Below are 55,961 nucleotides of genomic sequence, written 5' to 3'. Positions count from 1 at the left end.
CAGTGGCACTTTGGCAACAAAAGCGCAGGTTGCGGGCTTGCGGGGACCAATAGCTGCACGAGCGGCAGGACTTCGCCAACCGGCTGGACGAGGCGGGCACCAGCTGTACTGCCTGGTCTGGCCGTGACGCCGGGCTCCCCGGGCCGCGCCGAACGCGGGCCGAGGCAAGGCTTGCTGGTCTGGCTCCAACTGCGGCCCTCCGGTCGGGCGCAGGACCGTGGCGGCAGGCAGCAGAGCCACCGTCAGCAGGTCCGTGGACACCGCTAAGGCGAGCCGGAACACGGCTGTGAGCGCCTCGCCCGCCGGGTGCCCGGCCGCCGCGAGGGCCCTGTACGGCCGTCGGCGAGGGTGGTGAGGACAGCGACCCCGAGCGCGCCGCCGACCTGCTGGGTGGTGTTGGAGAAGCCGGAAGCGGTGCCCGCGTCTGCCGGTCCCGCGCCCGACATGCCGAGCACGGTGAGCGCCGAGATCGTCAGGCCGAAGCCGGCCGCGAGCAGCATCGTGGGCGGCAGGTCGAGGATGTAGCTCCCGTCCGCGGGCAGCCGGGTCAGCAGCGCCAGGGCGGCGACCAGCAGCACCAGCCCGGTCAGCAGCATCGGGCGCTCGCTGAAGCAGGCGTTCAGCCGGGCGGACAGCGCGAGCGAGACGGTGCCGATGGTGAGCGCGGCCGGGAGTAGCGCGAGGCCAATCGCGGCGGCGCATAGCCGCGGACGATCTGGAGGTAGAGCGCGACCAGGATCTGGAAGGCGAACAGAGCGGAGATCGTCAGCACCTGCACGGCGTTGGCGCCGGAGACCTCGCGTGAACGGAACATCCGCAGCGGGAGCAGGGGTTGGGCGGTCCTGGCCTGGCGGAGCAGGAAGCCGGCCAGCAGGGCGAGCGAGAGCGCGCCGAGGCGAGGGTGCGGGCGGAGCCTCAGCCGTGCTCGCCGGTGCCGACGATGGTGTAGATGCCGAGCATCAGCGCGGCGGTAATCAGCGCGGCGCTGAGGACGTCGGCGCCGGCCCGCAGGCCGCCGCCGACAGCCGGATGGCCTCCTGGGGTGTTGTCGGGCCCGCCGAAGTCGAGCCGCCCTTTCCGTTGGCCTGGCTCGGTTGTCTTCGAGAGGGCTCTCGATCCCGTAGGTGCCGACAACCGAGCGCTCAAGCCGAGATTCCTTGAGTAGCCGAACTCCGGATCTCAGCGTCAGCAAGCTGCGCAGCGACGATCCGCAGCTTCGGGAGGTAGGTCTCGATGTCGTCGATCACTCGACGGAGGTCGGCGGCGTTGAGGTCCGTCCAGTTGTCGAGGAGCATCCCACAGGTCGGTACGCCGTCGTAGGTTGCCAGGCGCGCGCTGAGATAGGGCCCACCTTGGCCGGGGTTAAGGGAGTCGACGGCCTCAAGGGTGATCTCTGTCCCCTCGCAGTCCGCGTGCGGTGCGGTGCCCTTCACGCACCACGGATGAGCACCGCAGCCGTCGGTGGCTCGCGGGGAGTGGGCGGCGGCGAGGCGCTCGGCCTCTTCGTCGATCCGGGAGGCTTGGTCGCGTAGTTGTGCGGCGAAGTCATGAGCCCCGGCCTGGTTCATCTCCAGGCTGGCGCCGTAGCCCCAGCCTTCGATGATCGGTTCGCAGCCTTCCGCTGCCAGCCAGGTGCGACGGACGGTGAAGACCGGATATCCGGAAGGATCACGGATCGTGTGCTCAGGTCCGTGGTGGTCGAACTGGTTGCACGGAACCACATAGCTGGCCGGGTCCGAGTGATCCATGATGCAGCCGAGCATCTCGGTGCAGGGCTGAGCGCCCGACAGGACGGCCTTTGCACCGGAAGTCGGGCGAGGTGGCACTGATGCCTGCGCAGGGAAGCTGGCGAGGAAGACATTGTCCGGCATATCGCTCCGTAGGTAGCGGGAATCGACGCATTCGTGACTCTTGCATCTGCCATCGAGCGACTGGATCTAGATTGGGAAACCGTGCTGACGCGCGTCGCCGGATAGGTACGCTGCTCGGGCTGTGAGCCGCCTTCGGCTGACGAATTCCGGCACTGCCGGATCCGGACTCATCTGCCGGCGCCTGCGCCGGCGGGGCGGCGGAGACAGGTCACCTCTCGATCCGCGTTGGCGGAACATCCTGTCGTGGAACCTCAGTGTGTTCCGCCGGGGTGCCGGGCTGGTCAGTTTGGGCGGCCGTTGAAGGGCTCTCCGCCGTTGTCGGAATGCGTAGTTTCCTCAGGACGAGGGCACCCGCCACAGTGATCACTGAGACGATGGGGGTCGCCACCACGTCGGGCAGTCCGATGAGATTGATGGCTACGCCTGTGCCGACAAGTGCCGCGACCAAGGCCAGGTTGCCGATCGCGCTGGTCATCGCGGAGGCAGGGCGTGAGTCCCGGTGCCACGCAGGGTCGTCGCTCAGGACCTCATCGTCGGCGAGCTTCACGGTGGCGCCGATCACGTTGGCTGGCCGGGTTGCGTGCCGGAGGACGGACGCCAGGATCCTGGCCAGGTCAGTCCGGGCCACAGTGTCTTCGGACAGCAGCCGGATCTTGGCTGCCTGCACATTGCGGACGATCAGGTAGGCGCGGTCCCGGACCCGCTGTCGGAGGATGTGATCGGCATCCTTCGGCACGAAGCGTGCTTGACGTTCCAGGGTCGAACAGAGCTCACCCATGGCCTTGGACACAGAACCGTCCGCAGTTCGGCCGCGACGCTCAGGCTTGTCCTCGGTGCAACTCTCCAGAGCAGCCAGGGCCGTGTGAACCGTCCACTCCCTCGGAACGGAACGCGTGGTTGCTCTGCGGTCTGCCTCGGCGAGGCACAGGGAGAGGAAGAGCAAGCCCCAAGGAAGCAGGGGCGCAGTGCTCTTGAAGGCATGGTGATCCGGGTCGCCAATGGAAAGACCCAGCCACATGGCGAACGAAGCAAGGAGTGGGGGAGCCCAGACCACACCCATGCCGACCAAGGACCGTGACCGGTCGGCGATGACTCGTTCCAGCAAGGCGACATCGGGGAGTTTGTCGGCACTCACCCCGCTGTCCTCCAGGAGGCGGCGAGCAGTCTGCGCGCGTCTGCGAGCCATGGAACGGAGAAGGGAATCGAGAGGGCGCAGACGGCGGAGCCAGTTGCCGGGCACGCGAGGCCCGCTGATCCACGCAGAGCTCACGGAGAACATGGCGAAGAGCAGGTAGATGCTGACGCAGTAAAAGGTCAGTTCGAGGGCGATGTTTGCTGACATGGGCAGAGCTTCGCAGGTAGGCCTGACACCGACAGAGGAACGCCCGGCGGAGTTCTGGGCGCGTCGCGGAGCAGGATCCTCTCTGCCGTATCGGCGGCCCGCGTTCCTTCGACTGCTTGCTTCGGCAGGCTACCGTTGGGCCGGACGCAACAGGCTGGGGCAGTGGTGAACCTTGCCCCACGAAGGACCGGGGGGTGGGTGCGGTGGATCCGTTGTCGTTGTCGATGGTGACGGCTTTCCTGGGCGCGGCCGGCGCGGGGATGGCCAACGAGGCGGGGAAGCGGGCCTGGGAGACGGTCGGCGGGCTGGTGGCCCGGGCGGTGGGGCGGGAGGTGTCGGCGCCGGTCGGGCAGGCCGAGCGGGAGTCCGTGGCGGGGCTGCTTATGGCGGAGGCGATGCGCAGCCCCGAGCAGGCCAGGGCGCTCGCCGCCGTGATGAGCGGGAAGGGCGCCGGTGGGGCGGCGGCGCACGGGGTGCCGCGGCTGCTGCCGGCCTCGGCCCGCTTCTTCACCGACCGGAAGGGGCCGTTGACGCTGCTGGACCGTGAGGCAGAGCGGAAGCCCGACGGTCTCCCGAAGGTGGCCGTCCTGCACGGCCCGTCGGGGATCGGTACCAGCGCGCTCGCCTTCCACTGGGGCGGCCTCGCGGCCGGCCGGTTCCCGGACGGAACCTTGTACGCGGACCTGCGGGGCGGATCGGCGAGCACCGCTCCGACGGCCGCGACGGTCCTGCGGCACTTCCTGCTGCGCTTGGGCGTGCCGGCGGAGTACGTTCCGCCCGCCTTGGAGGACCGGGTCGACCTCTTCCGCTCCCTGCTCTCCAATCGGCGACTGCTGGTCGTGCTCGACCACGCGCAGTCGGCGGCCCAGATCAAGCCGCTGATCACGGCCGCGCCCGGAGTCTTCACCCTGATCGTGGCCCGCCGTCCGCTCACCGGACTGGACGCGGTCACCATCCCGGTCGGCCCGTTGTCCGACAAGGACGCCAAGCGGCTGCTGGCCGACCTGGCGGGCCGACCGGCCATGGTGACGGCCCGCGCCGCGCTTCCCTCGGTGCTGGAGCGGTGTGCCGGCTCCCCGTTCGCCCTGCGGGCCGCGGCCCCGTACCTGGCGACCGGGCTGATCGGCAACGGCAGCCCGGCCGGCCCGCTGCCCCCGGTTCGGGCGGCGGCCGAGGACGCCTACCGGCGTCTCGGGGCAGAGACGGCGAGGATCTACCGGCTCGGGTCGCTGTGTCCGTGGCCCTCGCTGAACGCGGCCGCGGTGGCGGCGATGGCCGAAGTCCAGGAGGCCGAGGCGGAATCGGCCCTGGCCGAACTGGTGGAGCTCCAGCTGCTGGAGAGCACCGGGGACGGCCGCTACCGGTACCGGCCGGCGGTGCGCGCCCACGCGGAGGAGGCGGCGGCCCGCGAGGACGGCCTGGCGGGGTGTGCCGCGACCGTGGCCCGCGCCGTGGACTGGTACCTGCACTTCGCCGTCCGAGCGGACTATGCGGCGCTGAAGGAGCGTTGGCACCTCGGCCCGCTGTACGCAGAGCTGGGGCCGGGCCCGTACGAGGACGAGGGCGCGGCGGTCGCCGCGCTGGTGGCCGAGTCGGGCAACCTGGTGGAAGCCGTACTCGCCGCCGAGGAGTTCGGCCGCTTCGATACCGTCTGCCAGCTGGTGGAGGCGCTCTGGGCCGTCCAGCTCAAGGCGGGTTGCCACGATGCCCTGCTGCCCGCGCTGAGGGCCGGGGCCCGTACTGCCGGCCGGCACTGCCCGGGCACCCGGACGGCGGGCCGGATGCACACCCAACTGGCCTTCGCGCTGATGGAGTTGCGGCAGGACGAGGAGGCCGAGCGTGAGCTGCTGACCGCTGCGGACGACGAGGCCAGGGCCGGGCACGCCCGCGGCCGGGCGACGGCGGTCGAGTCGCTGGGGCTGCTGCGGCTGCGCCAGTGGCGGTTCCGGTCGGCCTTGGAGTGCTTCGAGGAGGCGGACAGACTGCTGGATGGGATCGGCCCGGCTGGCGACGGTGCCGCCGACGTGCCGCGGGCCCGTGCGCTGCTGCACCGGCACCGGGGGCGGGCGCTACGAGGCCTTGGCCGGTTCGAGGAGTCGGAGCAGAGGCTCACCACGGCACGGGAGTTCTTCCGTGGCAGCGGCGAGCGCTACAACACCGCCCGGGTGTTGACGGATCTCGCGGAGCTTCACCTCGACGTGGTCGATCACGTCGGGGCGCTTCCCCTGATCGACGAGGCCGTCGCGCTGCTGAGCCGGGAGAACGCCACCATCCATCTCACCTACCTGGCCGGGCTGCGTGCTCAGTGTCTTCCCGAACAACCGTGACGTGCACTCGCGCGAGGTGGCTGCCGGTCTTGACGGTCAGGGTGGTGTCCTCCGGTGTCACGATCGGCGGGCCGGTGTGCAGCCGGGCGTAGAGCGCTGAGGCGTGCGCGGCCGGGTCTCCGGCGGTGTCGGAGGTTAGCTTGTACCGCAGTCCGCCGCGGTGCAGCACCTCGCATTCGTGAGGGCTGGTGACGTAGGCGGCGAGCGAGGCGGAACGGTACCGGTCGAGGACGTCGGCCGCCCACTCGTGAGGTGAGTCGAACCGGGGGTCGTCGGCCGCGCCGTACCGGAGGATCACATCGGCAATCGTCAGCGCGCCGGGATCGATGGTTTCCTCGTGCACGGCGAGGTGGCCCTCGCCTTCGGCGTCGTCGGGTTCGTACCGGGGCTCGGCGAAGCGCTGGACGGCGATGGTGTCGTCCGCGGTGGCGCGGGTCAGGACGCGCAAGGGCGCTGTGCGGAGCGGCGGCTCGTACGGTGGCAGCGGCAGCGGGTCGAGCACTGCCGGGGCGGCCGGTTCGGGGATGCCGATCATCCGGTAGAAGAGGTCGCGCAGCAGGGCTGCCGACTCTCCCGGCACCGAGCTGGTCAGCGTGGCCGGCCCTGCGAGGGGACGGTGTTCGGCCACCAGTTCGTCCAGTTGGGGCGGCAGCGCGCTGTACGGATCGAGGCGGGGCGCGTCCCGGACGAACGCCGCCACGGGGGACTTGGGTCCGAGTGCCTCCGGGTCGGCGGCGCCCAGCAGGACCGGCGTGCCGCAGGCGGCGGCGTAGTAGCTGACCGAACCGAAGTCGCCGAGGACCACGTCCGCGGCGATCAGGGCCTGGCGCCAGCCTTCGAGCGGGTCGACGAGGGCGAGCCCGGCTCGACGGGCCTTGTCCAGCCAGAGGCGGACCTGGCCGGGGCCGTGGCCGTGCCAGATGTTTGGGTGGAGGACGGCTGCGACCCGGTACTCGTCGGCGGGGAGCTCGGACGTCAGCCTGGGTAGTAGGAGTGGGAGGACGTCCTCGGGGCCGGAGTCGCCGAAGAGTGAGGTCGGGTTCCAGGTGGAGTTCAGCAGGACGAGACGCTGCCCGGGACGGACTCCCAGGGCCCTGCGGTAGCGGTCGCGGTGGTGCCGGGCGGCGAGGATGCGGTCGAAGCAGGGGTCGCCAGCCAGGACGGCGGTCGACAGGGCCGTGGGGCAGGACTCGGCGAGTCGGTCGATCTGCTCGGGGTGGGAGAAGACCATGGCGTCCGCGATCGGGACGCCTTCCGAGGTGAGGATCCACTCGGGCCCGAGCCCGAAGACGGCGTCCGGCGTCCGGCGTCCGGCGTCCGGCGTCCGGCGTCCGGCGTCCGGCGTCCGGCGTCCGGCGTCCGGCGTCCGGCGTCCGGCGTCCGGCGTGGCCAGCTTCTTATTATATCCGACACCGTGAGATAGGACGGTCAACTTTCCCTTAATACCGGCAAGTTGGCCGCCGAAGCTTGCCGATATGGCCAAGTCCACAGGAGTCGACATCGCTTGTTCCCAGGGCAGTACCGAAATGCCCGTCGATGCGAGCAGCTCTGTCACACCGGACTGGAATGGGGAAGACCCGGTACAGGTGGCCAGCAGTTGAAGGCGCAGATCGTCGCGGAACAGCGGAAGCACATCGAGCAGCCGCGTCGCGGACGTCACGTTGTGGACGACCAGCAGGACCCGTCGGCACCGCCCGCGGGTGGCCCATCGGGCCGCGTCAGGCCCCACCGGTACGCGAACCCAGTGCTTCAGGTCCTCGCCCACGTTGCCATCCCAACCCTTCCGCTTCGACGTCTGTGCAGCCACCGTGCCCGATCTTGGAATCGGAAGTGCCAACGTATCGCGTTGAGGGGTGAAGCCATGGCGGCTCCGGCATTCCGGCCCTTGCGCTGATGACGTCTCCTGGCTGCGGAGGCAGCACCGAGCCCGGTTCCTGGGGCGACGCAGTTGTCTCCGCTGATGCTGATGGGGTACGACGGCAACATGCTTCGTTGGTCACCGCTCAATGAGCGTCAGCTCGGTCTTCTTGCCCGCATCGGTGGGAGTGGGAGCCCGGTCACTTCTGGTGAGCCTGAGCTCGCCCTTACCGCTCGTGCCTTGAAGGGGCGCGGCCTCATTGCCATGCCGAAGGGCGAAGGGGTGAAGTGGCGGGCGGAGATCACCGATGCAGGCCGGTTCTACCTGGAGCACGGGCATCATCCGGATCGCCCGGCTGCGGCACCCAAGCCCGTGACCAAGGCCAAGGGCCTCGCTGGCCCGGCGCCCCAGAGCAGATCTGCGGAGGCGGGCCCGCCGGAAGCCCAGGCAGGCGCCCAGACGCCGACAGTGCGACAGCAACCGAAGACACCGAAGGAATCCAGGGCGGCGAACGGTCAGGCACTGATCGAACAGGTCCAGCAGGCAGGGGGAATCCTGAAGATCTCCGACCCGTCGCCGGAGGAACGGGCCAGGCTGCGCCGGGCCTTCGACGCGGCTCGTACATGCGCGCCCGACGGCTACCAGCTGAAGTACAGCGGCCGGGAGAAGGGTGACTTCTTCCTCGGTCTGCTACGCGACAACGGGCTGGACGAGACCGAGTGGAACCGGATCCGGCTCCAGCGCAGCCGGGTCATCACGGACGTGGACGATGTGATCGCAGCTCTGACGGCAGACCACAGCGCCTTCGAGATCTCCGAGGAGGTGCTCCCTCGCGTCCTGTCGATCGTCCGCCTCATCGCCCAGGAGGCGCTGGCACGCCATGGTGACGTGACGATCTCCAAGAAGCGGAAACAGCCGCGGCCACTGCTCTCGGTCCACGGCAGGACATGGGAGTTGAGCTTCAAGGAGCGGCAAAAGCAGGTCCAGTTCGTGCCCCGGGCCAATGGACGGCGCAAGACGTACGACTGGCAGCGGGTGACTCCGGCCTACCGATCCGAGCCGTCCGGCGAGCTCGACCTTCAGCTGGTGGAGACGCATGCCGGCGGTTACGGATACGGCGGCGGCTGGAAGAAGGACTGCGCCGACTCGCCGAAGCGGCTGTTGGAGGAGCAGATCACATCGCTCTTCCGGGCGCTGAAGGCACGCGCCGAGGAACAGGAGCGCCTCCGACTGGAGCGCGAGGCCGAGCAACGCCGACTGGGGGAGGAACGGGAGAGGGCCGAGGCCGAGCGACGGCGGCTGGCCGCCGAGGAGAAGGCGCGCAGGCAGCGGGACTGGGAAGCCGTCGTTGCCGCAGCCCGGGGCAAGGCCGCGGAGGCGTCACGCCTGGAGAGGTTCGGGTCAGCTCTGGAACGCTGGCAAGGCGCGCGCGAGATCAGGGAGTTCTGCGCTGCGCTGGACGAAGCCGCCAGCCGGGCCGACGCGGTGGAGGCGCAACGATTCCGGGAATGGTCCGCCTGGGGAAGGGCCGAGGCAGACCGGATCGATCCGACGGCTCCCCGGAGCGGACTCGGCGTCGAGGTCTTCGACACCGAGCCCACCGGTGATGAGCTTCGCCCCTTCCTCGACGGGTGGAACCCGCACCGGCCGGAGAAGGAGGTGGCGCCCGCCGAGCCCGCCGTGTCACGGCAGCAGACCGATCCGTGGCGTGGTGTCAGCGCCGGACCTCGGGACCAAGGGTGGAGGCCCGGACCCCAAGGTCGCGCTCAATGGTGGAGGCGATGACGCCGTGTCCCCGATCGCGCAGCGCTTTCAGCGCCCGTTCGACGATCGTTCCGAGTCGCTCGACTTCGGCCCGCAGAGCAAGCAACTCATCGAAGCGGTCGACCCGATCTTGGCCGCACCACTCCCGGACGGTCCGGAGCATGTCGTCCTCGGCCTGCAGCTTCCGGTCGTCGCGGCGGTTCCACGATTGCCATGAGGGCTGCGCACGGTCTCGGTCGAGAACTTCCTGCCTGCGTTCGACCTCCGGGAGGAGGTCCTCGGCCAGGACCTCTGCGGCGCGCCGGGCGATTCGCTCGGTGACCGGCCAGCCTGCCAGGAACAGGCCGGTCCGGTTCTCATACAGCATCGGGTCGGCCCGGAGCGCGGCAGCATCGAGCCCGAACTGCTCGGCGACGGCGGCCAGAGAGGTGAACTCCAGAACACCGGCATCGGCCACGGTCGTGCGCAGTCGCAATCGGCTCTTGGGCCGGACGAAGCCGAGAACCATCCGGGCGGTCTCGAACTCCACAGTCTTCCGCACCTGCCGGGACGCCTCGGCCAGGGCGAGTTCGGCATTGTCATCGGCCTGGAAGGCCGCGACGCCGTCCCATGGCGAGACCAGGGATGCCGGAGTGACCCAGTCCTGTAGACCGGCATCCTCGCCTTCGAGGAACCGGACATGCACCTGCGAGGAACGGCGTGGGCCGCCGACACGGACGATCTCCACTTGACGGACCGCACTGCCGAGCAACTTGGGCTGGGCTCGGTAGGCCCACTTCTCGCCGATCTCCATCCTGCTATTGAGCCAGGTCAGGATGGATCTCCGCTACCACTTCCCGGTAGTTCGTCGTGCACGGGACGCCCGCACACGACGGAGCGGCGTACCAGTAGAACCGGTACGCCGCTCCGCCGTTCCGGCTCCGGAGCCCTCAGTGGCCGTCGGCGGGGATGGTGCCGAGGCGGCCGGCCTGGAAGTCCTCCATGGCCTGCTGGAGCTCGCGGTGGCTGTTCATGACGAACGGGCCGTAGTGGGCGACGGGTTCGCGGATCGGGAGGCCGCCGAGGAGGACGACCTCGAAGTTGTTGTCGCGGGAGTCCTGCTTCTCGTCGGCGCGGATGGTGATCGAGTCGCCGTCGCCGAAGACGACGGCCTGGCCGCGGTGGAAGGGGCGGTGCTCGGTGCCGGCCGAGCCGTTGCCGGCGAGGCCGTAGGCGAGGGCGTTGAAGTCGGAGCGCCAGGGGAGGGTGATCTGGGCGCCGGGGCTGATCGAGGCGTGGATCATGGTGATCGGGGTGAAGGTGGTGCCGGGGCCCTGGTGGCCGTCCAGCTCGCCGGCGATGACGCGCAGGAGCGCGCCGCCGTCCTCGGTGCTGAGCAGCTTGACGCTGCCGCCGCGGATGTCCTGGTACTTCGGGGCGATCATCTTGTCCGAGGCGGGCAGGTTCACCCACAGCTGGAGGCCGTGGAAGAGGCCGCCGGACATCACCAGCGACTCCGGCGGGCTCTCGATGTGCAGCAGGCCGGAGCCGGCCGTCATCCACTGGGTGTCGCCGTCGGTGATGGTGCCGCCGCCGCCGTGCGAGTCCCGGTGGATGAACGTTCCGTCAATGATGTAGGTGACGGTCTCGAAGCCGCGGTGCGGATGCCAAGGGGTCCCCTTCGGCTCCCCGGCCGCGTAGTCCACCTCGCCCATCTGGTCCATCATGATGAACGGGTCGAGGTACTTGGTGTTGATCTTGGCGAAGGCGCGGCGGACCGGGAAGCCCTCGCCTTCGTAGCCCTCGGGCGCGGTGACCACGGTGAGGACCGGCCGGGCGCTCGTGACGGCGGGGTCGGGGGTGGCGACGCGCGGGAGGGTCAGCGGGTTGTCGACGGTCACGGCGGGCATGTCGGCCTCCTTCGGGAGTTTGTGGCCTGCATGCACGAGATTAGTTCAATCCTCAACAAGAAGCAAGTTGAATTTTGAACCATGTGGTGACGGGGGAGTCCCTGGGCTCCCGTCGCGGCGGATCAGCCGTACATGCGGCGCATGGTGAAGTCGACCATCTGCTCCACCGCCTTGGCGTCGAAGACCATCCGGTGCTCGCCCTCCATGTCCAGCGCGAAGCCGTACCCGGTCGGCAGCAGGTCGAGGACCTCCGCGCCGGTGACGGTGAAGTGCTTGGAGTCCTTGCCGGCGTAGCGGCGCAGCTCCTTCAGGGAGCTGAACATCGGGATCACCGGGGTCGGCGTGTTGTGCAGCGCCAGGAAGCCGGGGCGGTCGCCGCGCGGGCAGTGCACCCTGGAGGTGATGAAGATGGCCTGGAAGTCCTCCACCGCCATCGACCCGGTGGTGAAGGCCCGGACCGCGTCCGCCAGTGAGGGCGGCGACGGCTCGGGGTAGAGGGACTGCTGCGGCGCCTGCTGCTGCTCGCCGTACGGGCCGGGGCCGGGCATGCCGTTCATGCCCGGCTGCGGACCCGCCTGCTGCTGGTAGGGGTCGCCCGGGTATGCGTTCTGGTCATATCCGTACACACGGACAGGCTATCGGGAGCGCACCCGCCCGTGCGGGCGTCGATCCTGACAATGAGTGGTCGTCCCGGCTTGTGGGACGTGACCACGTTCATAGCGGATTCACCGCCAGGGGCTTGAAACAAGTTACCGCTGGGTAGCATCATGATGCTTACTGGTGGGTACGGGGCGCCCGAACGCGGCGGTCTCCCGGAAGCGACGAACCGGAGAAAACGGCCATGGGTCACTACAAGTCCAACCTGCGGGACGTGGAGTTCAACCTCTTCGAGGTGTTCGGCCGCGAGCAGGTGTACGGCACCGGACCGTTCGCGGACATGGACGTCGAGACCGCGAAGAACATCCTGAGCGAGATCGCGCGCCTCGCCGAGAACGACCTCGCCGCGTCCTTCGCCGACGCCGACCGCAACCCGCCGGTCTTCGACCCTGAGACCGGCACCGCTCCGGTTCCGGCCTCGTTCAAGAAGAGCTACGACACCTACATGGCCGCCGAGTGGTGGCGCCTGGGCATCCCGGAGGGCATCGGCGGCCAGGTCACCCCGTCCTCGCTGATCTGGGCCTACGCCGAGCAGGTGCTGGGCTCCAACCCGGCGATCTGGATGTACTCCTCCGGCCCCGCCTTCGCCGGTGTCGTCTACGACGAGGGCACCGAGGAGCAGCGTAAGGTCGCCCAGCGGATGACCGAGCGCCTCTGGGGCGCCACCATGGTGCTCACCGAGCCCGACGCCGGCTCGGACGTGGGCGCCGGCCGCACCAAGGCGATCAAGCAGGAGGACGGCTCCTGGCACATCGAGGGTGTGAAGCGCTTCATCACCTCGGGCGAGCACGACATGTCCGAGAACATCATCCACCTGGTGCTGGCCCGCCCCGAGGGCGGCAAGCCGGGCACCAAGGGCCTCGGCCTCTACATCGTGCCCAAGTTCGACTTCGACTGGGAGACCGGCGAGCTCGGCGAGCGCAACGGCGTCTACGCCACCAACGTCGAGCACAAGATGGGCCTCAAGGCCTCCAACACCTGCGAGATGACCTTCGGCGCCAAGCACCCCGCCAAGGGCTGGCTGCTCGGCGAGACGGTCGACGGCATCCGCCAGATGTTCAAGATCATCGAGTTCGCCCGGATGATGGTCGGCACGAAGGCCATCGCCACCCTCTCCACCGGCTACCTCAACGCGCTGGAGTACGCCAAGGAGCGCGTGCAGGGCGCCGACATCTCGCAGTTCGGGGACAAGGCCGCCCCGCGCGTCACCATCACCCACCACCCCGACGTGCGCCGCTCGCTGCTCACCCAGAAGGCGTACGCCGAAGGCATGCGCGCCCTGGTCCTGTTCACCGCCTCCACCCAGGACGACGTGCTGGCCGCCCGCCTGCGCGGCGAGACCGACGAGGCCGCCGAGCGCCTGAACGACCTGCTGCTGCCGATCGTCAAGGGCTACGGCTCCGAGCGGTCCTACGAGCAGCTCGCCCAGTCCCTGCAGACCTTCGGCGGCTCCGGCTACCTGCAGGAGTACCCGATCGAGCAGTACATCCGGGACGCCAAGATCGACACCCTCTACGAGGGCACCACCGCGATCCAGGGCCTGGACTTCTTCTTCCGCAAGATCGTCAGGGACGGCGGGCAGGCGCTCACCGCGCTGTCCGAGCAGATCCAGAAGTTCCTCGGCTCGGCCGAGGGCGGCGACGCCCTGGCCGCCGAGCGCGCCCTGCTCGCCAAGGCCGCCGGCGACCTGGAGGCCATCGTCGGCAAGCTGCTGGCCGACCTCACCTCGGTCGAGCAGGACGTCAGGAACATGTACAAGGTGGGCCTCAACACCACCCGCCTGCTGATGGTCTCCGGTGACGTCGTGATCGGCTGGCTGCTGCTGCGCCAGGCCGCGGTGGCCCTGGCCAAGCTGGAGTCCGGCGCCAACGGCAAGGACGTGTCGTTCTACCAGGGCAAGGTCGCGGCCGCCCGCTTCTTCGCCAGGAACGTCCTGCCGACCGTCACCCCGCAGCGGCTGATCGCCGAGGGCGTCGACAATGAGATCATGGAGCTCGCGGAGGAGGCGTTCTGATCCCGTCGGGATGAGTTCCTCCCCTGCCGCACAGGCCGCCTGACCCACCCTCAGCACGAAGGGGGCCCGCCATCACCGGCGGGCCCCCTTCGTGCTGTTCGGATCTTCTCCGCCGTGCCTCGCCGGGCTCAGCCGCTGCGCAGCGCCTTCAGGGGGTCGGTGCGGGCGGCGCGCACCGCCGGGTAGAGGCCGGCCAGCAGACCGACCACGGTACCGACCAGCGGGGCCGGGAGGGTGGCGGCGGGCTGGAGGACGGCCGTCCAGTCGCGGGCGGCGGCGACGGCGACGACGGTGACCACGCCGAGGCCGGTGCCGATCAGACCGCCGAGGGTGCCCAGGGCCGTGGACTCGGTGAGGAACTGGGCGGCGATGTGCCCGGTCCGGGCGCCCAGCGAGCGGCGCAGACCGATCTCCTCGGTGCGCTCCAGGACGGCGACCAGCGTGGTGTTGGCGATGCCCACCGCGCCGACCAGCAGGCAGATCCCGGCCAGCGCCAGGAAGAGGCCGGTCAGGTCGGAGGTCACCTTGTCCTGGAGGCTGTGCGGGTCGGGTGGCGGGACGACGGTGAAGGAGTCCGGAGCGTCCGGCCGCAGCGCGAGCGGGATCTGCGCGGCCACCACGGAGGCGGCGCCGACCCGGGTGGCGACCAGGCCCTGGGCCGCGCGGTCCGGTTCGGTGCCGGGGTTGCCGTACCGCTCCAGCGCCGTACTGGCCGGGATCACCAGGCCGAGCAGGGCGTTGGGCTGCCGCTGGACGTCCGAGTAGATGCCGATCACCGTGTACGGCATCCCGTTGACGAAGACGGCCGGCTGGGAGTCGAGCCGGCTGACGCCGAGGCGTTTGGCGGCGGCCTGGCTCAGCAGCACCACCGGCTGGGCGGTCCTCTGGACGAAGTCGTCCATGGTGACCCCGGTGGCCAGGGTGGGTTCCATCGCCGCCACGGCGCCGGGGGTGGCGGCCAGCACGGTGAGGCCGGTTCCCTCGTTCTCGCCGTTCGGGCGGGTCGAGACGGTCAGGTTGCCGGGCACCGGCCACCAGACGCCGGCCGCCCGGACGCCGTCGATCGCGGCGAGCCGGCGGTCCGCGTCCGCCGGGAAGTCCGTCGGCGGGTTGGTGCCGGGGGCGAGGCCGTCGGTTCGGGGCCGGTCGGTCACCTGGACGGTGGTCGCCTTGGTCAGACTGAACTGTTCGCCGATCTGGCCGGAGGCCGTCGCGGTCAGGCCGAGGACGGCGACGAAGGCGCCGATGCCCAGCACCGTCCCGAGCATGGTCAGCACCGAGCGGCCGGGCCGCTGGAGGATGCCGGAGACCGCCTCCGAGCCGAGGTCCCTGAGGCCGAGCCGGGAGCCGGGCCCGGGCAGCACGCCGCGGGCCATCAGAGCGGCACCTCGGCTTCGGCGGCGGGGGTTTCGGCGGAGGGGGTTTCGGCGGTCAGGGCGGCGGCGCCCGGGGGTTCGGTGGTCCCGGTTTCGCTGAGCACGCCGTCGCGGATGGCGACCTGGCGTCCGGCCCGGGCCGCGACCACCGGATCGTGGGTGATCACCACCAGGGTGAAGCCCTGCGCGTGCAGCTCGTCGAACTGGGTGAGCACCGCCGCGGCGTTGGCCGAGTCCAGATTGCCGGTGGGCTCGTCACAGAGCAGCAGGCTGGGCCGGTTGACCAGGGCGCGGGCGATCGCGACCCGCTGGCGCTCACCGCCGGACATGGTGGTGGGCAGCGCGTCCGTCCGGTGACCGAGGCCGACCTGGCGCAGCGCCGCCAGCGCGGTGGCCCGGCGGGTCCGGGCCGGGGTGCGGTTGTAGACCTGGGCCAGGACCACGTTCTCCTCGGCGGTGCGGTGGGGCAGCAGATGGAAGGACTGGAAGACGAAGCCGATCCGGCTGCCGCGCAGCGTCGAACGGTCCCGGTCACGGAGGCTTCCGGTGTCGATGCCGTCGAGTTCGTACCGGCCCCGGCTGGGGGTGTCGAGCAGGCCGAGCAGGTGCAGCAGGGTGGACTTGCCCGAGCCGGACGGCCCGGTGATCGACAGGTACTCCCCGCGGTGGACGGTGAGATCGGACGGGTGCAGCGCGGTGACCGGGGGCTCGCCCGGGTAGCTGCGGCCGACCCCGGTGAGGGCGATGACCGGTGGTCCGTCGTTCACTTGCCGACCACCACCTGGTCGCCGGGCCTCAGTTCGGTCCCGGCGACCGGGGTCACGGCGACCATGCCGTCGGCCGTCACCCCGGTGGTCACCGGCACGGTCGTCCGGGTGCCGGCGGCGTCCACCTTGGTGACGGAGGTCTGGCCGGCCGCGTTGGTGGTGATCGCGGCCACCGGGACGGCCGTCACGGGGGCGCCGGCCTTGTCCTTCAGGACGGTGAGGCGGACGTTCTTGCCGTTCAGCGTGGCCGGCAGCGGGGCGGTCGGGCTGATCGTGATCGGGGTGTAACTCACTCCGCTGCCAGGAGCGTTGGGCTGGCCCCCGGCGGCTCCCGGGTTCCCGCCGGCCGTGCCGCCGGCGCCCGCGCCGCCGCCCGCGGCGGCTCCGCCGAGCGTGATCACCTTGCCGGCCGGGGGAGTGGTGGTGGGGGCGCCGACCTCGGCCACCGTGCCGGTGAGCGTGGTGTTGGTGTCCTCGACGAGGATCTCCACGGCCATCCCCGCCTTGACCCCGGCGGCCTGACCCGGGGTCAGCTGCCCGGTGAGGCTCAGGCCTCCGCTGGTGAGCGAGAGCAGGGTGCCGTTGACCGGCGAGCCGACCGAGCCGTTGACCGCCGTGACGGCGGCCGGCAGCGTGGGCAGGAACACCACGTGTGCGGCGGGGACCATCGGGCCGTTCGCCGCGGCGGCCTTGGCGAGGGCGGCCTTGTCGGCGGTCAACTGCTTCTTCGCGTCGGCGATCTGCCGGTCGAGGTCGAGCCCGGCGGTCGGGGCCGGGGCGCCGGTCTGAGGTATGCCGGGCTGGAGTGTACCGGGCTGGGGTGTACCGGGCTGGGGTGCGCCGGTCTGGGGTGCACCGGTTTGAGCCGGTCCCGGCGGAGCGGCGGGCGGTGCGGCGCCCGCCTTCTTCTGGGCGGTGAGCGAGTCCACGGCCTTCTGGCTCGCGTCCACCGCCTTCTGGGCGGTGTCGACGGCCTGTTGGGTGGTGGCGCCGGTGACGGGCACGGGATAGCCGAGCTTGCGGTAGAAGTCGCTCACCGCCTGCGCGGTGCCGGGGCCGTAGCTGCCCTTCTCGTCGGGCCTGCTCGAATACCCCAGTTCGGCCAGCGCGTCCTGGAGTTCGGTGACGTCCGGGCCGTTGCTGCCGGGCTTGATGTCGCGGTAGGCGGGCACCGGCCCCCTGAGCGCGAAGAGCGGCTGCCCGGAGACCTCGGCCAGCGGCTTCCCGCTGGCCACGCTGTCGCCCGTCTTCACCCCCAGCTTCGAGACGTACAGCTGGGTGACGTCGGCGGAGGCGGCGGCCGGGACGATGTTGTACTGCGTCGGCGGGTACACCACGCCGCGGGTCGGCACCGACTGGTTCACCACCTGGCTGGTCACCGGCGCGGTGATCAGGCTGTTCGCCGGCGGAGCGGTCCGCGCGGCCCGCTCGGCCGGGGACTTGACCAGTGTCGCGGCCCCGAGCCCGCCGACCGCGACCAGCGCCGATCCCGCCGCCACCGCCAGCAGCACCCGCTTGCGCCGTGCCGCCCGGGAACGGCCCGGCGACGGGGCGGCGGTGTCGTCGGCGTGGGCGTCGCGCAGTCGGTCGGCCTTCTTGCCTGTCATCAACAAAGCTGTCTCCCCGAGGACTTCACTACGGGAGAGTGTCGTCCATGGGTTGTCGGTGGGAGGTAAGGGGGGTGGTCCGGAAGTCAGCCCTGGCCGCCGGAGGCGATGTGGGCGGCCCTCCTGACGAGATCCTCGGTCTGCTGGCGGTACGCCGTCAGCTTGGCCGCGTTGGCCTCGATGTACTTCTTGTCGTAGGCGGTCTGCACGGCGACGATGACACCGACCGTGTTGTTGGCGATCTTGCAGTCGATGTCCGCAGTGGCCGCTGCGATCTCATCGGGGTTCGTTGAGCCGTTGGCCGGCCGGCCGGTCTTCCACTTCTGGTCGCCAATGGCGCCGATCGGGTCCTTGTAGTCGAACCCCTTGCTCTTCATGCACTGTGACCATGCGGCGTACGCCTCGACGATCCTGGGATCGTTCACGGGGATCTTCGGCCCTCCCTCCGGGAGGGCGGAGTCGTCGATGAGGAGGCTGTCGTCCTTGAGGGCGTCGCGGCCTTTTTGAAAGCACCCGCCGGGTGGCAGAGGCTTGCCGTTGAGGGTGGTCACCGGCTGCCGAGTGGTCGGGTCGTTGCCGGAGAGCGCCGTTTGCTCCGCCACGGACGCAGGCGGTGCCTGGGCCGCGTCCTGGTTGGCCTGGTCGGTTTGCGCGAAGCGGTCATAGCCGAGCGTCTTGGCCTTGGCCACGTCGAAGTACCCGTACAGCCTGCTGCGGGTCAGCCGTGCCATGGCCGCGGTGTCCGCGCCGAGGACGGTGGTTGGCTTGGCGGTGAATCCGAAGTCCCGCATGCAGTCGGCTGTGACAGCGTCCTGGGCCTGTGTCACCTGCTTTATCTGGGCAGATGTGACCATATAGGGGTCTGTCGGGAGAACGATCTGGGTCGGGTCGGTGATGGTCTGTATCTGGCCCAGTGCAGGTGGCTCGGCCGTTGTGGATCCGTGCTGTGAGGTACTGCTGCAGCCGACGGCCACTGCTGTGAGCGCCCCGGCGGCGACGATTCGGTAGCGGGCCACCATCTGACTTCCTCTCAAGGCCGTTCGGTGAGGCCACGGCATGTCGGTGGGCGTCGCAGGGCGCGGCGCCCACCGACACGCCTCGATCAGTGGCCGGTGATGTTGATGCCGGTGAGCTGGACCCGGGGGAGAAGGTCCAGGAGTACCAGGACGGCGTGGTGGATGTGTACCCCGCCCCGCTCTGGGTGAGGTAGGTGAACTTGCCGCTGTTGTTGCCCGAGTCCACCGCGTAGACGTCGTAGATGGTGACGGAAAGCGCACCGTCACCCGCGAAGCAGACCTTCGGGTCGCCGGAGCGGTTCGCACGGCTTCGATCCTGGTTCGGGAGCGACCTGATGAACAGGAACTTGGGCCGGAACTTCTCTGCGGGTTACCCGTTCATGGGGATGGTCTCGCCATGTGAGACGGGGCGGGCCCAAGTTGCCCTTGTTCGGAGCGGATTGACTTGTGATTCAAGTCATATCAGAGGCTGGTGTCCGATCGATTACCTAAGGTGAGATCGGACGTGGCTGCCTCCGGGGGGACGGGGATGAAAGAGCGGCGGGAGTACTTTGGCGGGCTGCTGCGTTCTACGCGTGAGGCGGCCGGGTTGACACAGGAGGAACTCGCCGAGCGCTCGGGGCTGAGCGCACGGGCCATCGGGAACCTCGAACGCGGCCGGGCCCGCCCGCGGGTGGACTCGCTGCGGCGGATCGTCCAGGCGCTGGGCGTGGCGAGCCGGGAGGAGGCGGCGCTGGTCGCGGCGGCCTGTCCGGGGGTGGATCCGCGCGGCGCGGCAGAGGGGCCGGCCGGGCCGCCGTCGGCCGGCCGGCTGACGGACACCGAGGCGCTGCTGCTGCTGGAGCTGTTGGGCGGTGTCGACCCCGGGAGCTGGGAGCCCGGGGTGCGGGCGGCGTTGTTGCGGGCGTGCTCGGGATCCCCGGCGGCGGTGCGGCTGGCGGGGGTGGTGCTGGCGACGGTGCCGAGCCTGCCGCTGGAAGAGCTGACGCGGCGGCTCGACGGTCTCCAGCCGGTCTGACGGGAATTCAGGAGCCGCCCGCCAGTCGGGCGGCCTTGCGCAGTGCCTCGTCCAGCCTCTGCGCCCGGGCGGCGAGTTGCTGGGCGTGGGAGTCGATGTACCGCCGGTCGTAGGCGGCCTGGACGGCCGTGACCACTCCGACCGTGTTGCCGGTGAGCTTGCACTCCAGGTCGGCGGTGGCGGTGGCGATCTCGTCGGGGCCGATCGGGGTGTCGACCGTGGGGTTTCCCGCTCGCCACTTCGGATCGGTCATCGCGGCGAACGGGTCCGCGTAGCTGTACCCCTTGCCCTGCATGCAGGTGGACCAGGTGGCATGCGCCTCGGTGATCCGCGGGTCGTTCGACGGCACCTGGGGGCCGCCGTCCGGGAGGCGGGATCCGCGCAGCAGGTCGTCGGCGTCGACCGCGGCCCGTCCCTCTTCGCGACAGCCGCCGGCCGGGACGGCCTTGTTCGAGACGTGCGCGTTCTCCGGCCGGCCGCCGCGTACGGCGCCGGTCAGCGCCAGCTCCTCGGCCTCGGTCGCCGGGGTGTCGTCGTCCGGCATGAGCGGCTCGGTGTGGGTGCGCGACTCGTAGCCGTTCCGGCCGCCCGTCGCCGGGTTGAAGAAGCCGTAGAGACCGTCCCGCGCCCGCGGGCCGGGGTCGGGCAGGCCGGTGACCGTGACCGCCGTCGGGGTGTTGCTCCGGCCGCGCAGTCCGTAGCCGCGCATGCACTGGTCGACGGCGGCGTCCACGGCCCGGGCGAGCTGCAGGCGCTGGGCATCGGTCAGTTCGTAGGCGTCGATGGGCAGGGTGATCTGACCCGGTTCGGTGATCACCGGAACGGGCCCGAGCGGGGGCGCGGCGGTGCGGTCGGCGTCGCCGGAACCGCAGCCGGTGACCACTGCGGCGAGTGCGGCGCAGCCGGCGAGTGCGGCGAGCGCGCGGTGCGTCACGGACGGGTTCCTGGTCACGGTGTGCGGCCTCCTGGTCGTGTGCGGGCCGGCCTGCCGCCGGTGCGTACCGGTCCCATCATTGCTTCAACTCGGTGGTTCGGGAGGGAAGTTCAGAAGAGTTCCGGCCGACTCCCGGCGCGCCGGGGATGACCGTCCGCGATCAGTCGAAACCCCTGGGTGCCGGGGGTCCTGAGGCGGCCACTTCACGGTTGTGTCTGCGTTCTGCATCCGTTGGGACGTTCCGAGTGTCATGTCCGTGTACGGGCATATGCTCAAGGTGCGAAGCCGATCCCCCATCCGGCTTCGGCCCTCCCTCGACTCAGGAGCAGCATGTCGACCGCCGCCCGCCAGGCTTTCTTCGACCGGACGCACACCGATGATCTGATCGCCTTCCTCGGCACGTCACCGTCGCCCTATCACGCGGTCGCGAGCGCCGCCGAGCGGCTGGAGAAGGCGGGCTTCCGGCAGGTCGCCGAGACCGACGCCTGGGACGCGACGGCCGGGGGACGCTACGTCATCCGCGGCGGCGCGCTGATCGCCTGGTACGTGCCGCAGGGCGCGGGCCCCGAGACGCCCTTCCGGGTGGTCGGCACGCACACCGACTCGCCGAACCTGCGGGTCAAGCCGGTGCCGGACACCGGTTCGGCGGGCTGGCGGCAGGTCGCGGTGGAGATCTACGGCGGCGTGCCGCTGAACACCTGGCTCGACCGCGACCTCGGCCTCTCCGGCCGGCTCGCGCTGCGCGACGGCAGCTCCCGGCTGGTGCAGCTGGACGAGCCGCTGCTGCGCGTGCCACAGCTGGCGATCCACCTGGACCGCCAGGTCAACGAGGGCATGAAGCTCGACAAGCAGCGCCACCTCACCCCGATCTGGGGCCTCGGCCCGGTCGACGAGGGCTCGCTGATCGAGTACGTCGCGCAGCGGGCGGGCGTCGAGGCGTCCGAGGTGGCCGGCTGGGACCTCATGACGCACGACGTCCAGCCCGCCTCCTATCTGGGCCGGGACCGCGAACTGCTGGCCGGCCCGCGGCTGGACAACCTGCTCTCGGTGCACGCCGCGACCGCCGCGCTGGCCGCCGTCGCGGGCGCCGACCTGCCGTACATCCCGGTGCTGGCCGCCTTCGACCACGAGGAGACCGGCAGCGAGTCGGACACCGGCGCGCAGAGCCCGCTGCTCGGCAATGTGCTGGAGCGCAGCGTCTACGCGCGCGGCGGCAGCCCCGAGGACCGCGCCCGGGCGCTGGCGGGCACGGTCTGCCTCTCCTCCGACATGGGCCACGCCGTCCACCCGAACTACAGCGAGCGGCACGAGCCGGGGCACCACCCGATGCCCAACGGCGGGCCGATCCTGAAGGTCAACGTCAACAACCGCTACGCGACCGACGGCATCGGCCGGGCGGTGTTCGCGGCGGCCTGTGAGAAGGCCAGCGTGCCGTGGCAGACCTTCGTCTCCAACAACGCCATGCCCTGCGGTACGACCATCGGCCCGATCACGGCGGCTCGGCTCGGCATCAGCACGGTGGACTGCGGCATCGCGGCGCTCTCCATGCACTCGGCGCGTGAGCTGTGCGGCGCGGAGGACCCGTACCTGCTGGCCAGCGCGATCAAGGCCTTCCTGGAGGGCTGAGGCCCCCGGTACGGCGAAGGGGCCCGGCGTGCTGCCGGGCCCCTTCGCGTTCGCGCGGGTACGGGCCTACTCCATCCCGGCCAGGACGAGCGGCAGCCGGCGTGCGCCGTCGGCGGCGAGCTTCACCGGCACGCCCCAGTCCTGCTGGTGGACGTGGCAGGCCGGGTACTCGATCTCCGGGTCGTCGTCGCAGGAGGCGGCCATCGCCGACACGTGCAGCACGCCCTCGGCCACCGCGTCGGAGAGCACCAGCTCGCGGGAGAGCGCCGAGTCGGCCCCCGCGCCGGAGACCAGCAGCTCGGGCGGGGTCGAGCTGACCAGCAGCCGGGTGGACGGGCCGTAGCGCTCGTCCAGCTTCTGGCCGCTCGGCGCCGAGAAGACCACGTCCAGCCGGAACGCGCCCGGCGCGACCTCGGTGGCCGCCCGCTGGGTGCGGTGCGCGACCGACTCGACCCGGACGGCCTCCTCGGGCAGCCGCAGCCTGGTCAGCCGGTGCCGGGCGGACTCGACGACGACGATGTCGCCGTCCACCAGTACCGCCCCGGACGGCTCGCGCAGGTCGGTGGCGAGCGTGGTGACCTCGCCGCGCGCCGGGTCGAAGCGGCGCAGCGCGTGGTTGTAGGTGTCGCTGACCGCCACCGACCCGTCGGGCAGCACGGTGACGCCCAGCGGGTGCTGGAGCAGCGCCTGATCGGCCGCGCCGTCCCGGTGGCCGAAGTCGAACAGGCCGGTGCCGACGGCGGTGTGGACGGTCTTTGTTTCACGTGAAACCGACCGCAGCGCGGAGGTCTCGGAGTCGGCGACCCAGAGCCGCTCGCCGTCCGCCGAGACGGCGAGGCCGGACGGCTGGGCGAACCAGGCCTCGGCGACCGGCCCGTCCACCAGGCCCTCGTTGGTGGTGCCGGCCGCGACGCCGACGGTGCCGGTGGCCGGGTCGTAGGCCCAGAGCTGGTGGACACCGGCCATGGCGATCCAGACCCGGCCGTCGAACCAGGCCACGTCCCACGGCGAGGAGAGGTCCACCTCGCGGGCCGGGCCCTCGGTGGCGGAACCCTGCCACCACTGCCGGCCGGTGCCGGCCAGGGTGGTGACGCCGCCGTCGGCCAGCCGCACGCCGCGCAGCGCGTGGTTGACGGTGTCGGCCACCACCACGTCGCAGCCCAGCGCGTCCCGGACGGGCCCCTCGGGGAGCAGCACCAGGCCCTGCGGCTCGCTGAACCGGGGGGCGGCGCCGTCGACCAGGCCGCGCTGCCCGTCACCGATCCGGCGGACGACGCGCTCGCCGTCCCCGGCCAGCTCGACCAGCGAGTGGTGGCCGGAGTCGGCGACCAGGAAGTGGCCGTTCGGCAGCCGGACGGCCTTGCCGGGGAACGCGAGGTCCCCGGCGGTCGGCTCGGGCGCCACGTACGGGCCGTCGCCGCGCCGCAGGGTGCCCTTGGCCGTGTGCTCGGCCTCCAGCTCCTCGACCAGCCGGGCGATCGCGTGCGCGTGCCCCTCACCGGCGTGCTGGGCCACCACGTACCCCTCGGGGTCGATCACCACCAGCGTCGGCCAGGCCCGCACCGCGTACTGCTTCCAGGTGGCGAGCGCCGGGTCGTCCAGCACCGGGTGGTGCACCTCGTACCGCGCGACGGCGTCCACGACCGCCTGGTGGTCGGCCTCGTGCACGAACTTGGGCGAGTGCACCCCGACGATCACCACGGTGTCGCGGTGCTTCTCCTCCAGCTCGCGCAGCTCGTCCAGGACGTGCAGGCAGTTGACGCAGCAGAACGTCCAGAAGTCCAGGATGGTGATCTTGCCCCGGAAGTCGGCAAGGGTCAGATCCCTGCCGCCGGTGTTGAGCCATCCGCCGTCGCCGACCAGTTCGGGGGCGCGTACCCGTGCACGAGAAGCCATGCCCCAATCAAACCTCACCCGGTCGGCGGGCATTCCAGCCGCCAGCGGAGTTCACCGTCCTGCCACACCTCGGTGGGGGTGAGGCCGAGGGCGCGGGCGATGGCGGCGGAGGCGTGGTGGTCGGGGTGGATGTGGGCGAGGACGGTGGTGGTGCCGGTCGCGGTGAGGTGGGCGAGCAGGGTGCGGGCGGCCTCGGTGGCGAGGCCGCGGCCCTGCCAGGGGGTGCCGAGCACCCAGGCGATCTCGGTGGCGTCCGGGCCGATGGTGGCCTGGACGTAGCCGGTCAGCCGGCCGTCGGCGCGTAGTCGCAGGGCCCAGTTGCCCCAGGCCTCGGCGGGGTCGGGGGAGCCGGCGGCGAGCCGGGCGTAGCGGGTGCGCAGAGCGTCGGCGGTGGCGGGTTCGCCGCCGGTGAAGACGTGCAGGGCGGGGTCGGCGAGAGCAGCGGCCATCTCCTCGGCGTGTTCGGGTCCGACCGGGACGAGGTCGAGGCGGTCGCCGTGGAGGGTCACGGTGGTGTCGGGGCGCATGGGGGCATTCAACACACGTGCGCGGCGGTGCTTTTCGGGGGGTGGGCGGATCGGGTCGAATGGTGCGGGCGTCCGCTGGGGGCGTCCGGACGGAGGAGGCGGGATGCGGTACCTGGTCAGGGAGAAGCTGTTCGCGGTCGGCGACGACTACTGGATCGAGGACGACCACGGGCACAAGGCGTACCTGGTGGACGGCAAGGTGCTGCGGCTGCACCACACCTTCGAGCTGAAGGACGCGCACGGCCGGGTGGTCGCGGTCCTGAAGGAGAAGGCGTTCACCGTCCGGGACGCGATGAGGATCGAGAACGCCGACGGTGAGGTGGTCGCCACCGTCCGGGAGAAGCTGTTCACCCCGTTCCGCGACAAGTACCTGGTGGAGCTGGCCGGCGGCGGTGAGCTGAGGATCCACGGGAACCTGATCGACAAGGACTACCGGATCGAGAACGGCCATGGTGACGACCTGGCCCGGATCTCCCGGAAGTGGTTCCGGGTCCGGGACACCTACGGCGTGGAGATCGCCGACGGCGCCGACACCGGCCTGCTGCTGGCGATCGCCGCCTGCCTCGACCACCTGGTGGCGGAGGACGACTGAGGCCGGTGCCGGCGGAGGGGCGCGGGAACGCTCCGGGTTTCCCGGCCCCGACCCGGTCCGATGGGTTATCTTTTGCCGGTCCTTGACCATCGGACACCGTCGGCGACCCGGGGGACCAGCCATGAACGACATCCTGCACGGCCTCGGTGCGGCGGCCGCTTTCGGCGGCGTCGGCGTGGTGCTGCTGCTCCTCGGCGTCGGCCTGGTGGACGTGCTCACGCCCGGCCGGCTCGGCCACCAGATCTGGGTCGAGCGCAACCGCAACGCCGCCGTGCTGCTCAGCTCCGCGCTGCTCGGGATCGGCGGCATCGTCTTCACCGCGATCATGTACACCTACGAGGACTTCGGCAAGGGCCTGCTCTCGACGGCCTGCTACGGCCTGCTCGGCCTGGTGCTGATGGCGGTCGCGTTCTGGGCGGTGGACCTCCTGACGCCGGGCAGGCTCGGCGCCATCCTGGTCGAGCCCGAGCCGCACCCGGCGGTCTGGGTCTCGGCCAGCTGCAACATCGCGGTGGCGGCGATCGTGTCGGCCGCGATCGCCTGAGCCTCCTCCGGGAGGCGCCGCACCGGGTGCGGGCCGCCGCCCAGGACGTGCTCGCGCCCCCAGGCGCCCAACGGGGCCAGCGCCGCGTTGAGCCGGGCCCCCGCCGCCGTCAGCGAGTACTCGACCCGCGGCGGCACCTCGTCATAGGACTCGCGGTGCACGATGCCGTCCGCCTCCAGCTCGCGCAGATGGGCGGCCAGCACCTTCTCGGTGATGCCCGGCACCAGACGGCGCAGCTCGCCGAAGCGGCAGCTCGGGCGCTCGTCCAGGGCCCAGAGGATCAGCACCTTCCACTTGCCGCCGATCACGTCCATCGCGGCGTCGATCCCGCAGACGTACGCGCCCGGCCTGGGTACGGTCGCCATGCCCCCACCTTTCCGACCTCTTCGCTCACCTCAGGGTAACCACCCACTTCGAAGTGCGTACTTGATCACCAGCGGGCCCGCGCCGAGGCTGAATGCCATGGCACACAACACCGTTGACACCACGGGCACGCTTGCGAAGACCCCCGTCACCCTGCTCGGCCTCGGCGCGATGGGCGGCGCGCTCGCCCGTACCTGGCTCGCCGCGGGTCACCCGCTCACCGTCTGGAACCGCACCGCCGCCCGGGCCGAACCGTTCGCCGCCGGGGGCGCGACCGTCGCCGCCGGCCCCGCCGAGGCGGTCGCCGTCAACCGGCTGGTGGTCGTCTGCCTGCTGGACGACGCCTCGGTCGACGCGTCGCTGGACGGTGTCGACCTGACCGGCAAGGACCTGGTCAACCTCGTCACCGGCACGCCCGGCCAGGCCCGTGCCCGCGCCGAGTGGGCCCGCGAGCGCGGCGCCCGGTACCTGGACGGCGGGGTGATGGCCGTCCCGCCGATGATCGGCGTCCCGGAGGCCGGCCCGTACGTCCTCTACAGCGGCTCGCGCGAACTGTTCGAGGAGCACCGGGCCGTCCTCGCCGTCCCGGCCGGGACCACCTACGTCGGCGAGGACGCCGGGTTCGCGGCGCTGCACGACGTGGCACTGCTCAGCGCCATGTACGGGATGTTCGCCGGGGTCGCGCACGCCTTCGCGCTGATCCGCGGGGAGTCCGTCGCGCCGGGCGGCTTCGCCCCGCTGCTGTCCGCCTGGATCAACGCGATGGCCGGGTCCGTGGCGAGGACCGCCGAGCAGCTGGAGAGCGGCGACTACACCAGGGGCGTGGTCTCCAGCCTCGCCATGCAGGTCGCGGGCACGCCGACCTTCCTGCGCACCGCCGAGGAGCAGGGGGTCAGCACCGAACTGATCGCCCCGTACTTCGATCTGATGAAGCGGCGTCTCGCGGAGGGCGGCGGGAAGGAGGACCTGACCGGGGTGGTCGACCTGCTCCGGCGGTAGCCGCGAATTCCCGGCCGGGTGACGGAAGCCTTCGGCGCCGTCCTACCCCGCCGCCCGGTCGGGGAGGGGGCGGCGGCGGAGGGCGGGGTCGGTGAGGGCCGGGGGGCCAGGCGCCGTCGGGGTGGTAGAGGTTGGTGCCGGGCGGGACGATCCCGTCGATGCGGTCGAGGGCGGCGTCGTCCAGGGCGAGGTCCGCGCCCTTCAGGGCGTCCTGGAGCCGCTCCATGGTGCGCGGGCCGATGATCACCGAGGTGACGGCCGGGTGCGCCGGGGGGAAGGCGAGGGCCAGTTCGGGCAGGGTGCGGCCGAGTGCGCTCGGCGACGTGGTGGGCCTCCACGAGCTGCTCGGCGGGGAATGTCGAGCAGCCGAAGGCGCGGATCTTGCCCGCGCGGACGAGGTCACCGAGGACGGCGAGGGTCTCCTCGATGTCGGTGGTGTGGTCGGGCCGGTGGATCCGGTCGGTACGCAGCCGCCGCAGGCTCTGCTCCACCGCCCGGACGATCCAACGCCGTGAGTTGCCGCCCCGGTTGCGGCCCCCGCCCATCGGGAAGTGCACCTTGGCGGCGAGCGCGACGTCGTCGCGGTCGCCCCGGCTCTCCAGCGCCTTGCCGACGATCTCCTCGGACTCGCCGGCCGAGTACATGTCGGCGGTGTCGACGAAGTTGACGCCCCGGTCGAGGGCGGATGATCCGGGCGGTGGTCCCTCCGGCGGGGGGAGGGGGTTCGTCCGGGCGGCGGGCCCCGTGCTCACCGCACGCGCTTTCGCGGAAACGGCAACAAAGCTTGCCGCAACGGTGGCGCCGGTCGCAGCCTGGCGACGGAGGTGATCGCCGTGAGCGACAAGAATGTGATGGCAGGCCCCGGGGCCGGCGGGTCCGACGTGTACGACGTGGTCGTGGTCGGCGCGGGCGCCGCCGGGCTGAACGCCGCACTGGTCCTGGCCCGGGCCCGCCGCCGGGTGGCCGTGGTGGACGCCGGACAGCCGCGCAACGCCCCCGCCGAGGAGATGCGGGGCTTCCTCTCCCGCGACGGCATGCCCCCGGCCGCCCTGCTGGCGGTGGGCCGGGAGGAGGTGGCCGGGTACGGCGTCGACCTGATCGACGCCCGGGTGGACCACATCGACCCCGGCTTCCTGGTCCACCTGGCCGGCGGCCCGGTGCTCCACGCGCGCCGGGTGGTCGTCGCCACCGGTCTGCGGGACGGGCTGCCCGAGATCCCGGGCCTCGCCGAACGCTGGGGCCGGGACGTGCTGCACTGCCCCTACTGCCACGCCTACGAGGTCCGCGACCGGCCGCTCGGCGTGCTCGGCACCCACCCGGGCGCGGTGAACCACGCCCTGCTGCTGCGCCAGTGGTCGGACGACCTCGTGTTCTTCCCGCACACCATGGACCTGGCGGACGGCGAGCGGGAACAGCTCGCCGCCCGCGGTGTCCGGGTCGTCGAGGGCGCGGTCAAGTGGCTGGTGGTGGACGGCGACCGGCTGCGCGGGGTGGAGCTGGCGGGCGGCCGGGTCGTGCCCCGCGAGGCGGTGTTCGTCTTCCCGCGGATGGTCCCGCGGGACGCCCTGCTGTTCGGCCTGGGCTGTGCCCGCGACGGGAACGGCTGGGTCACCACCGACCGCTTCGGCGGCACCAGCGTGCCCGGGGTCTGGGCGGTGGGCAATGTCGCCGATCCGCGCGCGCAGGTCGTCACCGCGGCCGGGCAGGGCTCGGCGGCGGCGTTCGCGATCAATCACGACCTGGTGGAGGAGGACGTCCGGCAGGCCGTCGAGGCCCACCGTGCGGCAGCCACCGCAGTCACCGTCTGAAGTCCCCGAGAGAACCGCCCCTCCCGATCGGAGCGCACGATGCACGGCCACAACCACAAGCAGGACCACAGCCACAGCCACGAGCACAACCACGGCCACGACTACGACTGGGGTGCCCTCGGCGACCACCTGGAGCGCGAGGCCGAGCTGAGCGCCCCCGCCATCACCCGGGCCGCGCACTGGCTGCGCGAGCTGCTGAGCACGGACGGCGGGCCGGCCGGCGTCGGGCGGGTCCTGGACGTCGGCAGCGGCCCGGGCGTGGTCACCGGTCTGCTCGCCGACACCTTCCCGGACGCCGAGGTGGTCGCCGTCGACCAGGCGCCCGCCCTGCTGGCCCGGGCCCAGGCCCGGTCCGCCGGCCGGATCACCACCCACCGGGCCGACCTGCCGGGCGACTTCGGCACGCTCGGTACCGCCGATCTGATCTGGTCCGCCAACGCCGTCCACCATCTCGGCGACCAGCAGGCGGCGTTGACCGCCCTGGCCGCCTCGCTGCGGCCCGGCGGCCTGCTGGCCATCGCCGAACGCGGCCTGCCGCCGCGCTTCCTGCCCCGCGACATCGGCCTGGGCCGCCCCGGCCTGCAGGCCCGCCTGGACGCCGCCTGGGAGGGTGGCTTCGCCGACATGCGCGCAGACCTGCCGGATGCGACCGAGGAGGTGGAGGACTGGCCGGCCATGCTCACCCGGGCCGGTCTCACCCTCAGCGGCACGCGGACCTTCCTCACCGACTGGCCGGCCCCGCTCGCCCCGTTGGCCCGCGAGCACCTGCAGGCCCATGTGACCCGCCTGCGCGACCGGTTCGGTGAGTACCTGGACGCCGGGGACCGGGCCGCGCTGGAGGCCCTGGTGGACACCGACGCACCGACCGGTCTCCTGCACCGCCCGGACGTCTTCTTCCTCACCGCCACCACCGTGTTCACCGCCCGGGCGTCTTCCTAAGGCCGGTCGAGAGGCCGGTCGAGGAACCCCGCCAGCGTGCGGACGAACGCGTCGGCGTCGTCCAGCCACGGGTAGTGCCCGCCGGCGGGCAGGACGGCGGTCTCGCCGTTCGGGAAGAGCGCGGCGGCCTCCTTGGCGGCGTCCGGGCGCGGGACGGCGTCGAACTCGCCGGCCAGGACGAGGACGGGCGACGCCACCCCGGCGGCGGCCGCCCGGATCTCGTCCGGTCGGCAGCCGCCGCTGTAGTAGATCCGCGCGGCCTCGGGGTGGAGCTGGCCGGGGGCGACGGCGGCGTGGGCCTGCGCGGTGGCGTCCCAACGGCCGTAGTACAGGGGCGACAGGGTGGCCTCGTCGGCCTCGGTGGCCGTCCCGGCGAACGCGGCTTCGAGGGCGGCCCAGGCCGCCGGGAACCACGGTTCGCCCTCGACGCCGCGGGCGGCCGTGGCCGACCGGTAGTCCTCCTCGGTGGTGTCGAACCCGAACGCCCGCAGGCTCGGCGTCACCAGCGCCAGCTTCCCGGTGCGGTCCGGGTGGCGGAGCGCGTACAGGGTGGCCAGGATCGCTCCCGCCGAGTGGCCGAGCACGTCCGCGCGCTCCAGGCCGAGGTGCGCGCGGAGCGCCTCCACGTCCGCCACCTGCCGGTCGCACCGGTACGAGGACGTGTCAGCCGGGGTCTCCGACCGCCCCGTGCCGCGCAGATCGAGCATGTGCAGCGCGCGGTGCGCCGAGAGCCCGCCGAGGTCCCCCAGGTACGCGGAGTCGCGCATCGCCCCGCCCGGGAGCACGAGCAGCGGCTCGCCCTTGCCGATGACGTGGTAGGCCAGCCGGGTGCCGTCCGGCGCGGTGAAGGTTTCCATGGCGAGATCGTGCAGCGTCCGGGCCGCTCCCGCAACGGAGTTCAGCGGCGGGGCGGAACCGGTTTCCGGGGCCGGAAGGGCAGTCGGCGGCGGGGGAGACGCACTTCCGCGCGCCCTGTCACGCCCGGCGGTGCCGCCCGGTCCCCTTCCGCAGCAGCGGCACGGGCGTGTCCGCCTGCGGGAAGGCCTCCGCCCGGTCGACCCTGGCGATCAGCGGGTACGCCTCCCCGTAGTTCTCCGCCACGGCGACCGGCTGCCACGCGAAGCCGTCCCACTCGACCACCAGCCGCGGCTCGTCCGCGAACACGTGCGCCCCGCGCGGCGGTCCGTCGGCCAGCGTGATGGCGTCCCTTGTCCCGGGCGTCCGCCGTCGCTTCGACCGTGCGGCGTACCACTCGGCCAGCGGCTCGTCCTCGGCGTCCATCGTGACCTCCTCGCGTTCGTCGGGCGGGGCCCGTCTCGCCGATGCCAGTGTCGCGGATGCCGGCCGGGCGGGACGATTCCACGAACGGGTGAAGACCGCGGGGCCGGCCGGCCGGTGGGCCGGTCGAGGCGGCGGGCGCGCCAGGGCGAATGACCCGTCAGACACCGCCGGAGGGCGTCGGGGTGAGGCCGCCGCACCCGGCGCGGCGGCGGTACTGTCCACCCCATGGCAGCTACCGACCACGCCGTCGTCGTGGTGACCACCAGCACCGAGACCGAGGACCAGGCCCGCGCCCTCGCCGCCGCCGTCGTGCGCGAGCGCCTGGCCGCCTGCGCCCAGATCCACCCGATCCAGTCGCTCTACCGGTGGGAGGGCACCGTCCGGGAGAGCCCCGAGTGGCGGGTCGACCTCAAGACCCGCGCCGACCTCGCCGACCGCCTCACCGCGTTCGTCGCCGAGCACCACGACTACGACGTCCCCGAGATCATCGTCGTGCCGGTGGTCGGCGGCGGCCCGGCCTACCTGGGCTGGGTCGCCGCCGAGACGGTCCCCGGGGAGGCCTCCGTCTGACCTTCTCCCGGGCCGGTGCGCTACTCGCCGCCGAACCGGGTGGTCCAGGCGGCCAGGTCCTCGTCCGTGATCTTGGCGAAGAGCACCGGCGGGACGGTGAAGGCGGTGCCGGCCGGCAGGAAGTCCAGCGCCCGGGCCTGCTCGGCGCTCACCCAGGCCGCGGTACGGGCCGGGGCGTCCTCGGCGAGCGCGAACGACTGCCGCATGGCCGCCGCCGCGGTCGGGATGAACGGCTCGGAGACCACCGCGTAGAGGTGGATCAGGTTCATCGCCGTGCGCAGGGTCAGCGCGGCGGCCTCCGGGTCGGTCTTCGCCTGGAGCCAGGGCGCCTTCTCGTCCAGGTAGGCGTTGCCCGCGCTCCACAGCGCGCGCAGACTCCGCGCGGCCTTGCGGAAGTTCAGCGCCTCCAGATCGCCCTCGTAGTCGGCCAGCAGCCCGGCGATCTGCGCGCCCAGCCGCTGCTCGGCCTCGCCCGGCTCGTGGCTGCCCGGTCCGTGGCCGCCCGGGACCGCGTCGCCGAACCGCTTGCGGCTGAACGACAGCACGCGGTTGACGAAGTTGCCGAGGGTGTCGGCCAGGTCCTTGTTCACCACCGAGGCGAAGAGGTCCCAGGTGAAGCTGGAATCGTCCGACTCCGGTGCGTGCGCCATCAGGAAGTAGCGCCAGTAGTCGGCCGGCAGCAGCTCCAGGGCGACGTCGGTGAAGATGCCCCGCTGCTGGCTGGTCGAGAACTTGCCCCCGTAGTAGGTGAGCCAGTTGAAGGCCTTGACGTAGTCGACCTTCTTCCACGGCTGCCGGGAGCCCAGGAGGGTCGCCGGGAACATCACCGTGTGGAACGGGACGTTGTCCTTCGCCATGAACTCCGTGTACCGGACGGTTCCGTCGGCCTCGTACCACCAGGACCGCCAGTCCCGGACCTCGCCGGCCGGGGCCGCGTCCGCCCACTCCCTGGTGGCGCCGATGTACTCGACCGGGGCGTCGAACCAGACGTAGAAGACCTTGCCCTCGGCCGCCAGCTCCGGCCAGGTGTCGGCGGGCACCGGGACGCCCCACTCCAGGTCACGGGTGATCGAGCGGTCCTGGAGGCCCTCGGTCAGCCACTTGCGGGCGATCGAGGAGGCGAGCACGGGCCAGCCGTCGCCGTTGGCCGCGATCCACGCCTCGACCTCGTCGGTCAGCTTCGACTGGAGCAGGAAGAGGTGCCTGGTCTCGCGGACCTCCAGGTCCGAGCTGCCGCTGATCGCGGAGCGCGGCTCCAGCAGGTCCGTGGGGTCGAGGACACGGGTGCAGTTCTCGCACTGGTCGCCGCGGGCCTTGTCGTAGCCGCAGTGCGGGCAGGTACCGACGATGTACCGGTCCGGCAGGAACCGCCCGTCGGCGATCGAGTACACCTGCCGGATCGCCCGCTCCTCGATGAAGCCGTTGGCGTGCAGCTCGCGGGCGATCTCCTGGGTGATCTCCCGGTTCTGCGGGGAGGAGCTGCGGCCGAAGAAGTCGAAGGACAGCCGGAAGCCGTCGTACACCGCCTTCTGCCGGTCGTGCGCCCGCGCGCAGAACTCCGCGACCGGCAGGCCCGCGTCCTGGGCGGCCAGCTCGGCCGGCGTCCCGTGCTCGTCGGTCGCGCAGATGTACAGCACCTCGTGGCCCCGCTGACGCAGATAGCGTGCGTAGACGTCCGCCGGGAGCATCGACCCGACCATGTTGCCCAGGTGCTTGATCCCGTTGATGTACGGAAGGGCGCTGGTGATCAGGTGCCGAGCCATCCTCGGATGCTCCGATTTCTCCCGCACGCACCCCACCCGGAGTGCCATGACGGGCGCAGGCTCTGGGGGCCGCGACGGGAACCCGACGCGTGGCCGGCTCCCGGGCCGCCGCACAGAGCGACGTTCCACTGTGGGCGGCCCGATCGTACCGAAACCGGCCCGTTCCCCTCCTCCCCATTTTCCGGGCCGGACCACCCGCGAAGCGCTTCGGCGGCTCAGCCCGTGTCCTCCCCGCAGGCAGGCAGGCGGGTCGGCAGTGGCTCCGAGTTCTGCTGAACCGCGCGGGCCTGACCTTTTCCGGCGCGGGAGTTCGCCGGCCGGCCCTGGGTTCCCACGCCTCAGCCACAGTGGCCGCTGTCGCCGCTCCGGCGCACGAGCTTGTCCGAGGGGACGGTCCGACGCGGCCCGTCCGGCTCGAACAGCGGGTGCACCACGGCCATCCCGCCTTCCTCGCTGACCAGTTCGACCAGCGCAGTTCCCTCAGGGCTTCAGGTGCCGACCGGTGGCCCTTGCGGTGAGCAAGGGGCCACCGGGGGAGGCTTGTCCAGGCGCGGAAGTGGTCGAACTCGCCGACCTGGACGCCGAGGACGAAGGCGGCCCACGGGGGGCCAGTGGCCGGGGCCTGGGCATCGTCGACGTGCTCGCCGAGGAGTGGGATGTCGAGCCCATCGGGCAGTACAGCAAGGCGATTTGGGCCGCCGCCGCAGCCGGCGTCCGGTGAACGGGCGGGTCGTCACCGGCTGGCCGACCTGGCTGGTCGGCGCTCAGCCGCGGGCGAGCCGTTCGACCAGCCGTGACTTCGCCGCCGGCCACTCCTCGGCCAGCAGCGAGTAGTAGGCGCTGTCGCGCCAACTCCCGTCCGGCCGCCGCCGTTCACGGCGGTGGACGCCCTCGAAGGCGGCCCCCAGCCGCAGGATCGCGCTGCGGGAGCGCTCGTTGAGCGCGTCCGTCTTCCAGAACACCCGGCCCATGCCCAGTTCCTCGAAGGCGTGGGTGAGCAGCAGCAGCTTGGACTCCGTGTTCACCGCCGTCCGCCAGACCGACCGGGCGTGCCAGGTGCCGCCGATCTCGACCAGCTCGTCGACGGCGCTGAAGGCGTAGTACCCGGTGATGCCGACGGCGCGGCCGGACGGGAGGTCGATGACGGCGAACTTCACCGCCCGCCCGGCGGCCACCTCGGCGAGCCGGATGTCGAGGATCGCGCCCAGCTCCTCCTCCGTCGTCGGGGCGCTGAACGGGATCCACCGCCAGACCTCCGGGTCCGCGCCCACACCGGCGAACAGCTCGGGCAGGTGGTGGCGCCCCAGGGGCTCCAGACGGACATGGCGGCCGGTCAGGGTGACGGGCGCGGGCAGCTTCGCGGTCATGGCCGCAAGGTAGCGCCACTCTGCACTAGATGCAATGGAATATTGGACTAGTGCAAAATTGCGCAACAGGCGGGAGGGGATGCGGAAGGGCCCTGCGGGACGCATCCCGCAGGGCCCTTCACACGACCGAAGGCAGGCCTAGATGAACGAGTTGATCTCGATCGTCTCGGTCCGGCCCGGGCCGACGCCGATGGCCGAGATCGGAGCGCCGGACATCTCCTCCAGCGCCTTCACGTACGCCTGGGCGTTCTTCGGCAGGTCGGCGAAGGTCTTCGCCTTGCTGATGTCCTCGGTCCAGCCCGGCAGCGTCTCGTAGATCGGCTTGGCGTGGTGGAAGTCCGACTGGTTGTACGGGAGCTCCTCGACGCGGCGGCCGTCGATCTCGTACGCGACGCAGACCGGGATCTGCTCCCAGCCGGTCAGCACGTCGAGCTTGGTGAGGAAGAAGTCGGTCAGGCCGTTGACCCGGGTCGCGTAGCGCGCGATGACCGCGTCGAACCAGCCGCAGCGGCGGTCACGGCCGGTGGTCACACCGCGCTCGCCGCCGATCCGGCGCAGCGCCTCGCCGTCGGCGTCCAGCAGCTCGGTCGGGAACGGGCCCGAGCCGACGCGGGTGGTGTACGCCTTCAGGATGCCGATGACCCGGTCGATCTTGGTCGGGCCGATGCCGGCGCCGGTGCAGGCGCCGCCCGCGGTCGGGTTCGACGAGGTGACGAAGGGGTACGTGCCGTGGTCGACGTCCAGCAGGGTGCCCTGGCCGCCCTCCAGCAGGACGACCTTGTTCGCCTTCAGCGCCTCGTCCAGGACCAGGGTGGTGTCGGCGAGGAACGGCTTGATCTTGTCCGCGTAGCCGAGGTACTCCTCCAGCACCAGCTCGGCCGGGATGGCGCGGCGGTTGTAGAGCTTGACCAGCAGCTGGTTCTTGTCGTGCAGCGCGGCTTCGATCTTCTGCTGCAGGATCGACTCGTCGAAGAGGTCCTGGACCCGGATGCCGACGCGGTTGATCTTGTCCGCGTAGGACGGGCCGATGCCGCGGCCGGTGGTGCCGATCCGGCGCTTGCCGAGGAAGCGCTCGGTGACCTTGTCCAGGGTGCGGTGGTACGGCGTGATCAGGTGGGCGTTGCCCGAGATCAGCAGCTTGGAGGTGTCGATGCCGCGCTCGTCGAGACCCTTGAGTTCGGAGAGCAGCACGCCCGGGTCGATGACGACGCCGTTACCGATCACCGGCGTCACATTCGGGCTGAGGATGCCGGAAGGCAGGAGGTGCAGGGCATACTTCTGATCGCCGATGACCACCGTGTGACCGGCGTTGTTGCCGCCCTGGTAGCGAACGACGTAGTCGACGGAGCCACCGAGGAGGTCGGTCGCCTTCCCCTTGCCCTCGTCTCCCCACTGAGCGCCAACGAGCACGAGTGCCGGCACAGGCGTACACCCCTTCCGGTTGGGGCATCCTGCGTAGGCCGCAGTCTGCCCCGAGATAGACGAAGCCCCTGGCGCAATAGCGCAAGGGGCTCTTGCACCGAGAGATTACCTGAGGAAGGACCGGTCGTGTCGTCCCTGTCCACGCCTGCAACCGGCGGCCCCGAGCCGCTCCTGCTGCTCCTCGACCCGGCGGCCCGGCAGTCCGACGGCGAGTCGGTGCGGATCGCGAAGGACGTCCTCTGCGGAGGTGCGGACGTCAAGGTGGCCTATCCGGAGAGCCCGTCCGAGCTCGACCGGGTGCTTTCGCACCGGGGTCGCCGCCGACCGGTGGTGATCGGATCCGACCTTGCGCTGCAACGGGTGCTCCAGGCCCTCTACCGCCAGCGTGAGCTGGGGACGGACCCGGTGGGCATGGTCCCGGTCGGGCGGGCGAACGAGCTGACGGCGGCCCGCGCGCTCGGCGTGCCGGGTGCGCCGGTCCCGGCCGCGCGGGCGGTGCTCTCGGGCGCGCCGCGCAAGCTTGACCTGCTGGTGGACGACGGTGGCGGGGTCGCGCTCGGCGGGGTCCGGATCTCCGGGAGCGGGGTGCGTCGAATGGTCGGCCGTACGGGTGGTTGGCGTTCGCTATGGGCGAAACTGGCTGCGGCCGAGCAGGCGAGTCCACTCACCTCCGAGAACGGCAAGAACGACCACAGCTCCCGGATCCGGGTCGAGGCGGACGGACGGCTGCTCGCGGACGTCCACCGGCCGGTCCGGCTGGTCCAGGTGACCCTGCCGGGCGGCGAGGCGGCCGGCGCGGGCGTGATGGAGGTCGTGGTCCGTGCGCCGGGCGCACTGGTGCGCACCCGGGCGGCGACCGTCTCGGTGGCCGGACGGGGCTTCGGCTACGAGGCGGACGGCCACCCGGTCGGCCCGGTCCGGACCCGCACCTGGACGGTCCACCCGGGCGCCTGGGGCCTGCTGCTGCCGGCCGTGTGAGCGGGGCGGGCACCCGTGAGCGGTGCGGGCGCCGGGGGCCGTGAGCCCGGCGCCCCCCGCGAGCGGTGCGCACCGGGTGCCCCGGCGTCCCGGGTGAGCAGGCTCACGTTCGCCGCCGCCCGCCACCGGGCGGTCCGTGCACGGAATGCCCCAACGGGCGCGAACCGCAAGGCCAAGCGGCCCCTCGGCGAATTCCCGGACCCTCAATTACGCGTTGGGTAAGGGGTTTCGTCTACGCGCGTTACTGAACGTTCGGCCAACAATCCGCGCCTCCCTGGTTCCGGAAGCCCGCGCCAACTGCCCTAGACTCGAAGGCGTGCCACGTGGTGACGGAAGACTCAACCACGATCTTCTTCCCGGTGAGAAAGGCCCCCAGGACGCTTGCGGCGTCTTCGGTGTCTGGGCTCCCGGCGAGGAGGTCGCCAAGCTCACGTTCTTCGGCCTTTACGCCCTGCAGCACCGCGGTCAGGAATCCGCGGGCATCGCAGTGAGCAACGGCTCCCAGATTCTCGTCTTCAAGGACATGGGGCTCGTTTCCCAGGTCTTCGACGAGGCCTCCCTGGGGTCGTTGCACGGGCATATCGCCGTCGGACACGCCCGCTACTCGACCACCGGTTCCTCGGTCTGGGAGAACGCCCAGCCGACCTTCCGGGCGACCGTTCACGGTTCGCTGGCCCTCGGGCACAACGGAAACCTGGTGAACACCGCCGAACTGGCGGCCATGGTCGCCGAACTGCCCGGTGAGGAGCACGTCTCCCGCTCGGGCCGGGCCGCCGCGACCAACGACACCGACCTGGTGACCGCGCTGCTCGCCGGCCACCCGGACCTCTCCATAGAGGAGACGGCCAAGCTCGTCCTGCCCAAGGTCAAGGGCGCGTTCTCGCTCGTCTTCATGGACGAGCACACGCTCTACGCCGCCCGCGACCCGCAGGGCATCCGCCCGCTGGTCCTCGGCCGGCTGGAGCGCGGCTGGGTGGTCGCCTCCGAGACGGCGGCGCTCGACATCTGCGGCGCCTCCTTCATCCGCGAGGTCGAGCCCGGCGAGCTGATCGCCATCGACGAGAACGGCATGCGGACCTCCCGCTTCGCCGAGGCCAAGCCCAAGGGCTGCGTCTTCGAGTACGTCTACCTGGCCCGCCCCGACACCTCCATCGCCGGCCGCAACGTGCACCTCTCCCGCGTGGAGATGGGCCGCAAGCTGGCCGCCGAGGCGCCCGTCGAGGCCGACCTGGTGATAGCGACCCCGGAGTCCGGTACTCCGGCCGCCATCGGCTACGCCGAGGCCAGCGGCATCCCGTACGGCTCCGGCCTGGTGAAGAACGCCTATGTGGGCCGTACCTTCATCCAGCCCAGCCAGACCATCCGCCAGCTCGGCATCCGCCTCAAGCTCAACCCGCTGAAGGAAGTCATCGCGGGCAAGCGCCTGGTCGTGGTCGACGACTCGATCGTGCGCGGCAACACCCAGCGCGCGCTGGTCCGGATGCTGCGCGAGGCCGGCGCGGCCGAGGTGCACATCCGGATCTCCTCGCCGCCGGTGAAGTGGCCGTGCTTCTTCGGCATCGACTTCGCCACCCGCGCGGAGCTGATCGCCAACGGGATGACCGTCGAGGAGATCGGCCGCACGCTCGGCGCCGACTCGCTCGCCTACATCTCGATCGACGGCATGATCGAAGCCACCAAGCAGCCGAAGGACCGGCTCTGCCGGGCCTGCTTCGACGGCGAGTACCCGATGGAGCTGCCCGACCCGGCGCTGCTCGGGAAACTCCTGCTGGAGGCCGAGATCAAGGGCGGCCAGCAGCCGCCGGCGGTCCGCGGCAAGCCGACCGGCAGCGATCTGGACGGTGTCCAGTCCCTGCTCGGCGGAGCGGGCGCGGCCGACGCCCTGCGCCGCCCCTAGCAAGCCCGATGGTGGGGTCCCGGAACCGGGGCCCCACCGCTGTTCCATCCCCCCACTGACCCGAAAGGGCCGCACCGCAGTGACCACGAACCAGAACGGCGCCACCTACGCCGCCGCCGGCGTCGACATCGAGGCGGGCGACCGCGCCGTCGAGCTCATGAAGCAGTGGGTGAAGAAGGCGAGCCGCCCCGAGGTGGTCGGCGGCCTCGGCGGCTTCGCCGGGCTCTTCGACGCGTCCGCCTTCAAGCGCTACGAGCGGCCGCTGCTGGCCTCGGCCACCGACGGTGTGGGGACCAAGGTCGCCATCGCCGCCGCCATGGACAAGCACGACACCATCGGCCACGACCTGGTCGGCATGGTCGTCGACGACCTGGTGGTGTGCGGTGCCGAGCCGCTGTTCATGACCGACTACATCTGCGTCGGCAAGGTCGTGCCCGAGCGGGTCGCCGCGATCGTCAAGGGCATCGCCGAGGGCTGTGCGCTGGCCGGCTGCGCCCTGGTCGGCGGGGAGACCGCCGAGCACCCGGGTCTGCTCGGCCCGGACGAGTACGACGTCGCGGGCGCGGGCACCGGCGTGGTCGAGGCGGACGCGCTGCTGGGCGCGGACCGGGTCCGGGCCGGCGACGTGGTGATCGCGATGGCCGCCTCCGGCCTGCACTCCAACGGCTACTCGCTGGTCCGCCACGTGCTGCTGAACGAGGCCGGCTGGAAGCTGGACCGCAAGGTCGAGGAGTTCGGCCGCACCCTCGGCGAGGAGCTGCTGGAGCCGACCCGGATCTACTCGCTGGACTGCCTGGCGCTCACCCGCGCCACCGAGATCCACGCCTTCTCGCACGTCACCGGCGGCGGCCTGGCGGCCAACCTGGCCCGGGTCATCCCGGAGGGCCTGCACGCCCGCCTGGACCGCGGCACCTGGACCCCGCTGCCGGTGTTCCAGACCGTCGCCCAGGTCGGCAAGGTGGCCACCCTGGAGATCGAGAAGACGCTCAACATGGGCGTCGGCATGGTCGCGGTCGTCCCGCCGCACTCGGTGGACGTCGTGCTGTCGGTCCTGGAGGACCGCGGCGTCGAGTCCTGGCTGCTCGGTGACATCGTCGAGCGCGCGGACGGGCACGAGGGCGGCGCGGCGCTCTACAACGCGTACGAGGGCTTCACGGCGGGCTGAGCAGGCCGCCGGATACCCGAAGAGCCCCTCCGGTACCGGAGGGGCTCTTCCCGTCGGGGGCGGACCGCCGGTCCGGCGCCGGACCGGCGAGCCCGGGACGCCCGGTGCGACGGTCCGGCGGAACGGTCACGGAACAACCCGCGGAACGGCCGCGGGGACGCCGAAAACCGGCCCGGCGCTCTGAGCGCCAGGGCCGGTCAGGCCAGACTGTGACTACGCGCGGCGGCGGGCCTGGGATGGCCCGGTACCCGACTCGGTGTCGTCGTCCTCGTCGTCGTCGGCGTAGCGAGCCGCGTATTCCGCGTAGGGGTCGTCGTCCTCTTCTTCTTCGATCGGCTCTGGCTCGATCGAAGCGGTAGAGGGCGATACGCCCAGCTCGTTGGACAGACGATTGGCGTCAAACCCGCCGCTGTTGTACTTCAGCTCGCGGGCGACCTTCGTCTGCTTGGCCTTGGCCCGGCCGCGCCCCATGGGTCGACCCCCTCAACGATGGGGCTCACGGCCCCGAGTCTGACACGTGTTCATGATCAGGAGCGGCCTGCCCGAATGGGGAGAACCGTCCCTTGGAGCATTAACGGTACCTGTTTCTGCCGCTGGACGGTACGTCGTCAGTGTGACGTGGCGCGCACCTGCCGCACCCGCGACCAGGTCGTCCCAGGTCAGGGGAGGTATTGCGGCGTTTTGCGCGCTGTCCGTAGGTATCTCAGGTCCGTCGTTCCCGGATCGATTATCCCCCCAAGGGGGGCGTTGGATCACCCGATCGGGCGCAGAAGTGAGAATCCGGTTCCACATTGTGATGCGCGGGGGACGGAAGGGACCGTCCCCCGCGCACCGGGGTCACGTGAGCGGGCGTCAGCCCCGGCGGGAAGCCGGCAGCAGGACCGAGCGCAGCGCGCTGATCTCCCGCATCCGCTTCTCCGCCAGGCGGTCGGCGGCGACGGCCGGCGGGACGCCGTCGGCGGTGGCCCGGGTGAAGATCTCCAGAGTGGTGTCGAAGATCTTGGTGGCCTTGTTCTTGGCCCGCTCGAAGTTGAAGCCGTCGATCTCGTCGGCGACCTGGATCACGCCGCCGGAGTTCACCAGGTAGTCCGGGGCGTAGAGGATGCCGCGGTCGGCGAGGTCCTTCTCGACGCCGGGGTGGGCCAGCTGGTTGTTGGCCGCGCCGCAGACGACCGCGGTGCCGAGCTCGCCGAGGGCGGCCACGGTGTCGTCGGTGAGCGCGCCGCCGAGGGCACAGGGGGCGTAGACGTCCAGGCTGGCCCGGAGCAGGGCGGCGGTGTCCGCGACGACCTCCACCTCCGGGTGGGCGGCGCGGACGCGGTTGACGGCGGCCTCGGCGACATCGGTGATGACGACGGTGGCGCCGTCCGCGACCAGGTGGCCGACCAGGTAGTGGCCGACCTTGCCGACGCCCGCGACGCCGACCCGCTTGCCGCGCAGCGTCGGCTGGCCCCAGCGGGCCTGGGCGGTGGCGCGCATGCCCTGGAAGACGCCGAAGGCGGTCAGGATGGAGGAGTCGCCGGCGCCGCCGTGCTCGGGGGAACGGCCCGTCACGAACTCGGTCTCGCGCGCGATGACGTCCATGTCCTGGACGTAGGTGCCCACGTCGCACGCGGTGATGTAGCGGCCGCGCAGCGACTGCACGAAGCGGCCGTAGGCGCGGAGCATCGCCTCGTTCTTGTCCTTGCCGGGATCGCCGATGATGACGGCCTTGCCGCCGCCGAGGTCGAGCCCGGCGAGCGCGTTCTTGTAGGACATGCCGCGCGAGAGGTTCAGCGCGTCCTCCAGTGCCGCCTCCTCGGAGGCGTACGGGAAGAAGCGGGTGCCGCCGAGGGCCGGGCCCAGCGCGGTGGAGTGGATCGCGATGATCGCCTTGAGGCCGGAGCTGCGGTCGTGGCAGAGAACGACCTGCTCGTGGCCGTCGCCGGGGACGCCGTCCTGTTCGGTACGGAAGATCCTGCCGAGCACGCCGGGTGCGGGGTACGTGGCGGATGCGGTCTGTACGTCGGTCACTGTGGTGACTCCAGTATCCGAGGCCCGCTGCTGTGGTGCGGGCGCCTAGGGCGAAGCGTAGTCGTGGGGGCGCCGCCGATCCGCCCTCTTGTCCGAGCTTGCCCAGGTTGTCCGAGGAGTGAGACGGGGGCATGGGGAGAGGGGCGGCGAACGGTTCCCGGCCCGCGCCCTCCCGGGCGGAGGGTGGCGCGTGCGACGATGCAGAACGTGACCGTCGTACGCACCTCCGTACTTCCGCCCTACGCCGCCCACCTGCGGGTCTACGAGCCGCTGGCCGCCTACCCGGAGCCCGACCGCACACGCTGGCAGGTCTATGCGGCGGAGCACGGCCCGGACGCGGCGGCGGCGGAGCGGCCGGTGGCGGCGGCGGTGCTGGAGGAGCAGCGGGAGGCCCTGGCGGAGCTGGTCGGCCGCACGCCCCGGGCGCTGCCGGAGCGGGAGAGCGAGCGGGCCTTCGTCCGGGCCCTGGACGGGGTGCTGTACGTCTGCCCGTGGGCGACCAGGCTGCGCAGCTGGCAGGCGCTGGAGGAACTGCGGTCGGGGGCGCCGGTGGCGCTGGTGGACACCGCGCTGCCGCCGGCGACCCGGGAGGCCGCGGAGGCGGACCGGGAGCGCTGGCGGGCCGAGCACCCGGACGCCCGGCCGTGGATCCTGACCAGCCGGTGGGAGGTGCCGGTGCGGTGGTTCCTGCCGTTCGGGGAGGAGGACCGCTGCTTCGTTCCGGCCGTGGAGGGGGAGGAAGAGGAGGGGGCGGCGACACTGTTCTATCTGACGCCGATGGCGCAGGCGCGCCGGCGGGTGGCCCGGGCGTACCGGGCGCTGCGCGAGGCGGTGCCGGAGGGGGAGCTGGTGCGGGGGGCGGAACAGGTGGGCCGGTGGCTGGAGGAGTTCCATCCGCGTTCGCTGGTGGAGCTGGACTACGGGGGGCTGGTGCATCTGCTGGGGCCCGAGCGGCTGCTGGCGGACCGTTCGGCGGGGGAGCTGGAGGGCGGGCTGCGCGCGCTGCGGGCGGGGGACATGACGGAGGCGCTGCGGGCGTACGAGGAGCTGACGGCGCGCTGGCGGCGGGTGCTGGCGCTGCGGTACGCGAACTGAGCGGTCCGGGCCGGTCCGGGCCGGCCCGGTCGAGGAGACGTCATCGCTGGCCGGGCCCAGTGTCGGTGGTACTTGTAAGACTGTAAGAGTCCTACGGCCTGAGCGTTATGACCAAGGTCCTGGTTCGGGTCAATAGCTATCGAACGTGACACTACTCACCGTTGACGCGAACTCACCCCTATGTGCAAAAATGGGACAACCAGCCCAACTTCACGTGAGCGTGCCCACTTTTGGGTGGTTCTGGAGTCGATGCGTGCTTTGCGGGGAAACGGAGGGTCTGGTCCCCTCGTAACCGGATGTCGCGATAGCGTGACCGTCCGTTATGGGGTGGTCCATCGCCATCCGTCGGCCTTGAACCCGTGAGGGGTCAATTTTGGCGGTTTGGTCGATAGGGCTGGACGGATGGTGTAGTTGTAGACACCAGGACAAGCCGTTCGTCCTATAACCGACTCGGCCCGTCTATGCCATTTCGGGCATCGCGGGCCAAGGTGCAGAATTTGAAGGATAGAACCGCCCTGGTTCGGTTCTCCCGAGGAGGCCGCTCATGACCGCTCGTACCCCTGATGCTGAGCCGCTGCTGACGCCGGCAGAGGTTGCCACCATGTTCCGCGTAGACCCGAAGACGGTCACCCGCTGGGCCAAGGCGGGCAAGCTGACATCCATTCGCACGCTTGGCGGGCACCGCCGTTATCGCGAGGCGGAGGTGCGTGCTCTGCTGGCCGGCATTCCGGCTCAGCGCACCGAAGCCTGATAGGCCAAAGGCTCTTTAAAGGGGCTGCTAACCGGACTCCGCCGGGTCCGGTAAGCGGCCCCTTTGCCATGCCCGGAGGGCGGTCCGGACGCCCGGCCGGATGTGTCCGGCGGGTTCCGCTCCGACCGGTCGGAATGTTGAACTCCGGATAACGATTTGATGGTTATGAGGTGGGGGGGATTTACTGGTAATGGATGTGCAATTTTATATATTAAATTAGTGCCCGTGCGGAGGGGGTGTCGGCTGCCCGGTTTCAGGGAAAGATAAGTGACGACCATCACACGCACGGTCACTTGTGGTCTAGACCTAGTGCGAGGTAATGCGCTGCGCGGTGAAACGCGAGAGGCCCGGAACCAATACGGTTCCGGGCCTCTCGGCTACGGCGATCCCGACGGGACTTGAACCCGCGACCTCCACCTTGACAGGGTGGCGAGCTAACCAACTGCTCCACGGGACCAGAGTGTTCTGATCTCGTTCACTCGCTTGCTGCGCTGCGAACAAGACAGATCGTAGCCCATGGTGGGCCCCCAGGTCGAACTGGCTCCTGAGGGCCCCCGCCCAGCTCAGAGAGCGGCCCGGGCCGCCTCCATCGCCTTCATGATCCGCTTCTCCGAGACGGGCGTCGGCGTGCCGAGCGCCTGGGCGAAGAAACTGACCCGCAGCTCCTCGATCATCCACCGGATCGACCGCAGCTCCGGGGACGGCTGCTGCCCGGCCGGGACGGCCGCCAGCAGCTCCCCGTAGGCCTGCTGCACCTGCTGGACCTTCAGCAGCTGCTGGGCGTCCCGCTGCGGGTGGTTGGGCAGTGCCTCCAGCCGGCGGTCCACCGCCAGCAGATAGCGCTTGAGGTCCGGCAGCCGCTGCCAGCCGGTGGCCGTGACGAAGCCGGGGTACACCAGCGAGGCCAGATGCAGCCGGATGTCGTTCACGGCGTTCAGCAGCACCGGGCTGCTCACCGACTTCAGCCGGGTCGACGCCTTGTGGAAGGCGATCAGGGCGGTGGCCGTCTTCAGCGTGGTGTCCGCCGAGAGGTCGTACAGATCGGCCCGCACCTTGTCGTGCAGCTTGCCGAAGGCCGCCTCGTCCCAGGCCGGGCCGCCGGCCAGGGTCATCAGCCGGTCGGTGGCGCAGGCGACGACGTCCTCGAACAGCGCCGGGATCGAGCCGTGCGGGTTGTAGGAGAGCGCCAGCTTCGCCTGGTTGCCCAGCCGGCCCTGGATCGACTTGGCGGGGGAGTTGGTGGTCAGCGTCAGCAGCCGCCGGGTGCCCTCCCACATCGCCTGGGCCTGCGCCTGCGGGGTGTCGAACAGCTTGATGCCGACGGCCTCGCGCTCGTCCACCAGCGCCGGGTAGGCGCGCAGCGAGTGGCCGCGCGAGCGCTGCTCGAAGGTGCGCTGGAGCACCGGCAGCGAGGCCGGCCAGGCGGTCAGCCCGCTCTGCTCGATGCCCTGGCCGGAGGCGGCCGAGGAGAGCGTCTCCTTCAGCTTGGGCTTCAGCAGCAGCCGCAGTTCCTCGAGGTCCTTGGACTCGGCGAGCTTCTTGCGGCCGTCCACCACCCGGAAGGTCACCCTGAGGTGGTCGGGCACCCGCTCGTCGTCCCAGGCCTCGGGCGGTACGGTGACCGCCGTCAGCCGCTTGAGGACGTGCTCCAGGGTCGGCAGCAGCGGCTCCTGCCGGTCCTTCACCTGGCGCAGCGCGGCCTTCGCGAAGTCCGGGGCCGGGACGAAGTTGCGCCGGATCGCCTTGGGCAGCGCCCGGATGTAGGCGGTGACCAGCTCCTCGCGCAGGCCAGGGATCTGCCAGTCGAAGCCCTCGGCGGTGACCTGGTTGAGCACCGGGAGCGGGATGTGGACGGTCACGCCGTCCGCGTCGCTGCCCGGCTCGAACTGGTAGGTCAGCTTGAAGCGGAGCTTGCCCTGCTGCCAGTAGTCCGGGTAGTCCGCCTCGGTGACGCCGTCCGCCGAGTCGTTGATCAGCATCGACTTCTCGAAGTTGAGCAGGTCCGGCTGCTCGTGCCGGGCCTTCTTCCACCAGGAGTCGAAGTGCCGGGTGGAGACGATGTCGTCCGGCAGCCGGCTGTCGTAGAAGTCGAACAGGGTCTGGTCGTCGACCATGATGTCCCGGCGGCGGGCCCGGTTCTCGAGCTCCTCGACCTCGCTCAGCAGCTTGCGGTTCTCGGCGAAGAACTTGTGGTGGGTCTCCCAGTCGCCCTCGACCAGCGCGTTGCGGATGAACAGCTCGCGGCAGAGCTCGGGGTCGATCCGGCCGTAGTTGATCTTCCGCTGGGCGACGACCGGCATCCCGTAGAGGGTCACCTTCTCGTACGCCAGCACCGCGCCGGCCTTCTTCTCCCAGTGCGGTTCGCTGTAGCTGCGCTTGATCAGGTGGCCGGCCAGCGGCTCCACCCACTCGGGCTCGATCTTCGCGTTGATCCGGGCCCAGAGCCGGGAGGTCTCGACCAGCTCGGCGGACATCACCCAGCGCGGGGGCTTCTTGAACAGGCCGGAGCCGGGGAAGACGGCGAACCGGGCGCCGCGCGCGCCGCCGTACTCGCGCTTCTCCACGTCGTACAGGCCGATGTGCGAGAGCAGACCGGCCAGCAGGGACTGGTGGATCCGGTCGGCGTCCGGCTCGGCGTCCGGGTGCGGCTCCTCGATCGTCACGCCCAGCTGCCTGGCGACGGTGCGCAGCTGGGAGTAGATGTCCTGCCACTCCCGTATCCGAAGGTAGTTCAGGAACTCCGCCTTGCACATCCGGCGGAAGGCGGAGGAGGAGAGCTCCTTCTGCTGCTCCCTCACATAGCGCCACATGGCGAGATAGGCGAGGAAGTCGGAGGTCTCCGAGGCGAAGCGGCGGTGGCGGTCGTCGGCGGCCTGGCGCTTCTCGGTGGGGCGTTCGCGCGGGTCCTGGATGGAGAGCGCGGCGGCGATCACCATGACGTCGCGGACGCAGCCGTTCTTGTCGGCCTCCAGCACCATCCGGGCCATCCGCGGGTCCACCGGGAGCTGGGCCAGCTGGCGGCCCAGCGGGGTGAGGCGCTTGCGGACGTCCTGCTCGGCCGGGTCGAGGGCGCCGAGCTCGTGCAGGAGGTTGACGCCGTCCTTGATGTTGCGGGAGTCCGGCGGGTCCAGGAACGGGAAGGCGGCGATGTCGCCGAGGCCGGCGGCGGTCATCTGGAGGATGACCGAGGCCAGGTTGGTGCGCAGGATCTCGGCGTCGGTGAACTCAGGGCGGGCGAGGAAGTCCTCCTCCGAGTACAGCCGGATGCAGATGCCGTCCGAGGTACGGCCGCAGCGGCCCTTGCGCTGGTTGGCGCTGGCCTGGCTGACCGCCTCGATCGGCAGCCGCTGCACCTTGGTGCGGTGGCTGTAGCGGGAGATGCGGGCGGTGCCCGGGTCGATCACGTACTTGATGCCCGGGACGGTGAGGGAGGTCTCGGCGACGTTGGTGGCGAGCACGATCCGGCGGCTGCTGGAACGCTGGAACACCTTGTGCTGCTCGGCCGAGCTCAGCCGGGCGTAGAGCGGGAGGACCTCGGTGAACTTCAGTTTCAGTTTGTTGAGCGCGTCGGCGGTGTCGCGGATCTCGCGCTCGCCGGAGAGGAAGACCAGGATGTCGCCCGGGCCCTCGGCCTGGAGTTCCTCGGCGGCGTCGCAGATCGCCTGGATCTGGTCGCGGTCGCGGTCCACGTCGGAGGCCTCGTCGGCGTCGTCCGTCTCGTCGACGATCGGGCGGTAGCGGACCTCGACCGGGTAGGTGCGGCCGGACACCTCGACGATCGGGGCATCGCCGAAGTGGCGGGCGAAGCGCTCGGGGTCGATGGTCGCCGAGGTGATGACGACCTTGAGGTCCGGGCGGCGGGGGAGCAGCTGCTTGACGTACCCGAGGATGAAGTCGATGTTGAGGCTGCGCTCGTGCGCCTCGTCGATGATCAGGGTGTCGTACTGGCGCAGCTCGCGGTCGGTCTGGATCTCCGCGAGCAGGATGCCGTCGGTCATCAGCTTGACCAGGGTGTCCTGGCCCACCTGGTCGGTGAACCGGACCTTCCAGCCGACCGCCTCGCCGAGCGGGGTGCGCAACTCCTCGGCGACGCGCTCGGCCACGGTACGGGCGGCGATCCGGCGGGGCTGGGTGTGGCCGACCAGGCCCTTGACGCCGCGGCCCAGCTCCAGGCAGATCTTCGGGATCTGGGTGGTCTTGCCGGAGCCGGTCTCGCCCGCCACGATCACCACCTGGTGGTCGCGGATGGCCGCCAGGATCTCGTCCTTCTTCTGGCTGACCGGCAGCTCCGCCGGGTAGGTGATCTCCGGTACGGCGGCGCGGCGCTGCTCCACCAGCAGCTCGGCCCGGTCGATGTCGGCGGCGATCTCGGCGGTGATCTTCTGCTGGGCGTCGGGCTTGCGGACCCGCCGGGCGCCCTCCAGCCGGCGCCCGATCCGTACCTGGTCGCGCAGGGTCAGCTCGGGCAGACGGGCGGCCAGCTCGCCGATGCCGAGGCCCACGATGGGCGCGTTGGCGGACTGGACTGCGGGAGAACTCACTGCGGGCATCCCTCTAGGTTCGCAAGGAGGTGCGGCGGCGCGCACCTCAGTTTTCGAGCTCCTCCAGTGTCACAGCCGGTGGCGGAGAAGTGCGAACCCCGGGCGGGCGGGGCGCGCGAGCCACCCGGAGGCGTGCGGTACGGCGGCGCGCCGGGCCGTGCAACGGAACCGACGGATTCAGGGCCGGTCGAGGCGGGACACCTGGTAGTGGCCGATGAACCAGCCGCCCTCCGCCGCGCGCCGCACCAGCACGCCGAGGCGGACGCCCAGCGTGGGCCGGTCGGTGAACGAGAAGTCGACGTCCAGGTAGCCGAGCACGAGATCGTCGGCGAGCCGTCTGGTCTCCAGAATCCGGTACTCGGCCGTCATCCCGAGGGGCTGGGAGTCGTAGTAGTCGGCGACGCCCTGCCTCCCGACGCTGTAGGGGTGCAGCCCCTGGAAGATCGCGTCCTCGGTGAAGCAGGCGGCGACCCGTTGCGGTTCGTGCGCGTCGACGGCGGCCTTCCAGCGGTCGAGGACGCCGCGCAGGACCGCTTCGGGGCCGGCCGTGCCGCTGGTGGCCGTCGGAGTGTGCTCCTGGGCCGGTCCGGGCGCCGGGCGGCCCGGGTCGCTCGGGTGCGGGGACAGCGCCGTCACCGTGTCGTGCCGCCACACCCGCAGCGGCATCGACGCCAGCATCTGCTCCAACCGCTCGGCGTCGTCCGCGCTGAACAGCCCCCAGGTGCGCCACTCACCCGGGGCGAGCGGCGGCCGCCAGAGGCGCAGCAGGCTTCCCCGCGCGGCCAGTTCCCGCGCCCGCACCGACTCCCGGGTCCGGATCTCCGCCACCTCCTCCTCGGAGGTGCCCTCCGGAACAGCGGTCACCATGTCGACCAGGAACTCCATGCGTGGCTCTCCTCATCACGGCAGCCCCCTCCGACACCGCAGACCCTAACGCCGGAACCGGACCGCCCGGCGGTCACACCCGGGCACGGCGCGGCTCGGTGCGGTGACGGCCTCCACCGCCACCGTGCCGGGCGCGTCGGGGTGCGCCGGGCGGGCGGCGGGCCGGCGGGGGAGAATGGAGCCTCCGGATCCGGGCAGGTGGTGACGATGCCAGCGTGGCGTCTGCGCGACTATCACGACGACGACCTGGACCAGGCGATCCAGATCTGGGACCAGACCCGCCAGGCCGACGACGGGGATCCGGCGTTCTCCGTCTCCGAGGCGATGGCCGCGGGCCAGTCCGGCCGGACGGCGGTGGTCGCGGTGGTCGGCGACGAACTGGCCGGCATGGTGGCGGCGCAGGCGAACGGTGAGCGGGCGTGGATCCTGCTCGTGGCACTGGCGTCCCGGTGGCGCAACCGGGGGATCGGCAGCGCCCTGCTCGCCGAGCTGGGAAAGCGGCTGCGGGCACTGGGCGTGCGCCGGATCGGCGCCCTGCTGCCGGCCTCCGCCACCGGCGCGAAGGCCCTGGAGAACTCCGGCTACCTGCCGCGCGACGGCCTCACCTACTACGAACGGCTGGAGCCGCCCGAAACCGCCAACGCCGACGTGATCGCGAGCCTGGGCGGACTGATGCTGCCCCCGGGCCGCTGGGAGGCGATGGCGGGCATGGAGCGGGAGAAGCAGGTCGTCGAACGCCGGATCGTGCTGCCGCTGACGGAACCCGCGCTGGCCGACCGCTACGGCGTCGCGCCACCGAAGGCGGCCATTCTCTTCGGCCCGCCCGGCACCGGGAAGACCAGCTTCGCCAAGGCCGTCGCCTCCCGGCTGAACTGGCCGTTCGTGGAGCTGTTCCCGTCCCGGCTGGCGGCCGACACCGATGACGGCCTGGCCGCCGCGCTGCGGGACGCCTTCGCCGAACTCGCCGGGCTGGACGCGGTGCTGGTGTTCATCGACGAGGTCGAGGAGATCGCCGGGACACGCTCGGGCCACGCCGTCGACGCCAGCCACGGGGTGACCAACGAACTGCTCAAGCTCATCCCCGGTTTCCGCGAGCACGACGCCCGGCTGCTGATCTGCGCCACCAACTCCGTACGCTCCCTCGACCAGGCCTTCCTGCGCCCGGGCCGCTTCGACTACGTCATCCCGATCGGGCCGCCGAATCCGGCGGCCCGGAAGGCGATCTGGGTCCGGTACCTCGGGGCGTCCGCCGAGGCGGTGGACGTGGACGAACTGGTGCGGGCCAGCGAGCTGTTCACCCCGGCCGACATCGAGTTCGCCGCCCGCAAGGGCGCGCAGACGGCGTTCGAACGCGAGGTCGTCCACCGCCGTGGCGAGCCGGCCACCACCGAGGACTATCTCACCGCGGTCGCCGACACCCGGCCGACCCTCACCGCCCAGGCGATCCAGGAGTTCACCGAGGACATCGAGACCCGCAGCCGCCTCTGACCCCGCCGGGCCGACCGGCGGGGCCCCACCGCCTCGTGGCCGGAGCCGGGTGGTGTCCTCCCGGTTCGGTCCTGGCGATGCCGCCGATTCACTGCGCTCGGTGGGGTGAAGACCGCACAGAGCCTCGCGGCCTCGCTTGCCGACCGCGATCCAGCCGACGAGGCCTCGGACCTGTTCGACAGTGGGTGGCCGCTCGCGTTCCATCGGCGCTTCCTGCCTGCCTTGGGCCTGACGGATTCCGTCATCGAGGACCGGCGCGCCGCCCTTCCCGAGGCGGAGAAGAACGACCTTCTGCTGCGCCTTGCACGTACTTGCTGCGGGGGAGGGGAGCGTGGCCATCCGCTGTCCCGGTGGCGCCGAACAGCACAAAAAAGATGCCCCGAAGCGAATCGCTTCGGGGCATCTTGCCTTTTCAGGCCTTTGTGGCCAGGGCCGGGGTCGAACCGGCGACCTTCCGCTTTTCAGGCGGACGCTCGTACCAACTGAGCTACCTGGCCGTACTGCACCGTCTCTTGCGAGACGAGCGATCCCGACGGGACTTGAACCCGCGACCTCCACCTTGACAGGGTGGCGAGCTAACCAACTGCTCCACGGGACCTTGTGTGGTGTGACACCACTAGGTCTTGCGGTACTGCACTGTACTACGGTACTGCGTGCCCCCAACGGGATTCGAACCCGTGCTACCGCCTTGAAAGGGCGGCGTCCTGGGCCACTAGACGATGAGGGCTTGCGGCCTGTCCCGCTGTTTCCAGCGCTCGGGGACGTCGAGAAGCATATGGGATGTCGGGCGGATCGCCAAAACGGGTTTCGGCCAGGTGGGGCGAGGGTCCCGGGGCGGGGCGGTCAGGACCAGCCGAGCTCGTCGAGCTCGTGGTCGTCGAAGCCGAAGTGGTGGGCGACCTCGTGGATCACCGTGGTGCGGACCTCGTCGACCACCTGCTCACGGGTCTCGCACTGCCGCAGGGTCGGGCCCCGGTAGACGAGGATCCGATCGGGCAGGACGCCCGCGTACCACTCGCCGCGCTCGGTGAGCGGGGTGCCCTCGTAGAGGCCGAGGAGTTCCGGGTCGGCGGGGTCGGGCTCGTCCTCGACGAACACCGCCACGTTGTCCATCATCGCCGCGAGCTGCGGGGGAATCTGATCGAGGGCGTCACTGACCAGCATCTCGAACTCTTCCCGGGTCATCTCCACCGGATCATTGTCGGGTCTGCGGTGACGGTGTGCCAGGTGGCCGGGGCCGGTGTTTGATGGGCCCATGGCGACCTCGGACGACACGGCGAGGGCGCGGCCCGGGGCGGTGGCACCACGCCGGCCCCCGGTGCTGCGCGGGCAGGGGCCGGTGGTGGCGGTGGTCGCGGCGGGCGGGGCGCTCGGCGCGTCGGCCCGGTACGGGGCCGCGCTGCTCTGGCCGAACGGGCCGGCGCAGTTCCCGTGGACCACGCTGGTGGTGAACGTGCTCGGCTGCGCGGTGATCGGCGTCTTCCTGGTGGCGATCACCGAGGGACGGCCCGCGCATCCGCTGCTGCGGCCGTTCTTCGGGACCGGGGTGCTGGGCGGGTTCACCACGTTCTCCACGTACGCGGTGGACATCCGGCGGCTGGTCGGGGAGGGGCGTCCGGGGGTCGGGCTGGCGTACCTGGGGCTGACGCTGCTGGCGGCGCTGGCCGCGGTGTGGGCGGCGGCCGCCGTGACGCGCCGTCTGATCCGGCGGGGCACGGGGGAGCCGCGAGGGGAGCAGGGGTGAACTGGCTGCTGGTGGTGGCCGGAGCGGTGGTCGGCGCGCCGCTGCGGTACCTGACCGACCGGGCGGTGCAGGCCCGGCACGACTCGGCGTTCCCGTGGGGCACCTTCGCCGTGAACGTGGCCGGCAGCCTGGTGCTCGGGCTGGTGGCGGGCGCGGTGGCGGCGGGCGCGGCGTCCTCGCACGTCCAGCTGCTGCTCGGCACCGGGTTCTGCGGGGCGCTGACCACGTACTCGACCTTCTCGTACGAGACGCTGCGGCTGGTCGAGGGCGGGGCCGGCGGTTACGCGCTCGCCAATGTGGCGGGCAGCGTGGTGGCGGGCCTGGCGGCGGTGTACGCGGGGACGGGGCTGGCCTCGGCACTCTGGGGGTAGGGCCCGGCCGGGGAGGGGGCCGGGGCGTCGGCGTTGCGCCGGGTGGATGGTGTCCGCCGCTTCCTGCCGCGCTGCCCGTGTCCCGGTGGCCCGCGCGCGCGTTGGGCACCGAAAGTGGCCGTGCGCAGCGGGCGGCCGGGTGGGGCGTAGAGAGGGAGCTCGGTGGTTTCGGTGCGGGAGGTGGCGGTCCGGCGGACGGATCCGCGGGCGACGGCCGTCCGGACAGGTGTGGTGCGGGTCGCGGCGGCGCTGGCGGCGGCCGGGCTGGGACTGACCGGGTGCATGTCGGTGGGGTCGGGTGCGGACGAGAAGCGCGGCGCGGTGCCGGTCGGGGCGGTCGGGGCGTCCGGCAAGCCCACCGGCGGGGCGTCGGCCACGCCGGGTGCCGTCGGTCACCAGGGCGGTGCCTCGGGGCGTGCGGAGCGTCCCGGGGGCTTGCAGGGCGCGAACGCGCCGGGCGTGAGCCTGGCCCCGATGTCCGGCGATGGGGCGCCCGGCGTGAACGGCGCTCCCATCGATGCGGCGCCCGTACCGGACGCCGCCCCGGGTGGGGCCGCGCCCGGCGCGAACGGCGCGGCCGGGGGCGTGAGTGCCAGTCCTCCACCTCATCCGGGGGCCGGTTCGGCAGCCGGCGGGTCGACCGGCGGTGCGGGCGGCTCAGACGGCACGGGCGGCGGCACCGGCGAGGGGCGGTCCGGCGGCGGTACGGCGAGCACCCCGGCGGCGAGCCCGACCGGGGGGCCCGCCACGCCGCCCGGCGCCGGGCACACCTCGCCCGCCTCGACCGTCCCACCGGGGCCGGGGCCGTCGCCCAGCAGCTCCGGATCCTCGGCCCCGAGCCCTGGCGCGGGTGGGCACTAATGGTCTGGCCAGGGCATTTGCCTCTGATCCCCAGGTTCGTCTATGGTGGTAGATCGTTCGTTTGATTCATTTGACTGGCGCCCTATCCCCATCTGGCGCCCTTGGCGCGTTCCGGCGATCCGTGGCTGACCGCATAGAGGCGGTTGTGAAACAGAACCCGGACTTTGGCGCGTGCCACTTCCGGAAGGTTTTGCATGTCTCTCGTTGACGACGCCCGCTTCGCCATGCCTGCGAGCGAGTCCGCCGCCGATGTCACCACCGAATCCACCACCGACGCGGTCGAGGTCGAGCTGATCGACGACGCCGCCGAGGCCACCGACGCCGCCGAGGTCGAGACCGACGAGGTCGCGGCCGAGGAGGACGCCGAGCCCACCCTCACCTTCGGCGACCTGGGCCTGCACGACGACGTCGTGCGTGCCCTCGCCAAGCGCGGTGTCACCACCCCGTTCCCGATCCAGGCCGCGACCATCCCGGACGCCCTGGCCGGCAAGGACGTCCTGGGCCGCGGCCGCACCGGCTCCGGCAAGACCCTCAGCTTCGGCCTGCCGCTGCTGACCCGCCTCGCCGACGGCGAGCGCACCAAGCCCAAGCACCCGCGCGGCCTGATCCTCGTCCCGACCCGCGAGCTGGCGATGCAGGTCGCCGACGCCCTGGAGCCGTTCGGCTCGGTGCTCGGCCTCAAGCTGAAGGTCGTCTGCGGCGGCACCTCGATGTCGAACCAGATCTACGCGCTGGAGCGCGGCGTCGACATCCTCGTCGCCACCCCCGGCCGTCTGCGGGACCTGATCAACCGTGGCAGCGCCAAGCTCGCGGACGTCCGGACCGTCGTGCTCGACGAGGCCGACCAGATGGCCGACATGGGCTTCCTGCCCGAGGTCACCGAGATCCTCGACCAGGTGCCGGCCGGCGGCCAGCGCCTGCTGTTCTCCGCCACCCTGGAGAACGAGATCGACACCCTGGTCAAGCGCTACCTGAAGAACCCGGTCACCCACGAGGTCGACCCGTCGGCCGGCGCGGTCACCACCATGACCCACCACATCCTCGTGGTGAAGCCCAAGGACAAGGCGCCGATCACCAACGCGATCGCCGCCCGCAAGGGCCGCACGATCATCTTCGTCCGCACCCAGATGGGCGCCGACCGCGTCGCCGAGCAGCTCATCGAGGCCGGCGTGAAGGCCGACGCGCTGCACGGCGGCATGACCCAGGGCGCCCGTACCCGCGTCCTCGGCGACTTCAAGGACGGCTACGTCAACGTCGTCGTCGCCACCGACGTCGCCGCCCGCGGCATCCACGTCGACGGCATCGACCTGGTCCTCAACGTGGACCCGGCCGGCGACCACAAGGACTACCTGCACCGCTCCGGCCGCACCGCGCGGGCCGGCCGCTCCGGCGCCGTCGTCACCCTGGTGCTGCCGCACCAGCGCCGTGGCGTCTTCCGCCTGATGGAGGACGCGGGCGTCGACGCCTCGCGTCACATCCTCGACCACGCCTTCGACGCCGAGGTCGCCAAGATCACCGGCGCCCGTTCGCTGATCGAGGTCCAGGCCGAGAGCGCGGCCGGCATCGCCGGTGCCGCCGAGCGCGAGCTCGCCGACATGACCCGCCAGCTGGAGCGCGCGCAGCGCCGCGCCACCGAGCTGCGCGAGGAGGCCGACCGCCTGTCCGCGCGTGCCGCGCGCGAGCGGGCCGAGCTGGGCATCGAGGACGAGGCGCCGGCCGCCGAGACCACCGAGGCCACGGACGAGGCGGCCGCCGCCGCGCCGGTGGCGACGGAGGAGCGCACCCCCGCGTACCGCGAGGCCCGCAACGAGCGTCCGTCGTTCAACCGCGACCGTGACCGCGATGACCGTGGTGGTCGTTCGGGTGGTTTCGACCGCGAGCGTTCCGGTGGCTTCAACCGTGACCGTGACGACCGTGGTGGCCGTTCGGGTGGCTTCAACCGTGACCGCGATGACCGTGGTGGTCGTTCGGGTGGTTTCGACCGCGAGCGTTCCGGTGGCTTCAACCGTGACCGTGACGACCGTGGTGGCCGTTC

General features: G+C 71.5%; 47 protein-coding genes, 4 tRNA genes and 3 pseudogenes. 21 read left to right on the top strand and 33 right to left on the bottom strand.

Annotation, left to right across the window (positions count from 1 at the left end):
* Window positions 1-263: 263 nt before the first annotated feature.
* From ACIQIB_RS13535 to ACIQIB_RS13515, 5 genes are all read right to left on the bottom strand, one after another.
* Window positions 264-596 carry a hypothetical protein gene (locus ACIQIB_RS13535; RefSeq protein WP_400660260.1) on the bottom strand — a complete coding sequence of 111 codons (333 nt, stop codon included), beginning with the start codon at window positions 594-596 and terminating at the stop codon, window positions 264-266.
* A 23-nt stretch (window positions 597-619) separates the two neighbouring features.
* Window positions 620-814 carry a hypothetical protein gene (locus ACIQIB_RS13530; RefSeq protein WP_400660262.1) on the bottom strand — a complete coding sequence of 65 codons (195 nt, stop codon included), beginning with the start codon at window positions 812-814 and terminating at the stop codon, window positions 620-622.
* Window positions 815-915: 101 nt separating this feature from the next.
* Window positions 916-1,146 carry a hypothetical protein gene (locus ACIQIB_RS13525; protein WP_400660265.1) on the bottom strand — a complete coding sequence of 77 codons (231 nt, stop codon included), beginning with the start codon at window positions 1,144-1,146 and terminating at the stop codon, window positions 916-918.
* Window positions 1,143-1,871, bottom strand: a complete 729-nt coding sequence (locus ACIQIB_RS13520) for a hypothetical protein (RefSeq protein ID WP_363605323.1) — start codon at window positions 1,869-1,871, stop codon at window positions 1,143-1,145. The genes ACIQIB_RS13525 and ACIQIB_RS13520 overlap by 4 nt, the downstream gene beginning before the upstream one ends.
* Window positions 1,872-2,079: 208 nt before the next feature.
* Window positions 2,080-3,213 carry a hypothetical protein gene (locus tag ACIQIB_RS13515; protein ID WP_363605324.1) on the bottom strand — a complete coding sequence of 378 codons (1,134 nt, stop codon included), beginning with the start codon at window positions 3,211-3,213 and terminating at the stop codon, window positions 2,080-2,082.
* A gap of 194 nt (window positions 3,214-3,407) precedes the next feature.
* On the opposite strand from ACIQIB_RS13515, the gene ACIQIB_RS13510 reads away from it, so the two are divergent.
* The gene (locus ACIQIB_RS13510) at window positions 3,408-5,540 is read left to right on the top strand and encodes a tetratricopeptide repeat protein (protein ID WP_400757932.1); all 2,133 of its coding nucleotides are present in this window, start codon (window positions 3,408-3,410) and stop codon (window positions 5,538-5,540) included.
* On the opposite strand, the gene ACIQIB_RS13505 is transcribed toward ACIQIB_RS13510, so the two are convergent.
* The gene (locus ACIQIB_RS13505; RefSeq protein WP_400757930.1) at window positions 5,491-6,972 is read right to left on the bottom strand and encodes a hypothetical protein; all 1,482 of its coding nucleotides are present in this window, start codon (window positions 6,970-6,972) and stop codon (window positions 5,491-5,493) included. The genes ACIQIB_RS13510 and ACIQIB_RS13505 overlap by 50 nt on opposite strands.
* 528 nt (window positions 6,973-7,500) lie before the next feature.
* On the opposite strand from ACIQIB_RS13505, the gene ACIQIB_RS13500 reads away from it, so the two are divergent.
* Window positions 7,501-9,183, top strand: a complete 1,683-nt coding sequence (locus ACIQIB_RS13500) for a PE-PGRS family protein (protein WP_400757928.1) — start codon at window positions 7,501-7,503, stop codon at window positions 9,181-9,183.
* Here the strand turns inward: ACIQIB_RS13500 and ACIQIB_RS13495 are convergent.
* The 3 genes from ACIQIB_RS13495 to ACIQIB_RS13485 all read right to left on the bottom strand — a co-directional run bounded on the left by ACIQIB_RS13495 (window position 9,113) and on the right by ACIQIB_RS13485 (window position 11,677).
* Complete coding sequence (locus tag ACIQIB_RS13495; RefSeq protein ID WP_400657300.1) at window positions 9,113-9,955, bottom strand: PE-PGRS family protein; 843 nt, start codon at window positions 9,953-9,955, stop codon at window positions 9,113-9,115. The genes ACIQIB_RS13500 and ACIQIB_RS13495 overlap by 71 nt on opposite strands.
* Window positions 9,956-10,091: 136 nt before the next feature.
* Window positions 10,092-11,051: a pirin family protein gene (locus tag ACIQIB_RS13490; protein ID WP_400757926.1), complete on the bottom strand. Its 960-nt coding sequence runs from the start codon at window positions 11,049-11,051 to the stop codon at window positions 10,092-10,094.
* Window positions 11,052-11,173: 122 nt separating this feature from the next.
* Window positions 11,174-11,677 carry an SseB family protein gene (locus tag ACIQIB_RS13485; protein ID WP_400657297.1) on the bottom strand — a complete coding sequence of 168 codons (504 nt, stop codon included), beginning with the start codon at window positions 11,675-11,677 and terminating at the stop codon, window positions 11,174-11,176.
* Window positions 11,678-11,892: 215 nt separating this feature from the next.
* On the opposite strand from ACIQIB_RS13485, the gene ACIQIB_RS13480 reads away from it, so the two are divergent.
* Window positions 11,893-13,722, top strand: coding sequence for an acyl-CoA dehydrogenase (locus tag ACIQIB_RS13480; protein ID WP_400757924.1), 1,830 nt, complete (start codon window positions 11,893-11,895; stop codon window positions 13,720-13,722).
* A 128-nt stretch (window positions 13,723-13,850) separates the two neighbouring features.
* Here ACIQIB_RS13480 and ACIQIB_RS13475 read toward each other — a convergent pair whose 3' ends face one another.
* The 4 genes from ACIQIB_RS13475 to ACIQIB_RS13460 form a co-directional block, all read right to left on the bottom strand.
* Window positions 13,851-15,098 carry an ABC transporter permease gene (locus tag ACIQIB_RS13475; RefSeq protein ID WP_363605336.1) on the bottom strand — a complete coding sequence of 416 codons (1,248 nt, stop codon included), beginning with the start codon at window positions 15,096-15,098 and terminating at the stop codon, window positions 13,851-13,853.
* Window positions 15,098-15,865 (bottom strand): ABC transporter ATP-binding protein, encoded by a 768-nt coding sequence (locus ACIQIB_RS13470; protein ID WP_400757923.1) that lies wholly within the window; start codon window positions 15,863-15,865, stop codon window positions 15,098-15,100. Before ACIQIB_RS13470 ends, ACIQIB_RS13475 begins: the two co-directional genes overlap by 1 nt.
* On the bottom strand, window positions 15,862-17,472 hold the full coding sequence (locus ACIQIB_RS13465; RefSeq protein ID WP_400757921.1) for a peptidoglycan-binding protein: 1,611 nt from the start codon (window positions 17,470-17,472) through the stop codon (window positions 15,862-15,864). The genes ACIQIB_RS13470 and ACIQIB_RS13465 overlap by 4 nt, the downstream gene beginning before the upstream one ends.
* Before the next feature lie 660 nt (window positions 17,473-18,132).
* The gene (locus tag ACIQIB_RS13460; RefSeq protein ID WP_400758101.1) at window positions 18,133-18,732 is read right to left on the bottom strand and encodes a hypothetical protein; all 600 of its coding nucleotides are present in this window, start codon (window positions 18,730-18,732) and stop codon (window positions 18,133-18,135) included.
* A gap of 285 nt (window positions 18,733-19,017) precedes the next feature.
* Between ACIQIB_RS13460 and ACIQIB_RS13455 the strand changes: the two genes are divergently transcribed.
* A complete protein-coding gene (locus ACIQIB_RS13455) occupies window positions 19,018-19,506 on the top strand; it encodes a helix-turn-helix transcriptional regulator (protein WP_363605341.1) in 489 nt (162 codons plus the stop codon).
* Between the two features lie 7 nt (window positions 19,507-19,513).
* Here the strand turns inward: ACIQIB_RS13455 and ACIQIB_RS13450 are convergent, their stop codons facing one another.
* Window positions 19,514-20,458, bottom strand: a complete 945-nt coding sequence (locus tag ACIQIB_RS13450) for a hypothetical protein (RefSeq protein ID WP_363605343.1) — start codon at window positions 20,456-20,458, stop codon at window positions 19,514-19,516.
* A gap of 312 nt (window positions 20,459-20,770) precedes the next feature.
* Between ACIQIB_RS13450 and ACIQIB_RS13445 the strand changes: the two genes are divergently transcribed.
* Window positions 20,771-22,066: a M18 family aminopeptidase gene (locus ACIQIB_RS13445; RefSeq protein WP_400757918.1), complete on the top strand. Its 1,296-nt coding sequence runs from the start codon at window positions 20,771-20,773 to the stop codon at window positions 22,064-22,066.
* Window positions 22,067-22,132: 66 nt separating this feature from the next.
* Here the strand turns inward: ACIQIB_RS13445 and ACIQIB_RS13440 are convergent, their stop codons facing one another.
* Together ACIQIB_RS13440 and ACIQIB_RS13435 are read right to left on the bottom strand one after the other, a co-directional pair.
* Window positions 22,133-23,962, bottom strand: a complete 1,830-nt coding sequence (locus ACIQIB_RS13440) for an NHL domain-containing thioredoxin family protein (protein ID WP_363605346.1) — start codon at window positions 23,960-23,962, stop codon at window positions 22,133-22,135.
* 14 nt (window positions 23,963-23,976) lie between these two features.
* The gene (locus ACIQIB_RS13435; RefSeq protein ID WP_363605347.1) at window positions 23,977-24,489 is read right to left on the bottom strand and encodes a GNAT family N-acetyltransferase; all 513 of its coding nucleotides are present in this window, start codon (window positions 24,487-24,489) and stop codon (window positions 23,977-23,979) included.
* A 103-nt stretch (window positions 24,490-24,592) separates the two neighbouring features.
* Between ACIQIB_RS13435 and ACIQIB_RS13430 the strand changes: the two genes are divergently transcribed.
* Window positions 24,593-25,081, top strand: a complete 489-nt coding sequence (locus ACIQIB_RS13430) for an LURP-one-related family protein (RefSeq protein ID WP_363605348.1) — start codon at window positions 24,593-24,595, stop codon at window positions 25,079-25,081.
* 121 nt (window positions 25,082-25,202) lie between these two features.
* Window positions 25,203-25,625, top strand: a complete 423-nt coding sequence (locus ACIQIB_RS13425; protein ID WP_363605349.1) for a DUF350 domain-containing protein — start codon at window positions 25,203-25,205, stop codon at window positions 25,623-25,625.
* 107 nt (window positions 25,626-25,732) lie between these two features.
* Here the strand turns inward: ACIQIB_RS13425 and ACIQIB_RS13420 are convergent.
* Window positions 25,733-25,939, bottom strand: a pseudogene (locus ACIQIB_RS13420) (winged helix-turn-helix transcriptional regulator); the annotation flags it as partial.
* Between the two features lie 148 nt (window positions 25,940-26,087).
* On the opposite strand from ACIQIB_RS13420, the gene ACIQIB_RS13415 reads away from it, so the two are divergent.
* A complete protein-coding gene (locus ACIQIB_RS13415; protein WP_400757916.1) occupies window positions 26,088-26,987 on the top strand; it encodes an NAD(P)-dependent oxidoreductase in 900 nt (299 codons plus the stop codon).
* Between the two features lie 42 nt (window positions 26,988-27,029).
* On the opposite strand, the pseudogene ACIQIB_RS13410 reads toward ACIQIB_RS13415, so the two are convergent.
* A pseudogene (locus ACIQIB_RS13410) lies at window positions 27,030-27,673 on the bottom strand (aldo/keto reductase); the annotation flags it as partial.
* Between the two features lie 165 nt (window positions 27,674-27,838).
* On the opposite strand from ACIQIB_RS13410, the gene ACIQIB_RS13405 reads away from it, so the two are divergent.
* Both ACIQIB_RS13405 and ACIQIB_RS13400 read left to right on the top strand, forming a co-directional pair.
* A complete protein-coding gene (locus tag ACIQIB_RS13405) occupies window positions 27,839-28,795 on the top strand; it encodes an NAD(P)/FAD-dependent oxidoreductase (protein WP_400758099.1) in 957 nt (318 codons plus the stop codon).
* Window positions 28,796-28,834: 39 nt separating this feature from the next.
* Window positions 28,835-29,734: a methyltransferase domain-containing protein gene (locus ACIQIB_RS13400; RefSeq protein ID WP_363605354.1), complete on the top strand. Its 900-nt coding sequence runs from the start codon at window positions 28,835-28,837 to the stop codon at window positions 29,732-29,734.
* Here ACIQIB_RS13400 and ACIQIB_RS13395 read toward each other — a convergent pair.
* Both ACIQIB_RS13395 and ACIQIB_RS13390 read right to left on the bottom strand, forming a co-directional pair.
* Window positions 29,731-30,591, bottom strand: a complete 861-nt coding sequence (locus tag ACIQIB_RS13395; RefSeq protein ID WP_400657268.1) for an alpha/beta fold hydrolase — start codon at window positions 30,589-30,591, stop codon at window positions 29,731-29,733. The genes ACIQIB_RS13400 and ACIQIB_RS13395 overlap by 4 nt on opposite strands.
* A gap of 118 nt (window positions 30,592-30,709) precedes the next feature.
* Entirely contained in the window at window positions 30,710-31,015 is a 306-nt protein-coding gene (locus ACIQIB_RS13390) for a DUF6087 family protein (RefSeq protein ID WP_363605357.1), read from the bottom strand.
* Window positions 31,016-31,240: 225 nt separating this feature from the next.
* Between ACIQIB_RS13390 and cutA the strand changes: the two genes are divergently transcribed.
* Entirely contained in the window at window positions 31,241-31,585 is a 345-nt protein-coding gene (gene cutA, locus ACIQIB_RS13385; RefSeq protein ID WP_363605359.1) for a divalent-cation tolerance protein CutA, read from the top strand.
* Window positions 31,586-31,605: 20 nt separating this feature from the next.
* Here the strand turns inward: cutA and metG are convergent, their stop codons facing one another.
* Window positions 31,606-33,348, bottom strand: a complete 1,743-nt coding sequence (gene metG, locus ACIQIB_RS13380) for a methionine--tRNA ligase (RefSeq protein ID WP_400757914.1) — start codon at window positions 33,346-33,348, stop codon at window positions 31,606-31,608.
* A 556-nt stretch (window positions 33,349-33,904) separates the two neighbouring features.
* On the opposite strand from metG, the gene ACIQIB_RS13375 reads away from it, so the two are divergent.
* On the top strand, window positions 33,905-34,069 hold the full coding sequence (locus ACIQIB_RS13375) for a hypothetical protein (protein WP_400757912.1): 165 nt from the start codon (window positions 33,905-33,907) through the stop codon (window positions 34,067-34,069).
* A gap of 43 nt (window positions 34,070-34,112) precedes the next feature.
* On the opposite strand, the gene ACIQIB_RS13370 is transcribed toward ACIQIB_RS13375, so the two are convergent.
* Window positions 34,113-34,715, bottom strand: a complete 603-nt coding sequence (locus ACIQIB_RS13370; RefSeq protein WP_400757910.1) for a GNAT family N-acetyltransferase — start codon at window positions 34,713-34,715, stop codon at window positions 34,113-34,115.
* Between the two features lie 138 nt (window positions 34,716-34,853).
* Complete coding sequence (locus tag ACIQIB_RS13365) at window positions 34,854-36,137, bottom strand: adenylosuccinate synthase (protein ID WP_363605435.1); 1,284 nt, start codon at window positions 36,135-36,137, stop codon at window positions 34,854-34,856.
* A 126-nt stretch (window positions 36,138-36,263) separates the two neighbouring features.
* On the opposite strand from ACIQIB_RS13365, the gene ACIQIB_RS13360 reads away from it, so the two are divergent.
* The 3 genes from ACIQIB_RS13360 (at window position 36,264) to purM (ending at window position 40,177) form a co-directional block, all read left to right on the top strand.
* Window positions 36,264-37,115, top strand: coding sequence for a diacylglycerol kinase family protein (locus ACIQIB_RS13360; protein ID WP_400757908.1), 852 nt, complete (start codon window positions 36,264-36,266; stop codon window positions 37,113-37,115).
* Window positions 37,116-37,431: 316 nt separating this feature from the next.
* Complete coding sequence (purF, locus tag ACIQIB_RS13355) at window positions 37,432-39,012, top strand: amidophosphoribosyltransferase (RefSeq protein WP_363605438.1); 1,581 nt, start codon at window positions 37,432-37,434, stop codon at window positions 39,010-39,012.
* A 79-nt stretch (window positions 39,013-39,091) separates the two neighbouring features.
* The gene (gene purM / locus ACIQIB_RS13350; RefSeq protein ID WP_363605440.1) at window positions 39,092-40,177 is read left to right on the top strand and encodes a phosphoribosylformylglycinamidine cyclo-ligase; all 1,086 of its coding nucleotides are present in this window, start codon (window positions 39,092-39,094) and stop codon (window positions 40,175-40,177) included.
* Window positions 40,178-40,390: 213 nt separating this feature from the next.
* Here purM and ACIQIB_RS13345 read toward each other — a convergent pair whose 3' ends face one another.
* Window positions 40,391-40,648: a DUF3073 domain-containing protein gene (locus tag ACIQIB_RS13345; RefSeq protein WP_363605442.1), complete on the bottom strand. Its 258-nt coding sequence runs from the start codon at window positions 40,646-40,648 to the stop codon at window positions 40,391-40,393.
* 381 nt (window positions 40,649-41,029) lie between these two features.
* Window positions 41,030-42,190 carry a Glu/Leu/Phe/Val dehydrogenase dimerization domain-containing protein gene (locus ACIQIB_RS13340; protein ID WP_400657256.1) on the bottom strand — a complete coding sequence of 387 codons (1,161 nt, stop codon included), beginning with the start codon at window positions 42,188-42,190 and terminating at the stop codon, window positions 41,030-41,032.
* 198 nt (window positions 42,191-42,388) lie between these two features.
* Here ACIQIB_RS13340 and ACIQIB_RS13335 point away from each other — a divergent pair, with 198 nt between their 5' ends.
* Both ACIQIB_RS13335 and bldC read left to right on the top strand, forming a co-directional pair.
* Window positions 42,389-43,285: a hypothetical protein gene (locus tag ACIQIB_RS13335; protein ID WP_363605444.1), complete on the top strand. Its 897-nt coding sequence runs from the start codon at window positions 42,389-42,391 to the stop codon at window positions 43,283-43,285.
* Between the two features lie 544 nt (window positions 43,286-43,829).
* Entirely contained in the window at window positions 43,830-44,036 is a 207-nt protein-coding gene (gene bldC / locus ACIQIB_RS13330) for a developmental transcriptional regulator BldC (RefSeq protein ID WP_014137253.1), read from the top strand.
* Between the two features lie 383 nt (window positions 44,037-44,419).
* On the opposite strand, the gene ACIQIB_RS13325 is transcribed toward bldC, so the two are convergent.
* The 4 genes and pseudogenes from ACIQIB_RS13325 to ACIQIB_RS13310 all read right to left on the bottom strand — a co-directional run.
* Window positions 44,420-44,493: transfer RNA gene (locus ACIQIB_RS13325), tRNA-Asp, on the bottom strand.
* 106 nt (window positions 44,494-44,599) lie between these two features.
* A complete protein-coding gene (gene hrpA / locus ACIQIB_RS13320) occupies window positions 44,600-48,586 on the bottom strand; it encodes an ATP-dependent RNA helicase HrpA (RefSeq protein WP_400757906.1) in 3,987 nt (1,328 codons plus the stop codon).
* A 168-nt stretch (window positions 48,587-48,754) separates the two neighbouring features.
* Window positions 48,755-49,105: an SgcJ/EcaC family oxidoreductase gene (locus tag ACIQIB_RS13315; RefSeq protein WP_363605494.1), complete on the bottom strand. Its 351-nt coding sequence runs from the start codon at window positions 49,103-49,105 to the stop codon at window positions 48,755-48,757.
* A gap of 90 nt (window positions 49,106-49,195) precedes the next feature.
* Window positions 49,196-49,462, bottom strand: a pseudogene (locus tag ACIQIB_RS13310) (muconolactone Delta-isomerase family protein); the annotation flags it as partial.
* A gap of 207 nt (window positions 49,463-49,669) precedes the next feature.
* Here ACIQIB_RS13310 and ACIQIB_RS13305 point away from each other — a divergent pair.
* The gene (locus ACIQIB_RS13305; protein WP_400757904.1) at window positions 49,670-50,950 is read left to right on the top strand and encodes an ATP-binding protein; all 1,281 of its coding nucleotides are present in this window, start codon (window positions 49,670-49,672) and stop codon (window positions 50,948-50,950) included.
* A gap of 423 nt (window positions 50,951-51,373) precedes the next feature.
* Here the strand turns inward: ACIQIB_RS13305 and ACIQIB_RS13300 are convergent.
* The 4 genes from ACIQIB_RS13300 to ACIQIB_RS13285 form a co-directional block, all read right to left on the bottom strand.
* Window positions 51,374-51,447 (bottom strand) — tRNA-Phe (locus tag ACIQIB_RS13300).
* A gap of 27 nt (window positions 51,448-51,474) precedes the next feature.
* Window positions 51,475-51,548 (bottom strand) — tRNA-Asp (locus ACIQIB_RS13295).
* A 56-nt stretch (window positions 51,549-51,604) separates the two neighbouring features.
* Window positions 51,605-51,677 (bottom strand) — tRNA-Glu (locus ACIQIB_RS13290).
* Window positions 51,678-51,793: 116 nt separating this feature from the next.
* A complete protein-coding gene (locus ACIQIB_RS13285) occupies window positions 51,794-52,135 on the bottom strand; it encodes a metallopeptidase family protein (protein WP_363611053.1) in 342 nt (113 codons plus the stop codon).
* Between the two features lie 70 nt (window positions 52,136-52,205).
* On the opposite strand from ACIQIB_RS13285, the gene ACIQIB_RS13280 reads away from it, so the two are divergent.
* The 3 genes from ACIQIB_RS13280 to ACIQIB_RS13270 form a co-directional block, all read left to right on the top strand.
* On the top strand, window positions 52,206-52,694 hold the full coding sequence (locus ACIQIB_RS13280; protein WP_400757902.1) for a fluoride efflux transporter FluC: 489 nt from the start codon (window positions 52,206-52,208) through the stop codon (window positions 52,692-52,694).
* Window positions 52,691-53,065: a fluoride efflux transporter CrcB gene (crcB, locus tag ACIQIB_RS13275; protein WP_363611049.1), complete on the top strand. Its 375-nt coding sequence runs from the start codon at window positions 52,691-52,693 to the stop codon at window positions 53,063-53,065. The genes ACIQIB_RS13280 and crcB overlap by 4 nt, the downstream gene beginning before the upstream one ends.
* 1,055 nt (window positions 53,066-54,120) lie before the next feature.
* A partial coding sequence (locus tag ACIQIB_RS13270) for a DEAD/DEAH box helicase (protein WP_400657244.1) occupies window positions 54,121-55,961 on the top strand: 1,841 nt, incomplete at its 3' end.

The sequence above is a fragment of the Kitasatospora sp. NPDC092286 genome (assembly GCF_044755565.1).
Taxonomy (GTDB): Bacteria; Actinomycetota; Actinomycetes; order Streptomycetales; family Streptomycetaceae; genus Kitasatospora.
The sequence above is the reverse complement of the archived record's forward strand: the minus strand, read 5'-3'. Positions and strand labels throughout refer to the sequence as shown.

Excerpts from the sequence above, each read along its gene's own strand:
- ACIQIB_RS13535 (WP_400660260.1), bottom strand. The coding sequence starts at position 596 with ATGCTGCTGACCGGGCTGGTGCTGCTGGTCGCCGCCCTGGCGCTGCTG.
- ACIQIB_RS13530 (WP_400660262.1), bottom strand. The coding sequence starts at position 814 with ATGTTCCGTTCACGCGAGGTCTCCGGCGCCAACGCCGTGCAGGTGCTG.
- ACIQIB_RS13520 (WP_363605323.1), bottom strand. The coding sequence starts at position 1,871 with ATGCCGGACAATGTCTTCCTCGCCAGCTTCCCTGCGCAGGCATCAGTG.
- ACIQIB_RS13515 (WP_363605324.1), bottom strand. The coding sequence starts at position 3,213 with ATGTCAGCAAACATCGCCCTCGAACTGACCTTTTACTGCGTCAGCATC.
- ACIQIB_RS13500 (WP_400757928.1), top strand. The coding sequence starts at position 7,501 with ATGCTGATGGGGTACGACGGCAACATGCTTCGTTGGTCACCGCTCAAT.
- ACIQIB_RS13495 (WP_400657300.1), bottom strand. The coding sequence starts at position 9,955 with ATGGAGATCGGCGAGAAGTGGGCCTACCGAGCCCAGCCCAAGTTGCTC.
- ACIQIB_RS13490 (WP_400757926.1), bottom strand. The coding sequence starts at position 11,051 with ATGCCCGCCGTGACCGTCGACAACCCGCTGACCCTCCCGCGCGTCGCC.
- ACIQIB_RS13480 (WP_400757924.1), top strand. The coding sequence starts at position 11,893 with ATGGGTCACTACAAGTCCAACCTGCGGGACGTGGAGTTCAACCTCTTC.
- ACIQIB_RS13475 (WP_363605336.1), bottom strand. The coding sequence starts at position 15,098 with ATGGCCCGCGGCGTGCTGCCCGGGCCCGGCTCCCGGCTCGGCCTCAGG.
- ACIQIB_RS13465 (WP_400757921.1), bottom strand. The coding sequence starts at position 17,472 with ATGACAGGCAAGAAGGCCGACCGACTGCGCGACGCCCACGCCGACGAC.
- ACIQIB_RS13455 (WP_363605341.1), top strand. The coding sequence starts at position 19,018 with ATGAAAGAGCGGCGGGAGTACTTTGGCGGGCTGCTGCGTTCTACGCGT.
- ACIQIB_RS13445 (WP_400757918.1), top strand. The coding sequence starts at position 20,771 with ATGTCGACCGCCGCCCGCCAGGCTTTCTTCGACCGGACGCACACCGAT.
- ACIQIB_RS13440 (WP_363605346.1), bottom strand. The coding sequence starts at position 23,962 with ATGGCTTCTCGTGCACGGGTACGCGCCCCCGAACTGGTCGGCGACGGC.
- ACIQIB_RS13435 (WP_363605347.1), bottom strand. The coding sequence starts at position 24,489 with ATGCGCCCCGACACCACCGTGACCCTCCACGGCGACCGCCTCGACCTC.
- ACIQIB_RS13430 (WP_363605348.1), top strand. The coding sequence starts at position 24,593 with ATGCGGTACCTGGTCAGGGAGAAGCTGTTCGCGGTCGGCGACGACTAC.
- ACIQIB_RS13425 (WP_363605349.1), top strand. The coding sequence starts at position 25,203 with ATGAACGACATCCTGCACGGCCTCGGTGCGGCGGCCGCTTTCGGCGGC.
- ACIQIB_RS13415 (WP_400757916.1), top strand. The coding sequence starts at position 26,088 with ATGGCACACAACACCGTTGACACCACGGGCACGCTTGCGAAGACCCCC.
- ACIQIB_RS13405 (WP_400758099.1), top strand. The coding sequence starts at position 27,839 with ATGGCAGGCCCCGGGGCCGGCGGGTCCGACGTGTACGACGTGGTCGTG.
- ACIQIB_RS13400 (WP_363605354.1), top strand. The coding sequence starts at position 28,835 with ATGCACGGCCACAACCACAAGCAGGACCACAGCCACAGCCACGAGCAC.
- ACIQIB_RS13395 (WP_400657268.1), bottom strand. The coding sequence starts at position 30,591 with ATGGAAACCTTCACCGCGCCGGACGGCACCCGGCTGGCCTACCACGTC.
- ACIQIB_RS13390 (WP_363605357.1), bottom strand. The coding sequence starts at position 31,015 with ATGGACGCCGAGGACGAGCCGCTGGCCGAGTGGTACGCCGCACGGTCG.
- cutA (WP_363605359.1), top strand. The coding sequence starts at position 31,241 with ATGGCAGCTACCGACCACGCCGTCGTCGTGGTGACCACCAGCACCGAG.
- metG (WP_400757914.1), bottom strand. The coding sequence starts at position 33,348 with ATGGCTCGGCACCTGATCACCAGCGCCCTTCCGTACATCAACGGGATC.
- ACIQIB_RS13370 (WP_400757910.1), bottom strand. The coding sequence starts at position 34,715 with ATGACCGCGAAGCTGCCCGCGCCCGTCACCCTGACCGGCCGCCATGTC.
- ACIQIB_RS13345 (WP_363605442.1), bottom strand. The coding sequence starts at position 40,648 with ATGGGGCGCGGCCGGGCCAAGGCCAAGCAGACGAAGGTCGCCCGCGAG.
- ACIQIB_RS13335 (WP_363605444.1), top strand. The coding sequence starts at position 42,389 with ATGCAGAACGTGACCGTCGTACGCACCTCCGTACTTCCGCCCTACGCC.
- bldC (WP_014137253.1), top strand. The coding sequence starts at position 43,830 with ATGACCGCTCGTACCCCTGATGCTGAGCCGCTGCTGACGCCGGCAGAG.
- hrpA (WP_400757906.1), bottom strand. The coding sequence starts at position 48,586 with ATGCCCGCAGTGAGTTCTCCCGCAGTCCAGTCCGCCAACGCGCCCATC.
- ACIQIB_RS13305 (WP_400757904.1), top strand. The coding sequence starts at position 49,670 with ATGCCAGCGTGGCGTCTGCGCGACTATCACGACGACGACCTGGACCAG.
- ACIQIB_RS13285 (WP_363611053.1), bottom strand. The coding sequence starts at position 52,135 with ATGACCCGGGAAGAGTTCGAGATGCTGGTCAGTGACGCCCTCGATCAG.
- ACIQIB_RS13280 (WP_400757902.1), top strand. The coding sequence starts at position 52,206 with ATGGCGACCTCGGACGACACGGCGAGGGCGCGGCCCGGGGCGGTGGCA.